Annotated in this window: 56 protein-coding genes and 1 pseudogene (1 of these 57 cut by a window edge); 27 read left to right on the top strand and 30 right to left on the bottom strand. The window is 62.0% G+C overall.

The features are described 5' to 3' along the window. A protein-coding gene (locus tag IGB42_RS18005; RefSeq protein ID WP_159674259.1) for a transporter substrate-binding domain-containing protein crosses the window boundary here: on the top strand, positions 1-334 show its end. It extends 413 nt beyond the left edge of the window; only the last 334 of its 747 coding nucleotides appear in the window; its start codon lies off the left edge, out of view; its stop codon occupies positions 332-334. 7 nt (positions 335-341) lie between these two features. On the opposite strand, the gene IGB42_RS18000 is transcribed toward IGB42_RS18005, so the two are convergent. Continuing rightward, positions 342-839: a GNAT family N-acetyltransferase gene (locus tag IGB42_RS18000; protein WP_159674257.1), complete on the bottom strand. Its 498-nt coding sequence runs from the start codon at positions 837-839 to the stop codon at positions 342-344. Between the two features lie 326 nt (positions 840-1,165). On the opposite strand from IGB42_RS18000, the gene IGB42_RS17995 reads away from it, so the two are divergent. After that, a complete protein-coding gene (locus tag IGB42_RS17995; protein WP_174764234.1) occupies positions 1,166-1,939 on the top strand; it encodes an ABC transporter substrate-binding protein in 774 nt (257 codons plus the stop codon). Positions 1,940-1,958: 19 nt separating this feature from the next. Here the strand turns inward: IGB42_RS17995 and IGB42_RS17990 are convergent, their stop codons facing one another. After that, a complete protein-coding gene (locus IGB42_RS17990; RefSeq protein ID WP_159674253.1) occupies positions 1,959-2,204 on the bottom strand; it encodes a hypothetical protein in 246 nt (81 codons plus the stop codon). Between the two features lie 132 nt (positions 2,205-2,336). Beyond that, entirely contained in the window at positions 2,337-4,676 is a 2,340-nt protein-coding gene (gene metE, locus IGB42_RS17985; protein ID WP_159674251.1) for a 5-methyltetrahydropteroyltriglutamate--homocysteine S-methyltransferase, read from the bottom strand. 96 nt (positions 4,677-4,772) lie between these two features. On the opposite strand from metE, the gene IGB42_RS17980 reads away from it, so the two are divergent. From IGB42_RS17980 to IGB42_RS17965, 4 genes are all read left to right on the top strand, one after another. After that, positions 4,773-5,699, top strand: a complete 927-nt coding sequence (locus tag IGB42_RS17980; RefSeq protein WP_159674249.1) for a LysR family transcriptional regulator — start codon at positions 4,773-4,775, stop codon at positions 5,697-5,699. A gap of 159 nt (positions 5,700-5,858) precedes the next feature. After that, positions 5,859-7,052, top strand: a complete 1,194-nt coding sequence (locus tag IGB42_RS17975) for a hypothetical protein (RefSeq protein ID WP_159674247.1) — start codon at positions 5,859-5,861, stop codon at positions 7,050-7,052. A gap of 219 nt (positions 7,053-7,271) precedes the next feature. Then, complete coding sequence (locus tag IGB42_RS17970; protein ID WP_159674245.1) at positions 7,272-7,796, top strand: SRPBCC family protein; 525 nt, start codon at positions 7,272-7,274, stop codon at positions 7,794-7,796. A gap of 21 nt (positions 7,797-7,817) precedes the next feature. Beyond that, positions 7,818-8,345 (top strand): SRPBCC domain-containing protein, encoded by a 528-nt coding sequence (locus IGB42_RS17965; RefSeq protein ID WP_159674243.1) that lies wholly within the window; start codon positions 7,818-7,820, stop codon positions 8,343-8,345. A gap of 104 nt (positions 8,346-8,449) precedes the next feature. On the opposite strand, the gene IGB42_RS17960 is transcribed toward IGB42_RS17965, so the two are convergent. After that, positions 8,450-12,073: a DUF748 domain-containing protein gene (locus tag IGB42_RS17960; protein ID WP_159674241.1), complete on the bottom strand. Its 3,624-nt coding sequence runs from the start codon at positions 12,071-12,073 to the stop codon at positions 8,450-8,452. Positions 12,074-12,296: 223 nt separating this feature from the next. Here IGB42_RS17960 and IGB42_RS17955 point away from each other — a divergent pair, with 223 nt between their 5' ends. The 5 genes from IGB42_RS17955 to IGB42_RS17935 all read left to right on the top strand — a co-directional run bounded on the left by IGB42_RS17955 (position 12,297) and on the right by IGB42_RS17935 (position 16,756). Beyond that, positions 12,297-13,496 (top strand): hypothetical protein, encoded by a 1,200-nt coding sequence (locus IGB42_RS17955; protein ID WP_159674239.1) that lies wholly within the window; start codon positions 12,297-12,299, stop codon positions 13,494-13,496. 70 nt (positions 13,497-13,566) lie between these two features. Further along, positions 13,567-14,100 carry an ATP-dependent protease subunit HslV gene (gene hslV, locus IGB42_RS17950; protein ID WP_159674237.1) on the top strand — a complete coding sequence of 178 codons (534 nt, stop codon included), beginning with the start codon at positions 13,567-13,569 and terminating at the stop codon, positions 14,098-14,100. Between the two features lie 147 nt (positions 14,101-14,247). Continuing rightward, entirely contained in the window at positions 14,248-15,204 is a 957-nt protein-coding gene (locus IGB42_RS17945; protein ID WP_159674235.1) for a biotin--[acetyl-CoA-carboxylase] ligase, read from the top strand. Continuing rightward, the gene (locus IGB42_RS17940) at positions 15,201-15,971 is read left to right on the top strand and encodes a type III pantothenate kinase (protein WP_159674233.1); all 771 of its coding nucleotides are present in this window, start codon (positions 15,201-15,203) and stop codon (positions 15,969-15,971) included. The genes IGB42_RS17945 and IGB42_RS17940 overlap by 4 nt, the downstream gene beginning before the upstream one ends. After that, on the top strand, positions 15,968-16,756 hold the full coding sequence (locus IGB42_RS17935; protein WP_159674231.1) for an SPOR domain-containing protein: 789 nt from the start codon (positions 15,968-15,970) through the stop codon (positions 16,754-16,756). The genes IGB42_RS17940 and IGB42_RS17935 overlap by 4 nt, the downstream gene beginning before the upstream one ends. A 335-nt stretch (positions 16,757-17,091) precedes the next feature. Here IGB42_RS17935 and IGB42_RS17930 read toward each other — a convergent pair whose 3' ends face one another. The 5 genes from IGB42_RS17930 to IGB42_RS17910 form a co-directional block, all read right to left on the bottom strand. Further along, on the bottom strand, positions 17,092-17,391 hold the full coding sequence (locus IGB42_RS17930) for a hypothetical protein (protein WP_159674229.1): 300 nt from the start codon (positions 17,389-17,391) through the stop codon (positions 17,092-17,094). Then, entirely contained in the window at positions 17,388-18,764 is a 1,377-nt protein-coding gene (locus IGB42_RS17925; RefSeq protein WP_159674227.1) for a flagella assembly protein FlgT middle domain-containing protein, read from the bottom strand. The genes IGB42_RS17930 and IGB42_RS17925 overlap by 4 nt, the downstream gene beginning before the upstream one ends. A gap of 2 nt (positions 18,765-18,766) precedes the next feature. Further along, positions 18,767-19,348, bottom strand: a complete 582-nt coding sequence (locus IGB42_RS17920) for an LPP20 family lipoprotein (RefSeq protein WP_159674225.1) — start codon at positions 19,346-19,348, stop codon at positions 18,767-18,769. A 56-nt stretch (positions 19,349-19,404) separates the two neighbouring features. Next, a complete protein-coding gene (gene trmB / locus IGB42_RS17915) occupies positions 19,405-20,091 on the bottom strand; it encodes a tRNA (guanosine(46)-N7)-methyltransferase TrmB (RefSeq protein WP_159674223.1) in 687 nt (228 codons plus the stop codon). Positions 20,092-20,169: 78 nt separating this feature from the next. Further along, positions 20,170-20,553 carry a Rid family detoxifying hydrolase gene (locus tag IGB42_RS17910; protein WP_159674221.1) on the bottom strand — a complete coding sequence of 128 codons (384 nt, stop codon included), beginning with the start codon at positions 20,551-20,553 and terminating at the stop codon, positions 20,170-20,172. 216 nt (positions 20,554-20,769) lie between these two features. Here IGB42_RS17910 and IGB42_RS17905 point away from each other — a divergent pair, with 216 nt between their 5' ends. Then, on the top strand, positions 20,770-20,988 hold the full coding sequence (locus tag IGB42_RS17905) for a CsbD family protein (RefSeq protein ID WP_159674219.1): 219 nt from the start codon (positions 20,770-20,772) through the stop codon (positions 20,986-20,988). An 86-nt stretch (positions 20,989-21,074) separates the two neighbouring features. Next, positions 21,075-21,620 (top strand): hypothetical protein, encoded by a 546-nt coding sequence (locus IGB42_RS17900; protein WP_201799997.1) that lies wholly within the window; start codon positions 21,075-21,077, stop codon positions 21,618-21,620. A 474-nt stretch (positions 21,621-22,094) separates the two neighbouring features. Here the strand turns inward: IGB42_RS17900 and IGB42_RS17895 are convergent, their stop codons facing one another. The 12 genes from IGB42_RS17895 to IGB42_RS17840 form a co-directional block, all read right to left on the bottom strand. Next, positions 22,095-22,472, bottom strand: coding sequence for a hypothetical protein (locus tag IGB42_RS17895; RefSeq protein ID WP_159674217.1), 378 nt, complete (start codon positions 22,470-22,472; stop codon positions 22,095-22,097). Then, positions 22,469-22,819: a phage holin family protein gene (locus IGB42_RS17890; RefSeq protein WP_159674215.1), complete on the bottom strand. Its 351-nt coding sequence runs from the start codon at positions 22,817-22,819 to the stop codon at positions 22,469-22,471. Before IGB42_RS17890 ends, IGB42_RS17895 begins: the two co-directional genes overlap by 4 nt. A 35-nt stretch (positions 22,820-22,854) precedes the next feature. Beyond that, positions 22,855-23,160 (bottom strand): YqjD family protein, encoded by a 306-nt coding sequence (locus IGB42_RS17885; protein ID WP_159674213.1) that lies wholly within the window; start codon positions 23,158-23,160, stop codon positions 22,855-22,857. Positions 23,161-23,290: 130 nt separating this feature from the next. Further along, positions 23,291-24,478 carry a radical SAM family heme chaperone HemW gene (gene hemW / locus IGB42_RS17880; protein WP_201800000.1) on the bottom strand — a complete coding sequence of 396 codons (1,188 nt, stop codon included), beginning with the start codon at positions 24,476-24,478 and terminating at the stop codon, positions 23,291-23,293. 19 nt (positions 24,479-24,497) lie between these two features. Further along, positions 24,498-24,719: a hypothetical protein gene (locus IGB42_RS17875; protein WP_159674209.1), complete on the bottom strand. Its 222-nt coding sequence runs from the start codon at positions 24,717-24,719 to the stop codon at positions 24,498-24,500. After that, a complete protein-coding gene (gene rdgB / locus IGB42_RS17870) occupies positions 24,716-25,309 on the bottom strand; it encodes an RdgB/HAM1 family non-canonical purine NTP pyrophosphatase (RefSeq protein ID WP_201799996.1) in 594 nt (197 codons plus the stop codon). The genes IGB42_RS17875 and rdgB overlap by 4 nt, the downstream gene beginning before the upstream one ends. A gap of 83 nt (positions 25,310-25,392) precedes the next feature. Continuing rightward, the gene (locus IGB42_RS17865; protein WP_159674207.1) at positions 25,393-26,028 is read right to left on the bottom strand and encodes a TIGR02281 family clan AA aspartic protease; all 636 of its coding nucleotides are present in this window, start codon (positions 26,026-26,028) and stop codon (positions 25,393-25,395) included. Next, positions 26,025-27,065 carry a tRNA dihydrouridine(20/20a) synthase DusA gene (gene dusA / locus IGB42_RS17860; protein ID WP_159674205.1) on the bottom strand — a complete coding sequence of 347 codons (1,041 nt, stop codon included), beginning with the start codon at positions 27,063-27,065 and terminating at the stop codon, positions 26,025-26,027. Before dusA ends, IGB42_RS17865 begins: the two co-directional genes overlap by 4 nt. A gap of 185 nt (positions 27,066-27,250) precedes the next feature. After that, entirely contained in the window at positions 27,251-29,209 is a 1,959-nt protein-coding gene (locus IGB42_RS17855) for a PhoX family phosphatase (RefSeq protein ID WP_159674203.1), read from the bottom strand. Positions 29,210-29,380: 171 nt separating this feature from the next. Beyond that, a complete protein-coding gene (gene rph / locus IGB42_RS17850; protein ID WP_159674201.1) occupies positions 29,381-30,097 on the bottom strand; it encodes a ribonuclease PH in 717 nt (238 codons plus the stop codon). Positions 30,098-30,177: 80 nt separating this feature from the next. After that, positions 30,178-31,086 carry a PP2C family serine/threonine-protein phosphatase gene (locus IGB42_RS17845; protein WP_159674199.1) on the bottom strand — a complete coding sequence of 303 codons (909 nt, stop codon included), beginning with the start codon at positions 31,084-31,086 and terminating at the stop codon, positions 30,178-30,180. 6 nt (positions 31,087-31,092) lie between these two features. Then, entirely contained in the window at positions 31,093-32,061 is a 969-nt protein-coding gene (locus tag IGB42_RS17840) for a serine/threonine-protein kinase (RefSeq protein WP_159674197.1), read from the bottom strand. A gap of 94 nt (positions 32,062-32,155) precedes the next feature. Between IGB42_RS17840 and IGB42_RS17835 the strand changes: the two genes are divergently transcribed. Further along, positions 32,156-33,022, top strand: a complete 867-nt coding sequence (locus tag IGB42_RS17835) for a YicC/YloC family endoribonuclease (RefSeq protein ID WP_159674196.1) — start codon at positions 32,156-32,158, stop codon at positions 33,020-33,022. A gap of 22 nt (positions 33,023-33,044) precedes the next feature. On the opposite strand, the gene IGB42_RS17830 is transcribed toward IGB42_RS17835, so the two are convergent. After that, on the bottom strand, positions 33,045-33,719 hold the full coding sequence (locus IGB42_RS17830; protein ID WP_159674194.1) for an SOS response-associated peptidase: 675 nt from the start codon (positions 33,717-33,719) through the stop codon (positions 33,045-33,047). Between the two features lie 469 nt (positions 33,720-34,188). Between IGB42_RS17830 and IGB42_RS17825 the strand changes: the two genes are divergently transcribed. Genes IGB42_RS17825 through IGB42_RS17805 form a run of 5 tightly spaced genes read left to right on the top strand, consistent with a single transcriptional unit; the run spans position 34,189 to position 37,775 of the window. Then, on the top strand, positions 34,189-35,676 hold the full coding sequence (locus IGB42_RS17825) for a DUF4331 domain-containing protein (RefSeq protein ID WP_159674192.1): 1,488 nt from the start codon (positions 34,189-34,191) through the stop codon (positions 35,674-35,676). A gap of 9 nt (positions 35,677-35,685) precedes the next feature. Further along, positions 35,686-35,952 carry a hypothetical protein gene (locus tag IGB42_RS17820; protein WP_159674190.1) on the top strand — a complete coding sequence of 89 codons (267 nt, stop codon included), beginning with the start codon at positions 35,686-35,688 and terminating at the stop codon, positions 35,950-35,952. Positions 35,953-36,011: 59 nt separating this feature from the next. Continuing rightward, positions 36,012-36,503 carry a hypothetical protein gene (locus IGB42_RS17815; RefSeq protein ID WP_159674188.1) on the top strand — a complete coding sequence of 164 codons (492 nt, stop codon included), beginning with the start codon at positions 36,012-36,014 and terminating at the stop codon, positions 36,501-36,503. A 42-nt stretch (positions 36,504-36,545) separates the two neighbouring features. Further along, on the top strand, positions 36,546-37,151 hold the full coding sequence (locus IGB42_RS17810; RefSeq protein ID WP_159674186.1) for a HupE/UreJ family protein: 606 nt from the start codon (positions 36,546-36,548) through the stop codon (positions 37,149-37,151). A gap of 3 nt (positions 37,152-37,154) precedes the next feature. Next, the gene (locus IGB42_RS17805; RefSeq protein ID WP_159674184.1) at positions 37,155-37,775 is read left to right on the top strand and encodes a HupE/UreJ family protein; all 621 of its coding nucleotides are present in this window, start codon (positions 37,155-37,157) and stop codon (positions 37,773-37,775) included. Positions 37,776-37,900: 125 nt separating this feature from the next. Here the strand turns inward: IGB42_RS17805 and IGB42_RS17800 are convergent, their stop codons facing one another. The 7 genes and pseudogenes from IGB42_RS17800 to IGB42_RS17775 all read right to left on the bottom strand — a co-directional run bounded on the left by IGB42_RS17800 (position 37,901) and on the right by IGB42_RS17775 (position 46,300). Beyond that, positions 37,901-39,025 (bottom strand): HupE/UreJ family protein, encoded by a 1,125-nt coding sequence (locus IGB42_RS17800; protein WP_159674182.1) that lies wholly within the window; start codon positions 39,023-39,025, stop codon positions 37,901-37,903. Next, positions 39,022-40,143, bottom strand: a complete 1,122-nt coding sequence (locus IGB42_RS17795) for a tetratricopeptide repeat protein (protein WP_159674180.1) — start codon at positions 40,141-40,143, stop codon at positions 39,022-39,024. The genes IGB42_RS17800 and IGB42_RS17795 overlap by 4 nt, the downstream gene beginning before the upstream one ends. Positions 40,144-40,380: 237 nt before the next feature. Beyond that, positions 40,381-42,336: an alkyl/aryl-sulfatase gene (locus tag IGB42_RS17790; RefSeq protein WP_159674178.1), complete on the bottom strand. Its 1,956-nt coding sequence runs from the start codon at positions 42,334-42,336 to the stop codon at positions 40,381-40,383. Positions 42,337-42,408: 72 nt separating this feature from the next. Next, entirely contained in the window at positions 42,409-43,227 is an 819-nt protein-coding gene (locus IGB42_RS17785; RefSeq protein ID WP_159674176.1) for a hypothetical protein, read from the bottom strand. Next, a complete protein-coding gene (locus IGB42_RS22345) occupies positions 43,228-43,791 on the bottom strand; it encodes a DUF1214 domain-containing protein (protein ID WP_236822638.1) in 564 nt (187 codons plus the stop codon). It abuts the gene before it with no gap. A 246-nt stretch (positions 43,792-44,037) separates the two neighbouring features. After that, a pseudogene (locus IGB42_RS22340) lies at positions 44,038-44,505 on the bottom strand (DUF1254 domain-containing protein); the annotation flags it as partial. A 298-nt stretch (positions 44,506-44,803) separates the two neighbouring features. Continuing rightward, on the bottom strand, positions 44,804-46,300 hold the full coding sequence (locus tag IGB42_RS17775; protein ID WP_159674174.1) for a DUF1254 domain-containing protein: 1,497 nt from the start codon (positions 46,298-46,300) through the stop codon (positions 44,804-44,806). A gap of 533 nt (positions 46,301-46,833) precedes the next feature. On the opposite strand from IGB42_RS17775, the gene IGB42_RS22580 reads away from it, so the two are divergent. From IGB42_RS22580 to IGB42_RS17740, 7 genes are all read left to right on the top strand, one after another. After that, on the top strand, positions 46,834-48,465 hold the full coding sequence (locus tag IGB42_RS22580; protein WP_159674172.1) for a flagellin: 1,632 nt from the start codon (positions 46,834-46,836) through the stop codon (positions 48,463-48,465). Positions 48,466-48,572: 107 nt separating this feature from the next. Next, on the top strand, positions 48,573-49,187 hold the full coding sequence (gene gmk / locus IGB42_RS17765) for a guanylate kinase (RefSeq protein ID WP_159674170.1): 615 nt from the start codon (positions 48,573-48,575) through the stop codon (positions 49,185-49,187). Positions 49,188-49,257: 70 nt separating this feature from the next. Beyond that, entirely contained in the window at positions 49,258-49,464 is a 207-nt protein-coding gene (gene rpoZ, locus IGB42_RS17760) for a DNA-directed RNA polymerase subunit omega (protein ID WP_159674168.1), read from the top strand. A 13-nt stretch (positions 49,465-49,477) separates the two neighbouring features. Then, positions 49,478-51,664, top strand: coding sequence for a bifunctional (p)ppGpp synthetase/guanosine-3',5'-bis(diphosphate) 3'-pyrophosphohydrolase (locus IGB42_RS17755; RefSeq protein ID WP_159674166.1), 2,187 nt, complete (start codon positions 49,478-49,480; stop codon positions 51,662-51,664). Between the two features lie 78 nt (positions 51,665-51,742). Continuing rightward, a complete protein-coding gene (gene thiS, locus IGB42_RS17750; protein ID WP_255461518.1) occupies positions 51,743-51,946 on the top strand; it encodes a sulfur carrier protein ThiS in 204 nt (67 codons plus the stop codon). Between the two features lie 50 nt (positions 51,947-51,996). Beyond that, a complete protein-coding gene (locus IGB42_RS17745) occupies positions 51,997-52,785 on the top strand; it encodes a thiazole synthase (RefSeq protein WP_159674164.1) in 789 nt (262 codons plus the stop codon). 12 nt (positions 52,786-52,797) lie between these two features. Continuing rightward, a complete protein-coding gene (locus tag IGB42_RS17740) occupies positions 52,798-53,244 on the top strand; it encodes a GNAT family N-acetyltransferase (protein ID WP_159674162.1) in 447 nt (148 codons plus the stop codon). A gap of 266 nt (positions 53,245-53,510) precedes the next feature. On the opposite strand, the gene IGB42_RS17735 is transcribed toward IGB42_RS17740, so the two are convergent. Beyond that, positions 53,511-55,484, bottom strand: a complete 1,974-nt coding sequence (locus IGB42_RS17735; RefSeq protein ID WP_159674160.1) for a PhoX family phosphatase — start codon at positions 55,482-55,484, stop codon at positions 53,511-53,513. A gap of 148 nt (positions 55,485-55,632) precedes the next feature. On the opposite strand from IGB42_RS17735, the gene IGB42_RS17730 reads away from it, so the two are divergent. Then, complete coding sequence (locus IGB42_RS17730; RefSeq protein WP_159674158.1) at positions 55,633-56,247, top strand: LysE family translocator; 615 nt, start codon at positions 55,633-55,635, stop codon at positions 56,245-56,247. The last annotated feature ends 45 nt before the right edge of the window (positions 56,248-56,292 follow it).

The following is a 56,292-nucleotide window of genomic DNA, read 5'->3' as shown; positions in this document are numbered from 1 at the left end:
CACCATCATGGGCTATGGCTATGGCCCCTATCTGGATGAATTATTGCGGGTGCGCGGTACGCGCGTGGACAACACCGCACAGACCATGCAGCAGAACCTCGCCAAGGCGGGCTACGGCCGCGTGGATTATGTGCTGGTCGACCAGGCCGAATTCAGCTGGTGGCGCAAGCAGCCAGGGCTGCGCAACCTGGCGCTGGCCGGCATCAACCTGCCGGACATCCCCGCCGGCAACACGCGCTATCTGCTGTGCAACAAGCTGGTGCCGGACGCCATGCTGCAGCGGATCAACCAGGCCATCGCCGCGCTGCCCAAGCCGGTTGCTCCGGGCAACTGAGCATCACTCAATCCAGCCGCAGGCCCAGGATCAGCAGATCACGCTCGATGCCGTCGAGGACCGCCACATGCGGCAGCTCGCCCCAGCGGCCAAAGCCGTGCTGTGCAAACAGCGCCAGGCTGGCCGCATTGTGGCCAAAGATGAAGCCCAGCAAGGTATGCACATGCAACGCAGGCGCAGCGGCGATGGCTTGCTGCAACAGATAGCGCGCCAGCCCGCGGCCACGATGATCGGCATGCACATAGATGCTGAGCTCGGCGGTGCCTGAATACGCCGGCCGGCCATAGAAATCGGAAAAACTCAGCCAGCCGGCGATCTCGCCAGCCACTTCACATACCCAGATCGGCCGCCGCGCTGCGCTGTGCACATCGAACCAGGCCTGCCGGCTTGCCACGGAAACCGGCTCGGTATCGGCTGTGGCAATGCGGCCGGCGATGGTGGCGTTGTAGATGGCGACAATGGCTGGCAAATCGGCTTGCAGCGCCGGGCGGTGGGTAAAAGACATGGCAGAAGGCTCGGGAAAGACCGGGACTATGCTACGTGCAGCACTCAAACGCGGCCATTGGGTACAACGGCAAGATCACGCCGTGCACAATGTATGTGCAAAATGACAGGTGAATACGGCATGATGTTGCATTTCCGATACGTTGGTGTCACCGCTGGTCTAGCCGTCCGCATGCATTGCGGGCTTTTCCTGCCGGGCCAATCCGTTCGGGCTAGTATGAAACACAGCCATGCAGCCAGGCATCTGCCGCGGCGCATGTGCCCAGGATCACCATGAATTGCATACCTTCGTTATTACGCTTGCCCGTGGCCCGCTGGCCACTCGTAATGGCTTGCGCGCTGTGGCTGACCGCAACCGCCCACGCCGGGGAGAAACCGGATTGCCCGCGGCCACTGACGCTGGCACTGCATGATCATGGCCTGCTGTATTCACAGCAGACCGATACCGGCATCGACAAGGACATCGCCGCCGAGATGGCGAGGCGCAGCGGCTGCAAGTTCGACATCTCGCTGATGCCGCGCGCGCGCATCTGGAAACTGATCGAAAGCGGCGAACTCGATTTCAGCCTGTCCGGCATCACCAATCCGCAACGGGATCAGTTTGCCGCGTTTGCCTGGTATTTTGCCGATCACTTCGCGTTGCTGGTGCGGCGCGATGCCGGTGTGAGCAAGATCGAGGAATTTGCCGCCAAGCCGCATCTGCGGCTGGGTGCGATTCCCGCCTTCCGCTATAGCGACCGCGGCAATGAGCTGTTCGATACGCTGACCGCCAAAAACCGCATCACGCTCACCGCCACCTTCGATGCGCTGTTCAAGAACCTGGCCATCAATCGCATCCAGGGCATGATCATCGAGCCATTCGATTACCCCAGCTTTGACGAATACAAGGTGCGCGAGCAGACCCTGCTGATCGATTTCGACGACGTGCCGGTGCCGCATGGCGTGATCATGTCCAAAAAGGCCATCCCGGCTGCCGAGCAGGAAAAATGGCGTGCATTGATCAACGGCATGCGCGCCGACGGCAGCATGCAGCGCATCTTCGAAAAATACTTCCCCGCCAAACAGGCAGCCGCGCTGCTCAATGCGCTGCCACCGCAGTAGCCGGTGCAGATGATGGACATCATTGCGTCAGTGCCACCGCCTGCTGCGCGGCTTCACCAAAAAACACACTGATATCGTCATCGCACAGCGCCATCAGCTGCGCTGCCATTTCCGTTCTCATGAACGCGAGCGCGCCGGCGATGCAATCAGCCTGCGTGTGCCAGGCGAGGCGATCCAGGCAATCATGCTCGCCCTGGTAAAATTCGTAGGCGCAGAACCCCGGCTGCTGCTGCAGCCAGGCCACCATCTGTTCGATCAACTGCATGAAGTGCGGCCTGCCTGCCAGGTGTTTGAGCCTGAACCGTACGATCTGCACATGCATGCGCGCCCCCGATTGGAAAAAGCCACCACCGTGCTGCGCACGGCGATGGCTACTGGCTGGTTGCCATGAGCAGGCTCAGTGGCAGCCGCACGCACCGGCAGCGTGCGCATGGCCAGCGGCGGCTTCCACCACCAGCTTGCGGCCTTCGCTGATCGCGGCACGCGCTTCGCGCGTGGCGGCCAGCATATTGCCCAATGCCGCCTCGGTTTCCGGCCAGCCACGGGTTTTCAGGCCGCAATCCGGGTTGATCCACAGGCGTTCGGCCGGGACCACTTCCAGCGCCTTGGCGATCAGCCGCAACATCTCATTCACCGGCGGCACGCGCGGGCTGTGGATGTCATACACGCCCGGGCCGATTTCATTCGGGTATGCGAAGGTGCCGAAGGCTTCCAGCAATTCCATGTCCGAACGACTGGTTTCTATGGTGATCACGTCCGCATCCATCGCGGCAATGGCTGCCAGGATGTCGTTGAACTCCGAATAGCACATGTGGGTGTGAATCTGCGTGGTATCGACCACGCCCGATGCCGACACGCGGAACGCGCGGCCCGCCCATTCCAGGTAGCGACCCCACGCGGCGCGCTTGAGCGGCAGGCCTTCACGGAAGGCCGGCTCATCAATCTGGATGACCTTGATGCCGGCCTGTTCCAGATCAACCACCTCATCACGGATTGCCAGCGCAATCTGCAGGCAGGTTTGCTCACGCGGCTGGTCATCGCGCACGAACGACCACTGCAGGATGGTTACCGGGCCGGTCAACATGCCTTTCATCGGCCTGGCGGTCAGCGATTGTGCGTAGCGGCTCCATTCGACGGTCATGGCGCGGGGACGGCTGACGTCACCGAAAATAACCGGCGGCTTCACGCAACGGCTGCCATAGCTTTGCACCCAGCCGAAGCGGGTAAACGTGAAGCCGGCCAGTTGCTCGCCAAAGTACTCAACCATGTCGTTGCGCTCGGCCTCGCCGTGCACCGGTACATCCAGCCCCAGCGCCTCCTGCCTGGCCACCACCAGCTTGATCTCGTTCTGCATTGCAGCCACATACTGCGCTTCCGGCAGTTCGCCACGCTTGAATGCCGCACGCGCAGCGCGGATTTCCTGCGTTTGCGGGAACGAGCCGATGGTGGTGGTCGGCAGCAGCGGCAACTTCAGCCATGCCCGCTGGGCAGCGGCGCGCTGCGGGTAAACACTGTTCCGCGTGGCATCGGCAGCGGTCAATGCAGCAACACGGCTGCCCACGGCCGGGTTGTGGATACGGCCGGATGTGCGGCGCGATTGCGCCACGGCATCGCTGGCAGCCAGTTGGGCGGCAACCGCAGCGCGGCCTTCGTTCAGAGCGCACTGCACCACCACCACTTCATCGAGCTTCTGCCTGGCGAACGCCAGCCAGCCTTTCAGCTCGGCATCCAGCTGGTCTTCCTGCGCCAGATCCACCGGGCTGTGCAGCAAGGACGAACTGGCACTCACCCACAGCCGGTTGCCCAGCTTCGCGCTGGCTGTTTCCAGTTGTGCGACCTTCGCGCTCAAGTCTGCGGCCCAGATATTGCGGCCATCGATCACGCCGGCGGACAGCACTTTGTCTTGCGGCCACACGTCCAGCAGCGCATCGAGCTGCTCTGGCGCGCGCACCAGGTCAACATGCACGCCAGCCACCGGCAGATCGGCCAGCAGTTGCGCATGGCTGGCCACGCTGTCGAAATACGTACCCAGCAGCAGCTTCACGCCCAGATTGGCCAATTCGCGGTAAACCGGCGCAAACGCATCGCGCCATTGCTCATCCAGTTCCAGCGCGAGGATGGGTTCATCGATCTGCACCCATTCCACGCCCTGTGCAGCCAGCTTTTCCAGGATGCGGCGATACGCCGGCACGATGCGTGCCGCCAAGCCCAGCTTTTCGAAGCCAGCTGCCTTGCTCTTGGCCAGGTAAAGGAAGGTCAGCGGGCCGATCAGCGCCGGCTTCACATTGTGGCCCAGCGAGCGCGCCTCTTCCAGCTCGTAGAAGAACCAGTCCACGCCGCCATCAAAGCGGGTTTCGGCGTCCAGCTCCGGCACCAGGTAGTGGTAGTTGGTATCGAACCACTTGGTCATTTCCAGCGCGGGCTGCGCAGCATTGCCACGCGCCAGCTCGAAATACTGCTTGAGCGACAGTGCCCTGGCATCGAAACCGAAACGCGCCGGCAGCGCACCCAGCAGCGCGGCGGTATTGAGCATCTGGTCGTACCAGGCAAAATCACCGGTGGTGACCAGATCGAGACCGGCATCTTTCTGCCACTGCCAGTGGCGGCGGCGCAGCGTGCTGCCCACGGCAGTGAGCTCGGCCTCGGCAATATCGCCACGCCAGAATGATTCGACCGCGAACTTCAGTTCACGCTGTGCGCCGATGCGGGGGAAACCCAGAACATGAGCAATAGTCATTTGAAAGCTCCAATTCAATGAATGTTATTTGCATCATCCGCACAAGCCTAATATGATTCAAACTCATTATTTTCACGATTATGTTGAGCCTCATTCATGCAATCGCTACTGGAACTGCGCCACCTGAAAACGCTGGCCGCGATACGCGATGCCGGCAGCCTCACCCGCGCGGCAGAACGGCTCTTCCTGACGCAATCTGCGCTTTCGCACCAGTTGCGCCAGCTGGAAGCGCACTACGGGCTGCCGCTGTTTGCCCGCAAGACCGCGCCGCTCAAGCTCACCCCTGCTGGCGACAAACTGGTGCAGCTGGCCGACGCGGTACTGCCGATGATCGCCAATGCCGAACGCGAGGTCGCCAAGCTGCGCGAGGGCGAAGCCGGCAGCCTGCGTATTGCCGTGGAATGCCATACCTGCTTCGACTGGCTGATGCCCGCGATGGATACCTTCCGCGAGCGCTGGCCGGAGGTGGAGCTCGATATCGTGTCCGGCTTCCATGCCGATCCGGTGCAACTGCTGTTTGAAGACCGCGCCGACCTGGCCATCGTATCGGTGCCCGAGGCAGAGACGGGCATCGCGCACCTGCCGCTGTTTGCCTACGACATGGTGGCGCTGCTGGCGCGCGATCATCCGCTGGCTGCCAAGGCATACCTGGAAGCGGCGGATTTTGCCGATGAAACGCTGATCACCTACCCGGTTCCCGATGACATGCTCGATCTGGTGCGCCAGGTGCTCAGGCCGGCCGGCATCAACCCCAAGCGCCGCACCACCGAGTTGACCGTGGCCATCCTGCAACTGGTGGCCAGCCGTCGCGGCGTGGCCGCGCTGCCGGGCTGGAGCGTGCAGCACTACCTGGAACGCGATTACGTGGCCGCCCGCCCCATCACCGCCACCGGCCTGCGCGCAGAGCTGAACGCCGCCGTGCTGCAGGATCGCGCAGGCACCGCCTACCTGCAGGATTTTGTCGCCATCGTGCGTGAGGTGTGTGTGGCGGAATTGCCGGGGATACAGCTCACCGGGGCCTGAATCGCGACTGCTGCGCATTGCGCTGGTCAACGGCGTTAGCCATGCCTGGCCAGCAGCGCCAAGCAGAGACAGGAACGCAACACTGCATTACGGGGCCAGCAAGCAATGATTTGTTGCATGCTAGATTGATGCCATTCGCTTATCCGGATGGTTTCAATCATGTCGATCATCGATTTCCTGTTTGTGCCGTCGCAGCGACGCTATGCGGCGCTGCTGCAGGCCAAACTGCGCGCATTGGGTGATACCCGCCCGTGGCAATACCATGCAGACCGCGAGCAGCTCGCATTACCTGCCGCACAAAACGGCCGGCCGGCCGCAGCCATCAACCTGGGTACGCTGTACGCCGAATTCCGTGCCGCCAGCCGCTGGCAGCGCGGCACCATGCTGGAAGCCGCCGCGCATGGCCAGTTGCAAGCCAACCTGCCCGGGCTTTATGCAGACGCACGCGCACGCCTGCTGCCGGTAGTACGCCCGGCTGCCGAACGGGGCCTCAGTGACCTGCAACTCGATAGCCAGTTGCAACTGGCATTCCAGCCGCTGTGTGCCGATCTGGAAATCAATCTGGTTTACGACACCGAACATGCAATGGCGCGCATTTCGGGCGCGCAACTGGCCGACTGGGGCGTAAGCTTCGAAGCTGCTTATCAGGATGCGTTGCTCAATCTGCGTGAGCGCTCCACACAGGCACTGGAAGATCTTGGCGGCGCGTTCCGCACGCCCTATGAAGACTGTTACGACGCAGCACGCCTGCTGCTGACCGATGTACTGCATCGCCTGCCACTCGATGGTGCACCGGTCGTGATGATTCCCAACCGCTCCATCCTGCTGGTTACCGGCGAGAACAATCTGCCAGCGCTCGCTGCCATACTGGAAACCGCAACCACCCTGCTCGACCAGCCGCGCCCGTTGTCACCGCTGATGCTGCGGCTTGGCAGTCAGGGCTGGGAAAACTGGCAGCCTGCAGCGCATGCCAGCGCGCTGCGCTTGCTGCGTATCCGCTCGGACGGCAGCGACTATGCCACGCAGAAACAACTGCTGGAACGGCAATTCGAGCGCGATGGCATCGATGTATTCGTTGCCAGCTATACAGGCATGTACAACGAGCAGGGCGAAGCGATCAGCTACTGTGTATGGACCGAAGGCGTGCACGCCTTGCTGCCGCAAACCGACCTGATCAGCTTCCAGCTGCCGGAAGGTGGCGTACTGCAAGTGCCTTGGCACAAGGTAGCAGCGAATGCCGGGCAGTTGCTGCAAGCAACCTCATATGCTCCCGTGCGCCACGAAGTCACCGCTTACCCGGCGCCCGCGCAAATCAGGCAATGGGCACAAGCAGAAGAAACCGCGGTTGTCTGAGCATTACGGTCATCGGTATCCGCTCGATCTGCATCGGGGGCGTGGCAAGCAGCGCTGCCGAGCTTGCGGGCAAGCCTTGTGGCTTCGAAGCCGATGCGCATGCAGAGCCGGTAGCGTACGATTTCCGGCAACGCCGGGGGCGCCGCAACGGGAGCGAGGCATTGCTGAGCAACCTGGCCACGCACCTGCAAGGCTGGTCCACCCATCACGGAGAGATTCATGCTGTCCATCATCGCCATCATCGTTGTATGCCTGATTGCCGCGGTACTGCTGCTTGCCAGCACCAAGCCCGCCACCTTCCGCATCGCCCGCAGCGCCACCATCAACGCCACGCCGGAACGGGTGCACGCACTGATCAACGATTTCCAGCGCTGGACCGCTTGGTCACCGTGGGAAAAGAAAGACCCCGCCATGCAGCGCAGCTATGGCAGCAGCACCGCTGGCGTGGGGGCCGTTTATAGCTGGCAGGGCAACAAGAACGTGGGTGAAGGCCGGATGGAAATCGTCGAATCCACGCCTGTGCGCATCGTGATCAAGCTCGATTTCTTCAAGCCGTTCGAAGCCCACAACACCGCCGAATTCACCCTTGCCCAGCAAGGCAGCGCCACCGAAGTGAACTGGGTGATGCATGGCCCCAATACCTTCATCGGCAAGGTCATGCAGCTGTTCTTCAGCATGGACAACATGGTGGGCAAGGATTTCGAAGCCGGCCTTGTTGCTCTCAAGGCCAACGCCGAACAATAACCTCAACGCCAAGGAACACCCATGACTACCGATACTGCCGCGCTGGCCCCAGGCCAGCAGGAGCTGCTGATCACCCGCACATTCGATGCGCCGCGTGATCTCGTCTGGCAAGCGTTCACACAGGCAGAGCATCTGGCCCACTGGTGGGGGCCCAAGGGCTTTGCCATCGAAGTGGCCGCACTCGATGTCTCGCCGGGTGGCGTGTTCCACTACTGCATGCGTGCCGGCAACGGCATGGCCATGTGGGGCAAATTCGTTTACCGCGAAGTACAGGCGCCCGAGCGCATCGTATTTACCAACAGCTTCTCCGACGAAGCCGGCAATACCACGCGTGCACCGTTCAATGCCAACTGGCCGCTGGAAGTCCTCAACACCTGGACGTTCAGCGAAGCTGATGGCAAAACCACGCTGACGCTGCGCGGCATCCCGTTCAATGCCAGCGAGATCGAACACGCCATCTTCGTGGCCGGCTTCGATTCGATGCGCATGGGCTTTGGCGGCACGCTGGATCAGCTGGCAACATACCTGGCATTGCAGCAGACCGGCTAACGGACGCGGTAGCGGCTAACCTCAGCCGTTGCCTGCAACGCTCGGGGCAGCGCAATGCTCGGGGCAGCAATACTGGACTGCCCGCTCCGGAGGCGCGCAGTCCATCAGCTCTTGAGCGTGAACATCGCCCGCGTGCTCGGACCCTTGTCCTTGGCGCCATCGGCTGCGGTGGCATCCAGCCTGGGCTTGACCAAGTACACCCGCTCGTCCCCCACGCCCAGCCCCTTGAGGAAATCCTTCACCGTCTGCGCGCGCAGGCCAGCCAACTGGCGCAGGTCATCGTCGCTGACCGGCATATTGGCCAGCAGCAAGTTGTGCATTTCCTCGGGCGGTAGCGATTTGTTCAGGCCCAGCGCATTTTTGGGCTTGGGGAATTGGGCCGCCTTGTACACGGTGCCCAGGTAGCGGTCGTAATCGGCTACATCTACTTCCAGCGTATCGGTCGATTCCTGCGCGTTGTCAGCCAGATCACGCGCCTTGGCCGCGCGGATCAGCTTTTCCAGCTTGCCTTGCTTGAGCCCCTCGCGGTCCAGCTCCGGGTCTACCCAGCCGGCAATTTCGAGCTTGAATGCCGGATGATCCGCCAGCGATTCCGCCAGTTTGGTCAGCGGATCATAATGTTTTTTCTCCAGCGCGCTGCTGCCCGGCTCGAAGGGAATATAGGCGAAGCTGGGGCCATCGCCAAAAGCACTGGCCAATGCATCGAACGGGGAGGTCACCACCTTGGTCAGTACGTTGCCGATCGCCTGCCAGACGACGCTGCCCATGCTGAAACTCGGGTCATCCAGCGAGCCGCTGATGGGTATCTGCAGATTGATTTGCCCATGGCGGTCAGTCAGTAGCGACAAGCCGAATTTCACCGGCAATTTGATGGCGTCCGGGCTGCCGGAAGGCTTGTCGCCCAGTGTCAGTTGATCAAGCAGTATCTTGTTCTGCGCCTGCAGCTTGCCATGCTCGATGTGATAGCTCACATCCATCGACAGCTTGCCCTTCTCGATACCGTAGCCGGCGTATTTTTCTGCATAGCTCGATGCTGCGGTCAGCTCATAGCCCTGCACACCGCCCTTGATGTCGAAGAAAATGTCCTTGGCCAGCGGATTGATCTGGCCGGAAATCCTGACCGGCGCTATACGATCGACGCTGCCACGCAGATCGAGCGTGGCGCGTGTATCTTCCACCGATGACAAGCCCGTCAGTGAGCCGGCCATATCAGTGAGATTGGCCGTGTAATTGGGTTTGATGAAGTTATCGGTATATACGATATGGCCACCGGAGAACGTGGCCTTGCCGATCCGCAACGGCGGCAGCACCGTCTTGAGTTTGCTGGCCAGTTGCAAGGTGGTGACCACCACATTGTCAGGCTGGCTGGCGGAGCGCACATCCCGCTGCACGGTCACGGTCTTCGCCGCAGCAGGGGTACTGGCCGCGCGGGGCTTCGCGTTTGCATCCGTGACGGATACGGGCGTATCGCTGGCCGCGATATCGGCCAGGTTGAGCCTGCCTTCGCTGGACAAGATCATGCGCGAATAGAAATCGGTCAGCGCCACATCCTTGACCGCCAGATCGAAGGGTTCGGTGTTCGCCGCCACCGCATTCAGGTACAGGCTTTTCCACCTGAGGAAATCCTCGCCGGTGAGTTTGTCCACCGCATTGAAACCATTGATGTTCACATTGCCGGTATAAGCGGCGCGCAACGGCTTTACGCCCTTGAGCACCAGATCACCCTTGGCAGAAAGGCGGCCGCTGGTCAGCGAGATATTCAGATAGCGGCTGAAATACGGCTGTGCATAAATGATGTCGAGCTGGCCCGCCTGCACCGCCAGCTTGCCGGTCAGGTTCTGCAGGTTTACCCCGCCGTTGGCTGAATAGGTGCCGCCATGCGTACCGGCACCGCTGACCTTGACGCGGGTATCCCCCGCCAGCGGCCAGCTGAGCGGTCCTGCAGTCAGCGCGATCTGCTTGCTGCCGATGGGGATGGGGTTGGGCAGCGTTTCATCCACGCCACCGACCGCGCTGTTGCTCAGCTGTGCCTGCTGCAGGTTCAGCCGCCATCCCACGCCCTCGCCTTTGGTGGGCGGGATGGAAACAGGCAGCAGCGTGGACAACAGCACGAACTGGCCATCACGCTTGCGCGAGGTATCCAGATCCAGCCCATCCGCCCAGGCGCGGCCAATGCCGATTTGCCTGCTGGCCAGATCGACGGACAACTGCTCGAGGCCGGCCTCCTTGAAGGCCAACGCGGGGCGCCTGGCTTTCAGCGGCCTCAATGCAAAGCCGTGCAGGCGCACGCTGCTGTCGATCAGCTTCAATTGCGGCGGGCCCTCTGCGGGCAAGCTCGCCTCATAGCTGGCCGTCACGTCCGCAGTACCTGCCAAAGGCTCGCTCCGTACGATGCTGCGGTAATACGGTGCCAGGGCGGCGAGCGGTGCGCCAATCACCGTCAGCTTGCCGCTGGATTGACGCGCGGCAGGCCGCAGCGCACCTTCGTAACGCACCTGCCCCACATCGGTACCCGCCAGTGATAACTGCACCGTGGCCGGTCGATCCGCAGCGGTATCGAAGTGATCCACCTGCAGCGCAATGCCATCGATACGGGTCTGGAACGGCGCCAGCGCATCGCGCCAGTCCAGCGCCCCATCAGTGACCTTCAGTTGTGCGATCGCCAGTAGCGGCGCCTTTTGTGCCCGGGCTTTCTCGACTGTTGCGGCGTTGTTGCCCAGCATGGTTTCCAGCGCGGTCAACCAGTTGAACTTGCCTTGCGCATTGCGCGTGACCGTCAGCACCGGCTGTGTCACGGCCAACTGCCTGAGCCGTGCCTGCACATGCAGCGGCTCCACCCTGTCCAGCACCGCATCCAGCCGTTTCAGGCGCAGCAGCGGTTGCCCGTAGCCATCAAGCGATACGTCGCGGACATGCGCATCGCCCTCCAGCAACACGCTGACGGGTTGTTGCCGGAACACCAGCCGCATGCGCGTATCCACCACCGCACGCTGCAGCGTCAATGCAGACGAAATGGGCAGGTAATCCCAGTATGCGGCCAAGTCGAGACCATCGAGCGTGACGTCCAGCGTGGTATCGATGTGCTTGCCAAACGGGCGCGTGCGCCCTTGCAACACCATGGGCGCCCCATCTACGCTGAACGCCAGGCGGGGCGCCACCTCGGTATCGATGAACACCGGCAGGTTGGAAACAAAGGGCACATCGACTTCGATGCCGGCCACTTTGTGCCGCTGTCCGAGCGGGGTATCGACAAACTCCAGCAGCCCGTTGCGCACGCGGATATTGTATATGGCGAAATGGGCCGGCTCGGCCACGCGCTTGCCCAGCAACGGCTCCAGCAGATCAGACCAGTTGTAACGATGCGCGGCGAGCCGGGTCACCCTGATGTAAGGCGCATCGATCGTCAGTTCACGCACCACGGGCGCACGCCGCCACAACGAAGCTAGCTCCAGGTTGACCACGGTCTTGCCGGCGCCCAGCACCAGCTGGCCGGATTCACGTACCGCCACATTCTCCACCGTGGCTTGCAGGGTATAGGGGTTGAATGCCAGCCGCCCCAGCGTGACCTGCCGATGCAGCACGCTGGACAATGCCTGCTCGACATAGGGCTTGGCCAGCCACGGCCCTATCCATGCGCCCACAATGCCAAACAGCAGGATCAGTGCCACAACAAGCGCTATCGAACGGGTTCGGCGGCGTAGCACGGCAAGCAGGTTTGCTGGTTTCATCACATGGCGCTGCAGCGGGGATGGAACTAAAACTATAGCGTCAGGCCCCACTTTCTGACCACGGCGTTTCCACCACTTGTACAAATGGATGCAATCCTGCCTAATCCACGCGGATTGCCTTTCCGTCTTTGCAAGATTCGCTGTGATGGCTATTTTGGCATTAGAATTGCAGTCTGTCCGATAACCCGCCCACCACGCCCTGCGTGGCCAGGAAACCAATACCGTGGCGTTTTCCCTGTTCCGCAAAAAAGACAACGACCCAGCCCGGCCCACGCCATCCGGCCCGGCCACGCTGTCGCGCCCGTCTGTTTTGCCCGAGGTCGAGCACGCGCCCGCTCCTGCGCCGTCCCCGATGGACGCGCCGGCTGACAGCGCAAGCTATAACCTCTCCGAGTTGATGATCGAAGTCGAGGATGCGGGTGAACATCTCAGCCCGGCGGAAGAAGAAGCCGTGGTGCTGTACGCGAATGGTCAGCTGGCTGCCGCCATCGACAGCCTGAAGGCCGCCCTGCCTGCACTGGCGGGTAGCCGCCAGACCTCGTCCTGGCTGCTGATGTTCGACCTGCTGCAACTGGCCGGCGACCACGCTGCGTTCGACGATCTGGCACTGCAATACGTGGTGGAATTCGAAACCTCACCGCCGGTCTGGCGTGAAATGCGCAGCAAGCCGGTGACGCAGGCGGCGGGTACCAGTGCCGGCCTTGTCACCATGCCGGCCGAACTCAACAGCAGCAGCGTACAGAACGAAGCCGTCAAGATTCTCAAGGCCAGCGAAAACGGTGGTCAGGTACGGATCGACTTCAGCCGCGTGAACAGCCTGGACGTGACCGCTGCTGCCGAGCTGCTGTCGCTATGGCCACGCGCCCGCAAGCTCAAGGCCAGCCTGCAGATCCTCGGTGCGGATCATCTGGGTGCGCTGCTGGCCGGCAAGATCGAAACCGGCCGGCGCAACCATGCCGAGGCCCCGTTCTGGTTGCTGCTGATGGAAGTGAAGCAGACGGTAGGCGACCAAGAAAGCTTCGACAACCTTGCCATCGATTATGCAGTGACCTTCGAAGTATCCCCGCCGTCGTGGGATACCAAGCTGGTAGTGAAAAGTGCCCCGGCCCCGGCCGGCAATACCGCCAGCGCCAGCCAGCAGGCTGCAGTGACCGACAGGCTGGCCCTGACTGGCGATCTGACCGGCGGCGCAGCGGAAACCATGAGCAAGATCCGCCACTTTGCCAATGAGCATGGCAAGCCGGTGCTGGACTTCAGCGCAGTCAGCCGGGTCGATTTCGAATCGGCCGGGCAGATGCTCAATGTGGGCGTGGAACTGATGCAGGCAGGCAAGACGCCGACCATCGTCGGCGCCAATGAGCCCATTGCCGGCCTGTTCAAGCTGATGGGCATCACCGAACTGATGCCGCTATCCAAGGGCTGAGCGGCAACGGGGCTTGCGCCAGGCGCAACCGCCCCCACCTGATCGCTTATCTTCCCTGTGAGCGCGCTTCATGCAGCAATTTGACGGTACCACCATTGTTTCTGTCCGCCGTGGCGACAAGGTTTGCGTTGGCGGCGACGGGCAGGTCACGCTCGGCAATGTCGTGATCAAGGGCACCGCCCGCAAGGTGCGCAAGCTTTACCACGACAAGGTCATCGTCGGCTTCGCTGGCGGCACTGCAGACGCCTTCACACTGTTCGAGCGCTTTGAAGCCAAGCTGGAAAAGCATCAGGGCCAGTTGACCCGCGCAGCAGTCGAGCTTGCCAAGGATTGGCGTACCGACCGTGCACTGCGCCGGCTGGAGGCCATGCTCATCGTTGCCGACCCCACCGCCACGCTGGTGATCACCGGCAATGGCGATGTACTGGAACCCGAGCAAGGCATTGCCGCCATCGGCTCGGGTGGCGCGTTCGCGCAGGCTGCTGCCACCGCGCTGCTCAACAACACCGATCTGTCGCCGGAAGAAGTGGTGAAGAAATCGCTCGAAATCGCCGGCGACATCTGCATCTACACCAACCAGAACCACGTGCTGGAAAGCCTGTAAACGCGGCAGTGTTGCCGTTGCAGCGCTACAAAGGCCAGTCTGGTACCAACTGGCCGTCAATCAAATAGCGACAGTTTTGCCAAAACCGCCGTTTCCATTCCGCCCGGCGCTGTAGCCGCCGGCCCGCTCCGGCTACAATCCCAAGCCATGACCCATACGCTTTCCTGCCTGCGTTTTCTCAACGCAGCGCAATTTACCTCCGGTGCGGTGATCGCCGAACAGTTGGGGCTATCGCGTGCCAGCGTGTCCACTGCACTGGCTGCAGCAGAGGATTTCGGTATCACACTGGAACGCCGCCACGGTGCCGGCTACCGGCTGAGCCAGCCGCTGGATTGGCTGGACGCTGCACGCATCCAGGCCGCGCTGGGCACAGGCAGTGCGTTGCGCGTAGCCGTGCTGCCCCGTACCGATTCCACCAACAAGCGGCTGACCAGCGAACCCGCGCACGGCCACGTGCTGGCCGCAGAATGGCAAGACACCGGGCGCGGCCGCATGGGCCGCAGCTGGCAGGGCACACTGGGCGGCAGCCTGTTGTTTTCGCTGTGCTGGACCTTCCCCGGTGGGGCGAACACGCTGGCCGGCCTGCCACTGGCAGTGGGCAGCATGCTGGCCGATACGCTGGCTGCTGCCGGCGTGGCCGGCATCCGGCTCAAATGGCCCAACGACCTGTTGCTGGATACCGCAGAGCATGGCTGCCGCAAGGCCGGCGGCATCCTGATCGAGATTGCCGGCGACGCCATGGGGCCGGTATCCACGGTCATCGGCATCGGCATCAACCTGGATGCGCCACGCGTGAGTGACCAGGCGGTGGCCGGCCTGCGCGAGGGCGGGCTGGTGCTGGACCGCAATGCACTGCTGAGCCAGTTGCTGGCCGCGCTGGAAGCCGGGCTGCAGCGATTCGAGAGTGAGGGCTTTGCCGCATTCCGCAGCCACTGGGAAGCACGCCATGCGTGGGCCGGTGCCAGCGTCAACGTGGTGGACCCGGCCGGCAACGCACGCCATGGCATCCTCACCGGTCTGACCGGCGACGGTGCATTGCGCCTTGCCGGCGCGGATGGCGAAACCATCATCCACGCTGGCGACGTCAGCCTGAGGCGCGCATGAGCACCGCCCTGCCCGCCGCCAGCCGTACCCGCCTGCTGCTCGACCTGGGCAATACGCGGCTGAAATGGCTGCTGCAGCACAGCGATGGCCGCCACGAAGCAGGCGATGCCGCACATGCCGATTTCCAGCTGCTGGCCGCGCGCTTTGCGGCGCTGCCCCGGCCCGAACAGATATTCGGCTGCAGCGTGGCCTCCCCGGCGCTCACCGCAGTGCTGCACGATAGTTGCATGGCGCAGTGGGCCATACCGGCCAGCTGGCTCCGCGTCAGCCGCCAGGCGCTGGGCGTGAGCAACCGTTACCGGCAACTGGAACAACAGGGGCCCGACCGCTGGGCGGCCATCCTGGGCGCTCATAGCCTGTACCCGGGGCAAGCGCTGGTGGTGGCCAGCGCGGGCACCGCGTTGACCATCGATGCATTGACAGCTGATGGCACGTTTCTCGGGGGCATGATCCTGCCCGGCTACCGGCTGATGAAGGCATCGCTCGCCGCTGGCACCGCGCGGCTGCCCGATGCCGGCGGCAATTATCATGATTTCCCCGCCAGTACCGAAGATGCGATTGAAACGGGTGTCTTGACGGCACTTGCCGCCAGCGTGGAAGCTGCGCTCAGCCGCATGCTCCGCCGCGCGGAAGAGCCCTTGCTGCTGCTGGCTGGCGGCGATGCCACGCGTATCGCACCATTGCTGGCGACCCCGGCGCAATTTGAACCCGACCTCGTTTTGCGTGGCCTTGCCGCGCTGGCCCAAGCCAAGGAATTCAATCAATGAAGTGGCTGTTCTGCATACTGGTGATCGCCAACCTGCTGTTCTTCGGCTACACGCGGCTGGTACCGCAAACTCCGCCCCCCCGGGTGGCGCCCAAGGAAATCAATGCATCGCAAGTTAATGTGGTAAATGGTGCGAACACCAGCGAGGCATCTGCCGCCATGCCGGAACACGCGGCCAGCCCGGCCCCGACCGTACCACCAACCAGTACGGAAGCCGCTCCGGAAGCCACCCCGCAGCCAACCACGCCAGCCAGGCCCACGGCCGCCCCCAAGCCGTCACCCGCTCCCAGTCCCTCTCCCGCACCGGTGACCCAGGCTCAGGCAGCAGGTAACCTTTGCTTGCGCTGGACCGGCATTACCGGTGACCAGGCTAGCCTCGCGCGTGACAAACTGCGCCAGCTTGGTCTGACCGGGCAAGAGAACACCGCAGCGCAAAACGCCAAGTTCTGGGTCTATGTGCCCCCACTGGCCGACATTGAAACCGCCAAGAAAAAAGCCCAGCAGTTTTCCGAGCTGGGCGTGGATGACTACTTCGTGGTCAACAATGGCAGCAAGTGGCAAAACGCCATCTCGCTGGGCATTTTCTCCACGCAGGAGGCCGGCGAGCGGCGGCTGGAAGAGCTGCGCAACAAGGGCGTGAAGTCTGCCATCGTGCGCGAGCGCGACGACGGCGTGCGCCATACCAGCTTCCTGATCCGCAAGGCCAGTGAAGAACAGCAGGCCAAGCTGATCAAGGTGGGCGAGCTGCTGCGTGGTTCGCAGGTTGAGAAGGTGGCCTGCAACTGACCGTGGCCGACGCCATGAAAAAAGCGGCCAGCCAGCCGCTTTTTTTCATGCAGCATCGCCATCAGGCCGACTGTTAAGCGATTTTGATCCCCGTCCGGAACCTGCGGCATCGCTCAGCCCGTACCTGATCCTGCAGCAGTAAAACGGCAGCATGGCAAACCATCTGCGACAGCGTCTTGGCATATCGGGTTTCGTTCATCGCAAGCCTCACCAACGTACTGCGGCCCCGGCTGAACCAAGGCTGCGCCGGCATGGGCCTGGCGAGTTGTCAAAATGGCATGTGCGGGTGCAGCCTGGCAATGGCATGGCTGACCACACCCGTACGCGCCTTGCCGTCAGGGATAGCTGTATTGCTGCCAGCGTTGATCGCTGGTCAGCGGGATCCATTGCGGGCCGTCATCCTTGCGCACGGCAGCGGCGGCGGGCCTGGCCACAGACGATTCCAGCGTCATGCGTGCCACCGACTGCACCGGCACCGGGACGATGGCATCACGGGGCAGTGCGCTGATCGGCAATACCCTTACCTTGCTGGTATCCGGCAGCGCCATCACCGCATGGCTGCGCGACGGTGGCAACAGGCGCGCTTCACACAGCGGGGCAACCAGCAGGCAGGCGACGATCAACAGCTGTCTCATTGCATTTTCCCCGTACTGACAAAACGGACGTAATCGCCGACTTCAGCCTGTGCGCCATCGAACAATGCCAGCGAGAACAAAGGCTGCACCTGCTCGACCCTTACATTGCCGGCCAGATCCTCGACCATGCCCATGGCCTGCGCTTCGTAACCGCTGAGCGCCTGCATGTTCTGTCCGGCACGCATGCGGTAAAGCTGCAGCTTGTCGCCCGGCGCAATGCCGGACAAGGTACCGGCATCGAAATACAGCCGGCGCCCTTCAACGCGTGTCACGCGGGCAGAAAACGGAATGCACGACACATCACCGGCAACCTGGCCGGACAATTGCGTCAGCGCATGCGTCACCGTGCGGCCCAGATCACTGTGGTTGAACGATGCACTGTCGGTAGCCTGGTCCGGACGGCCCATCACCTGGCCGCTCGCCACCAGCTGGTTGCGGTGGCGATTGACCAGCGCGCCGGATACGCCATCGAATACATACACTTCCAGATCAACCTGCCGGTATCGGGGCATGGCTTTTACCCCCACCCCCATCCAGTCCAGCACGGGCAGGCCTACCGTTACCTTGCGCTCTTCCGGGCGCACCTCCTGGCCATAGGTCGGGCGATATTTCTCGCCGGATGTCGACAGGTCGTGCACCACACCGCCAATCACGAACTGCACGCCATAGCGGCGCGCCAGCATGCGCACCTGTTCCGGCCGCAGTTGCGGATCTATCCAGTTGGGCTGTGGCGTGAATGCCAGCTCATCCGCTGCCGAATAAGCAAGGAAACGGCCTCCGCCGACCAACTGGTCCGCCAGCATGCGCTGGAAGCCCTGCGATGGCGATGCCAAGTCATTGGCCTGCGCAGGTTCGCGCAGCCAGAACGGCGTGACCAGCGCCTTGCGGCGGTAACTGGCGCCACTGCAAGCCATGGATGCCGCCTGCGCAGCGCTGCCGGCAGCACTTTCCGCAGCAGGCTTGCTGCTTGCGGGTACTGCCGCTGCAGGTTGCGCTTTCCCGGCAGCAGCAGCCGGTGCGGGTGCTGCTGCAGGTGCCGGCGTGGCAGCGGCCACCGGCAACGCCTTGCCCGGCTCGATCTGCACGAAGTACAGATTGCCCTCCCGCCATTCGCGCAGCAACGTATAACTGGCTGGCAATGGCGCTGGCCGTATTTGCTGGGATTCGGCGCCCCAGCCCTTGCTGCTGCGGCCGGTGGCCTTGACAGCCACCCCGTTGAAAAGCGCGGCATTCTGCAATGCATCGGCAATGGCCGCTTCGCGCGCGGCGGCCAGGTCGCCCTCGTATGGCGCACCGCCCAGCACGGGCGCAGCAATGCACGGCGTGATCACGCTACCGAGCGTCAGCGCCAGCAGCAACGCAGCAATGCGCATGGTCAACGCGCGTAGTAGAAAGTCGTGGCAGCAACCGATTCACCGGCCGGGGCCGGTGCGGCGGCGGCGGGCGCCGGAGCGGCCTGGACAGGTGCCGGTGCAGACTCGACCTTGGGCGCCTCGACCTGCATGCCTTGCTGCGCCACGCCGGCATCACGAGCAAAGTCGCTGCTCAGTTGCAGTTCCAGCACGGTTTCATATGCGCCGTCGGGCAGCGGGTTGATCGAAAGCACACGGGCACCACGCAGGTAGGCGTCGACGTAATAACGGAAACTGTCGTTCTGCAGCGCCAGCGACGATACGGTGCTCTGCCCGGTCAGGCGCAGGCCCTGCACGGTTTCCGCCAGCGCGCGGTAGGCATCGAGCTTGGAGGCGCGCATCGCCATCATCCGGCGCTGCGCGTTGGACAGGCCATCCATATTTGGCAACGCGCCATAGCCGACGGCAGTCACGCGGGAAGGCACAATCACGTCGGGCGCACCGGGAACGCCGGCAACAGGCCCCGCAGCAGGCTTCAAACTGCTGCAACCTGCCAGCAGCATGCCGGCGGCAATACAGGCCACGCCTGCGTATCGCTTGATCATCGCCAACTCCGCTTCGTTCACTGTAGATAATGCGAGTCTAGCCGCTCGTTACCCGCTCAGCCAGCACGGCGCGTGAACACCAGATCCCATACGCCGTGGCCCAGCTTGATGCCGCGGTTCTCGAACTTGGTCAGCGGGCGGTAATCCGGGCGCGGCGCATAACCGTCGGCGGTGTTCTGCAACTGCGGCTCGGCCGACAGCACTTCCAGCATCTGGATCGCGTAGTCCTCCCAATCGGTCGCCAGGTGCAGGTAGCCGCCCGGCTTCACGCGCGAGACCAGTTGCCTGATGAAATCCGGCTGCACCAGGCGGCGCTTGTTGTGGCGCTTCTTGTGCCATGGGTCCGGAAAGTAGATGTGCACGCCATCCAGGCTGCCCGGCAGCAGCATGTGCTCGATCACTTCCACCGCATCATGCTGGACGATGCGGATATTGCCGATCTGCTGCTCGCCGATCAGCTTGAGCAGGCTGCCCACGCCAGGTGTATGCACTTCCACGCCAAGGAAATCGGTATCGCTGCGGCCCTGCGCGATTTCCGCAGTGGCCTGCCCCATGCCGAAGCCGATTTCCAGCACGCGCGGTGCTTCGCGGCCGAATGCGGCGGCAAAATCCAGCGCGCCGGCCTGGTACGGCAGCACGAACTGCGGACCGTATTCATTGATGGCCCGCTCCTGCCCGGCGGAAAGGTGGCCCTGGCGCAGCACGAAGCTGCGGATGCGGCGCATGTAATTCGGGTTATCCATAAAGCCTGTCCTGAAAAGACCAAGCGCCGCAAAAGCGGCGCCCGGAATCGAATGATGGCCCGATTATACCCGAGCGGCTTACTGGCCGAGCACCAGCACCGCATCGGCCTCGACCAGCGCGCCCTTGGGCAACGCCGCCGCCTGGATGGCCGCCCGCGCCGGGAACGGCGCACTGAAGTATTCACCCATGATTTCGTTCAGCGTAGCGAAGTTGGCCAAGTCCACCACGAACACACCCAGCTTCACGATATCGGACAGATCACCACCCGCCGCCTGGCAGACCGCGCGCAGGTTCCTGAATACTTGGTGGCATTGCGCATCGAACCCCTCCACCAGCACATTGCTGGCCGGATCGAGGCCGATCTGGCCGGAAAGATAAACGGTATCGCCCACTTTGACGGCTTGCGAGTACGTGCCGACTGCTTTGGGGGCCTGGTCGCTGTGGATGATGGTTTTACTCATGGCATTGCTCCGGCATGGGGTTAAAGCGTGATTCTAGCGCCAAGCGCGCCGCGTAGGTGCAGTCCCACCCGGTTTGCTGCGCTCCGCTTAGTAGCAGATGGGATGCCGCTGACTGAGCCCGCACGGCGGTACGCATACCATGTCGTCAACGGGCAGCACCACACGCTGCAGCGCTACTTCCGTTGAACCCTCCATGAACCGTCAAGGAGCAACACCATGAACAGCGATCAAGTCAAAGGTAACTGGCACCAATTCAAGGGCAAGGTCCGCGAGCAGTGGGGCAAGCTCACCGATGACCATCTGACGCAGATCGATGGCCGCCGCGAACAGCTCTCCGGCAAGGTGCAGGAAGCCTACGGTATCAGCCGTGAAGAAGCAGAAGAACAGGTGCGCGATTTCGAAGAACGCCACCGCGACGATTACACCTGGCACTGAGCCGGTTCCGGCAGCGCCGCCAGGCTGGCGCTGCCCTGCTGCACAACCCGACAAAAAACAACAACAATCTACTCAGGAGAAACACCATGACCAAAATGACCAAATGTACTTCCGCCCTGCTCGCCAGCCTGCTGCTGGGCATCGGCATGTCCGCACATGCTGCTACCAGCGATGCCTACAAATCGCAGGAAGAAATGATCAAGCAGCGCTACGACGGCGCAAAAAAGCAGTGCGATTCGCTGTCCGGCAATGCCAATGACGTCTGTGTGGCACAAGCCAAGGCAGACCGCGACGTGGCGCTGGCCGATAACGAAGCCGATTACAAGAACACCCCGAAGGCACGTACCGAAGCCGCCCGCACCAAGGTGAAGGCTCGCTACGAAGTGGCCAACGAAAAGTGTGATGACCTCGCCGGCAACCCCAAGGATGTGTGCGTGAAGGAAGCCAAGGCTGCCCGCGACAAGGCACTGGCCGACATCAAGGCCGGCAAGACCGAAGGCGAAGCACACAACAAGGCCAGCAAGGAAAAGCGCGAAGCCGACTACAAGGTTGCCAAGGAAAAATGCGATGCGCTGGCTGGCGATGCCAAGACCAGCTGTGTCGATCAGGCCAAGGCTGCCTACGGCATGTAATGCTTGAGCACTGCACTTGCAGGAAAGATACGGGCCATTGGCCCGTATTTTTTGCCTGCGCATGCTGCATGCACTGTATGGGCACGGCTCCGCCATGAGCATTCCGCCGCCCATGAAATATGGGCCGATACCTCGCTGCCCGGGCTGCCCGGAGGCGCGCGGATTATCCGGAAATAACCACTCCCCGCTAGGCGGGAAGCCTTTATCCTGCTGATTACTTATGCGATCGTTGCGTGTACATCGCACCGGACATCACTCCAGGAAGTACGTGGGAACGCACCGCTTGAGCCACTGTTGTACTAGCAGCTTCCGCAACAGAATATGCAAGCATGCCCATGCAACAACGCATATCGCTTCCAGGATCAGTCAGGCGCTATCGGGGACAGGCCACGCGCCCGGCTGCGGCCAATAAAACATGCACCGATCATGAAAAAAGGGGTGACTGTCGTCACCCCCTTCATGATTGCAATGCCGTCACGCTTCCGGGATCACCGTGCTCGGGTCAGCAGCTGGCGTGGCTGCAGGCTCGGCATGATGCGGCGCCTTGCCCTTGCCCAGCCACACTTTCAATACATTGGCCACCCGCCACCCGGTCATGGCCATGGGCAGATAACGGCCCAGCCAGCCCAGCTTGGGGCCACCCAGCATGGTCAAGGCTACGTCGGCCAGCCCGGCAGCCGGACCGCCGCCAAAGAACCCTTTCACCAGCGCGCCGCCCTGCAGGGGTTTGCGCAACGTTTGCCAATCGGCCCCCAGTTGCATCCGGTATGCATCCGCCTGCACCTGTAGCGCCTCTTTTTTCAGCTCACGCAATTGCCTGCGTGTCAGTCGTTTGGGTATCGATGCTGTCATGGCAGAAATTGCTCCCTGTCCTTGCGCAACTGGGCGCGGGTGACCGGAAACGGGCTGGCACCAGCGCCGAAGCGGTTTTTCACCACGCCAACGCATAGGCCAGCCAGCGCAAGATCGAATAGGCCCACGCCAAGCAAGGTCCAGCCACGCCAGGCCGGGTCGGCCAGCCATACCGCAGCAACCGAAACCAGTGCCAGCCCCAGAATCACCAGGCCGGCAGCAGCAATAACCAGCGCAATACCGAATACCAGTTTGTCCCGTTCCTCTTCGAGTTCCATGCTGAAAATCGACAGGTGGTTATGCAGCAGCCCCACCACATTGGCGGCCAGCCGCTGCACGGGGCTCACTGCTTGCGGCTGCGGTGAACTCGCTTCACTCATGATCAGCGACGGGAAACGAGCAGGCCCAGCAGGAAGCCCACGCCAGCAGCAACACCGATGGCGGTCCACGGGTTTTCGTGCACATATTCATCAGTAGCCTTGGCAGCGGCCTTGGCCTTGGTGGCAACAACCTGTTCGGTCTCGATCAGCTTGGCCTTGGCAGTGGTCAGGTTGGCGGCAATGCGTTCGCGCAACGCCACAGCCTTGTCGCCTTGTTCACCCACGGCAGCCTTGATCAGGTTTTCCGTGTCGTTCAATACCGTGCGCAGGTCGTCGATCAGTTCGTTTTCTTCTGCTTTTACAGTCATGGTTCACTCCCGGGTAAGGTCGAAAAGGTGAACCCTCATTCTGGGACAGATTTCATGCCATCGGGGCAAAATCTTGCGAAACGTGAAATCTTCACATATCCCCTGTAAGCGCCCTCCTGCCTGGATTGCGTCAGGCCAGAAAGCGCTCGAGCAATGCATTCAGGAAGCGCCGCCCGCGCGCGGTGGGGCGGATATGGTTGAGCTGCCGCTCCAGCAGCCCATCAGCACAGGCGCGCTCCACCTCGTGCACCACTTTCGTGATGGGCAGGCCGGTGCGTTCGGTGAACAACGTGAGGTCGAACCCTTCGGTCAGCCGCAGCAGATTGAGCATGAATTCGAACGGCAGTTGTTCCAGTGTGACCGTTTCTTCGGTCTGTACCGCGCTGCCACTGGCCATTTTCTGCAGGTAGTCGGAGGGCTGCTTGTAGCGCATCTGCCGGATGATCTTGTCCGGAAAACTGATCTTGCCATGCGCACCGGCGCCGATGCCCAGATAATCACCGAACGACCAGTAATTGAGGTTGTGCCGCGCACGCCGGCCGGGCCGTGCGAATGCGCTGGTTTCGTAATGCTCGAAGCCGGCCTGCGCCAGATGCGCCTCGATGGCATCCTGCATGTCGGCCGCCACATCATCATCGGGCAGATCCGGCGGGTAGCGATAAAACAGCGTATTGGGTTCCAGCGTCAGGTGGTATGCAGACAGATGCGTGGGTGCACAGGCAATCGCGCTATCGATGTCGCTCAGTGCTTCGGCCAGCGTTTGCTGCGGCAGCGCATACATGATGTCGAGATTGAAATTGTCGAAATGCTGGTGGGCAATTTCCACCGCGCGGCGCGCCTCGTTGTCGTCATGAATACGCCCCAGCGCCTTCAGGTGTGCCGGGTTGAAGCTCTGGATGCCGATGGATAGCCGGTTGATGCCGGCTTCGCGGTAGCCGGCAAACTTGGCGGCTTCGAACGTACCCGGGTTGGCTTCCAGCGTGACTTCCGAATCCGGCAGCAACTTCACGCGTGCGCGGATGCCGGCCAGCAGCGTATCCATGCTTTGTGCGGAAAACAGGCTGGGCGTGCCACCGCCCATGAAGATGCTGGTGACCGGGCGGCCCCACACCAGCGGCAGACAGGTTTCCAGATCGCTCAGCAACGCATCGATGTATTGCGCTTCCAGTATCGGGTCCAGCCCGCTGCCACCCTGGCCGCGCACCGCGTGCGAGTTGAAATCACAGTACGGGCATTTCTTCACGCACCACGGAAAATGGATATACAGCGCCAGCGGTGGCAAGGCGGTCAGGCCCCAGTTGGCGCGGCCAACGGGCATGGCAATGGCGGTCATGGCTTCAGCGCTTCTGGTACGGGTTATGCAGATTGTCGACCAGCCGGTGCAGTACGGCCTTCATCTGGTCTTCGGCCACTTCCATAAGCAGCCCGTCCTCGAATGCATCCTGCATGGCCTGCACGATTTCATCGAGGTTTTCATTCATGACCTTGACTTTCTCGGTGCACGACACCACCGATTGATCGGGCCGGCACCACACCGCATAACGCTTTTCGTCGCTCACAGCGCGGTTTCCTGCAACTTGCCCAGCAGTACCGCCAGCGCCTTGCCGCGATGCGAAATCGGCCCTTTTTCATCCGGCGTGAGTTCGGCAGCGGTTTTGTCCAGCGAAGGAATCAGGAACAACGGGTCGTAACCGAAGCCGCCATCGCCGCGCGGCGCAGTCAATACTTCGCCCAGCAGCACGCCATCGGCAATCAACGGCTGCGGATCTTGCGGGTGGCGTACCAGCACCAGCGCCGCGTAATACCACGCGCGCCGGTCAGCGTTGCCGGCCAAGTCGGCCAGCAGTTTCTCGTTGTTGCGGGCATCCGACTTGGGCTCGCCGGCAAAGCGCGCCGAGTAAACGCCGGGCGCGCCGCCCAGCGCATGCACGCAGATGCCGGAGTCATCCGCCAGTGCGGGCAGGCCCGTGGCATGGCTGGCATGGCGTGCCTTGGCCAGCGCGTTCTCCACGAAAGTGCCGAACGGCTCCTCCGCCTCGCTCACGCCCAATTCGCCCTGGGGAATGATTTCGATATCCAGCGGCGCGAACAGGCGGCGGAACTCTTTCAGTTTGCCGGCGTTGTTGCTGGCGAGAACGATACGTTTCAAGTCTATATATCCAGTCTGGCCTCGCCCGACGGATGCGGGCAATGGCGGGGTCCGGCACGGCAATGGCAAGGTGCCGGCAGCGGCTATTTCCTGATCAAGGTCAGCACGCCGTTGTCGCGCTTCATCTGGAACCGGTTCAGCACCGAGCTACCAACCAGTATGGTGTCGAGTCCGGCACTTTCAATCACTGCCACCTCGACCGAGAACAGCGCCAGATTGTTGATGTCGACACGCGGTACCGTCACCACCCACACCTTGGCAAGGCCGTTGGCGGTCTTGGCCGCCGTCTGCCGCCCTTTCTGGTAATCGATATGCAGCTGATCGGCCATGACCTGCGACATCGACAGATTGCTGGCGCCCGTGTCAATCAGGCCACGCTGGGCCTGACCATTCACTTTCAGGTCCACATAGAAGTGCCCGCCTTCATCTGCGGCCACCACGATGGAACCGGCCCCGTCGCCCTGGCTGGCACTCACAGTCACATACCCTTCACCCAGTTGCAGCGTGCGGCTTTGCTTGCCGACCTGCACCGATGCGCTGTTGGCATCGAGACGCAGCAATTTCACGCCCCCGGCCTCCTGGCCTACCGCCAGTATCTGCTGCTTGCCATTGATCCTGAGCATGGCTTTGGCGCCAAGCAAACCGATCAGTGTCACTTCATCAGCCATCGCAGATGCAGACAACAGGGCCGCCACCATCAGCAGCATCCATTTTTTCATTGTGTTATCCCGGTCAGATCGGCGTCCATAGCGGGCGCCAGTTCGAGCAATGCAGTCTCGATCAACGGCCAGCCCGCTCCCTTGAGCAATTTGGCGTCCGATAGCGTACGCCGCCAGTTGCGCGCACCCGGCACACCCTGGAACAAACCCAGTATATGCCTTGCAACGATGCGCAGCGGCACGCCATCGGCAAGCTCCGCCTCGACAAAGCCACGTAACGCGCGCATCGCAGCGTGGCGGCTCTGCGGATGCCAGCCGCTGCTGTAGTAAAGGGCATCCACTTCGGCCAGCATCCACGGGTTGTGATAGGCCTCGCGGCCTATCATCACGCCATCCACATGCTGCAGGTGCGCTTGCGCAGCGGCATGATCGCTGATGCCGCCGTTGACGATGATTTCCAGCTGCGGCAGATCGCGCTTCAGCCGGTACACGTAATCGTATTTAAGCGGCGGGATCTCGCGGTTTTCCTTGGGGCTGAGGCCCTTGAGGATGGCATTGCGCGCATGCACGATGAAGGTGTTGCAGCCGGCCTCGTGCACCTCGGCCACGAAGTTGAGCAGGAAGCCGTAATCCTCCACCGCATCGATGCCGATACGGTGCTTGATGGTTACGTCGATGCTGCAGGCATCGCGCATCGCTTTCACGCAGTCGGCCACCAAGGTGGGTTCCAGCATCAGGCACGCGCCAAAGCTGCCACTCTGCACGCGCTCGGACGGGCACCCCACGTTGAGGTTCACTTCGTCGTAGCCCCAGTCCCCGGCAATCTTTGCGCACTTGGCAAGGTCAGCCGGCTCGGAGCCCCCCAGTTGCAAAGCCAGCGGGTTTTCGACCGCATCGAAGCGCAGATGGCGCATCTTGTCGCCATGGATGATCGCGCCGGTGTTCACCATTTCGGTGTACAGCCACGCATTGTGGCTGAGCTCGCGCGCAAAACGCCGGTAAAAGCGGTCGGTCCAGTCCAGCATGGGGGCGATACAGAAGCGCCGGCCAGGCACTGACGGGGCAATCGGAGCGGTTGATTCAGCGTGAACAGGCATGGGCAGCGGTCTTGCCCGGCATGGCGGGACGGTAGGTGCAGGAAATCATCGGGTAATTTTATAACAGCCAGCCACCACATACGGTGCCATAGGCAAAATTTGCCCGCCGCAACAGCCAGACGGAATGAAAACAGCCCCGCTGTTGCAAGCGGGGCTGTCAGGCCGGCGGGTTATTGCATGGGCGATCAGGCTACGATATGGGCGCCGGTCAGATAACCGACAGCAGCACCGAAGCGGTCCTTGTAGTTGGCGCGCACCAGCGGATCGAGGACGGGTTTCACCACGTCATGCAGCGGTGTTTCCCAGTCGCCCGGGTGCTGGAAGTTGCTCATGATGTAGGTCCAGCCGTTAATTTCGTCCACCGCGTGCAGGCCGGTGGATTCTGCACCCGACGGCGTCGACAGGATGCGCGACAGCACCTTGGTATCGACGTTGTACGCCCACAGGAAGTTGTTGACGTGACGGCCACTGTCTTCACCGATGAACAGCGTGCGCAGCTTCTCGGCAAACTTGATGTTGTCCGGGTTGGCGATCTTGTCGGCGTTGGAGAGGTTGCCCAGTGCATCGGCCACTTTCAGGTCCTCACCGATCAGCGCCGCTGGCGGGGCCATGTCGACCGGCACCCATTCGCTGTTGATGGCAGTGCCGCCAATGTCGTTCTGGCCAGCCTTCAGGTTCAGCGCGTACACGGCGCCGGAGGTAGGGCCTTCCACCTTGATGTCGCCCGAGCCATTGAGCATCGACGAGGTGATCGACGACATGGCCGAGTAGGCAATCTTGTCCCTGGTATTGACTGTGGTGCCTTCCATCTTGGTGAAGCCCATGCTGCCGCCCTTGTAGGCAGCGTAGCGGTGGGTTTCCAGGAAGGCGGCGGCCTTTTCCATGCCCGGCTTGATCTTGATCCAGTTGAACTTGCCGTTGAACGCGATCTTGGTATAGGTGGCGTCGAGCGGATCGGCGGTCTTGATGTCCATGATGTCGGACGCCTTGAGCGTATCGGCCAGTGCCTTGATTTCGGCGCTGTTGGCGCTGCCCAGCTTGATCCAAGTCAGCGTGGCCGAACCCGGGCCGGTGCCAGAGGTTTGTGTCCACTTGGCCACGTACAGTGTGCCCGACGACAGGTCGGCGGCCTTGTCGGCCACGAACAGGAACAGGCCACCGTTGGTGGCATCATCGCCCATCAGCGCGGTGCGCTGATCCGGCATCACCTGCACCAGCTCGTGCGAGATGCGGCCCATCGAGTAATGCTTCTTGATGCTGCCGGTACCGTCCGGATTGACGGTGACTTCCGGCATGTGGCCGTAGTGATACGGGTTGGCCTTGGTGGCGTCGCCGTACAGGTTCTTGCTGAAATTCTGGAACTGGGTGTTGCCAGCAATGGTGCTGGCATCCGGTTCGTACTCTTCGCTCGACAGGTGCGTACCCCACGGCGACAGGCTGGCGCCACAGGTGATCCACAGACCGTTCACGCCCGAGGTATCCACATTGTGGTACTTCACCAGCGTGAGCTTGCCGGTTGCCTGGTCCTGATCCAGCGTGAGGATGGCGATCGGCGATGGCAGCATGCCGTAGGTGGAAGCCAGGCTCTGGTCACGCGTGGTGTATTCGAACTGCACCACGGCAAATACCGGCTTGCCCTTCAGGCCCGGTACCGCTGCGTTGGGCAGGGTCAGCAGTGATGAGCCGTCCGGCGCATCGGAGAAGAACTGGCGTTCCTTGCCAACCACCGACTTGTCGATGATGGGCTTGTTGTTGATATCGACATAACCACCGGCGAGGATGGTGCCGCCCTTGCCATCGGCAACCATGTCGCCGGTGACGAAGAACGGCTCGTACTTGAGTGCGAATGTCTGCTTGCTGCCATCGCTGTAGGTGGCAACCAAGCTGGAACCCACGGTGGTGGTGGCCATGGCGCCAGGATTGGCCAGGCTGGGCGCGGGCATCGAATTGAAGCCCAGTGCGCTCAGCTTGGGTACCGGCGTCGGGGTTGGTACCAGAGTCGGAACGACGGCAGCATCGCCGTCGCTCGAATTACAGGCGCTCAGGATAGCGGCAAGGCTGCCACCGGCAGCCAGCGGCAGCAATGGGGCGCCACCCAGCATTTTCAGCAGGCGGCGGCGGCTTTCGTCATGGGAAAAAGGCATTCGGGCTCTCCATTCAACGTGTCATGAAAAAACAACAAGGAATGGATGCTAGGCCTGCCAAATGACCGGGAGATGAGTGAAATATGACGGGTATTTTAAAACCTGCACATGTCTACACCATCGGGTTCTGGCCCGATGGTGTGAACATGCGCGATCACGGTAAAACCGGCTTCAACCTTGCAGTGCAGCAATCTGCAATGTGATCAGCTCGCGGATGCCAGCATCGGCCAAGTCCAGCAATGCGTTCATTTCCGCACGGCTGAACGGCACCCCTTCCGCCGTACCCTGCACCTCGATGAAATGGCCTGCCGCGGTCATCACCACATTCATGTCGGTTTCACACGCCGAGTCTTCCGGGTAATCCAGATCCAGCAGCGGCACGCCATCGACCACCCCGACCGACACGGCGGCAACGTGTTCGCGGATCGGGCTGGCAGTGAGCTTGCCGGCGGCGATCAGGCCATTGATGGCATCGGCAAGCGCAACGAATGCGCCGGTGATGCTGGCAGTGCGTGTACCCCCATCAGCCTGGATCACATCGCAATCGAGCACGATCTGGCGCTCGCCCAGCGCCTTCATGTCCACCACCGCGCGCAGGCTGCGGCCGATCAGGCGCTGGATTTCCTGCGTGCGGCCCGATTGCTTGCCTTGCGCCGCTTCGCGCTTCATGCGGCTGCCGGTGGAACGCGGCAGCATGCCGTATTCGGCGGTTACCCAGCCCTGGCCTTTGCCCTTGAGGAAAGGCGGCACATTTTCTTCCACGCTGGCGGTGCACAGCACCTTGGTATTGCCAAACTCCACCAATACCGATCCTTCGGCATGGCAGGTGTAGTTGCGGGTCAGGCGAACCGGGCGAAGTTGGGCGGGCGTACGGCCGGATTGGCGCATGGTGTGTCCTTGAATGAAGATCGGGCCGATTATAACCGGCCCGATCTGGGTGCCCCGTGGCAATTGCCGGGCGCATGTCCTTACTTGGAGTACTTGCTGATCGCCGCCTGTATTTCCGCGATGGCTTTCTCGATATCGTCTTCGGTGAATTCCGCCGCCGATTTCGCGTCGATCGGGTCCACATGCGTAGTGATGGTGTTCTGATCCAGCCGCTGCGTGGAAACGAAGCCATCGTCGGGCAGATCAGGGCCATCGTCGTGCCAGTTGATGCCCAGTGCAGTCAGGTTGTCGCCGAATTTGCCACCCTGCAGTTCCGCACGATCCATCAGCTGCGGAATGGCAAACAAGACCGGGAACGCCCCCAGGAAATGCGTCATGTCGCTTTCGTCCAGCGTGCCCCAGAAACCGTCGGTGCACAGCAGCAGCGTATCGCCATCCGATAGCGTGACACGCCCACCGATATCGATTTCCGGCGGAAACGCGCCGCCCAGGCAGGAATAGATTTTGTTGCGCTCCGGGTGCGTCAACGCTTCTTCAGCGGTGATCTTGCCGTCTTCCACCAGCTTGCGCACCTTGGAATGATCGCGCGTCTGCCGAAGGATGCGCCCGCCACGCACCATGTACAGCCGCGAATCACCGGTATGCGACCAATAGGCAATGCCATCCTGCACCACGGCAGCCACACAGGTGGTGCGCGGGATTTCCAGCAGTTGATGATTGGCCGCGTAGTGGTAGATGGCCTCGTGCGCGCGCTGGAAGGCGTCCAGCAAAAAGCGCTGCGGGTCATCCAGTGCCGGCAGCGCCTTTTTCTGGAATTGATCGAGGATCAGTTCCACCGCGATCTGTGCGGCCACTTCGCCGTGCAGGTGGCCGCCCATACCATCGGCCACGATCAGCAACAATGCGTTGCGGCTGTATGAGTAGCCAACGCGGTCCTGGTTGTACTTGCGCCCGCCGGTGCGGCTGTCCTGGTATACGGTGAATTTCATCGCGGATTATTGGGATGGCGGCACGGGGCGCGCGGTAAGGTTTTGCCACGTGCGCTTGATGCTGCGTACGAAGCCCGGTTTCTTGGCGGGCGGCGAGGCCGGCTCCAGCAAGGCTTTTTGCAGTTGTGGCACGCTTTGCGGCCGCTCGGTGGGATCGAGCAGCAGGCATTGCCAGATCAGGTCCAGCAATTCGGGCGAATAACGGTCGCCATAGCGGTCACGCAAATCGAACAGTTTTTCTTCTTTTTGCCGCTGATCGGCCGGCTGCGGTGCGGTGCCGGTGATGCAGGCGAACATCGATGCGCCGATGCCATAGATATCCGTCCACGGCCCCAGCGTTTCCTTCTTGTTGTATTGCTCGGGCGCGGCAAAGCCCGGCGTGTACATCGGCGTGAGCCGGTTGTGTTCCTGCGTGAGCGTCTGGCGTGCCGAGCCGAAATCGAGCAACACCGGCGAGCCTTCCTTGCGGATGTAGATATTGGCCGGCTTGATATCCAGGTGCAGCAGCTTGTTCAGGTGCACCTCGCGCAAGCCGTTGAGCAGGTGATAGAACACGTGGCGGATCAGCTTTTCCTCCACGCCCTCGCGACCGTGCTTGAGCTGGATTTCCTTCTGCAGCGTGCGGCCGCGCTCGTACTCCATCACCATGTACACGGTATCGTTGGCGCGGAAGAAGTTCAGCACACGCACGATATTGGGATGCTGGATATGCGCGAGTGTCTTGCCTTCTTCGAAGAAGCACTTCAGGCCATGGCGGAACAGCGCCAGGTTCTCGTCGCTGCTGGCCGCAACCTTTTCGCCCTCTTTGCGCAGTGCCAGCGAGTTGGGCAGGTACTCCTTGATCGCCACCGGATAGTCGTTCTCGTCGTGCGCCAGATAGACGATGGAAAACCCGCCAGCAGACAGAAGCTTGGCGACGGTGTAGTTCAGAAGCTGGAAACCGCGCGGTAGCGGCTGATTGCTGGGTGTCGGCATTCGGTGGGGGCTTGCCGTTATACTCGGTGCTTTATACAAAACATTGTCGGTGTCCGCCGGTTGAAAGTAAAGGCGCGCACTGCGGAGCACACATATGATCCACAGCATGACCGGCTACGCCATCGCCCAGTCCGCCCTCGCAGGCGGCACGCTCAGCGTGGAGCTGCGTGCAGTCAACCAGCGTTTTCTTGATCTGACCCTGCGCCTGCCAGAGGAACTGCGCGCGCTGGAAGGCGGCATGCGTGAACGCATCGGCGAGAAGGTCAGCCGCGGCAAGCTGGAATGTCGCGTCAATTTCAACGCGCAGGCGGGTGTTGCCGGCAAGCTCGATCTGAACACCGGCCTGTTACAGGAGTTGCTGGCCGTGGCGCAGGCCGCCCGTCAGTTCCTGCCGGACAGCCGCGAGTTGTCACTGGGCGAAGTGCTGCGCTGGCCCGGTGTGATCAATCAGGAAACCCCGCAGGCCGAAACGCTCACTGCCACCGCCATGAGCCTGCTCGATGCGGCATTGGTCGATTTCAACGCCAGCCGCGCACGCGAAGGCGAAAAACTCAAGGAACATCTGCTGGAGCGCGTGGCCGGCATGGACGCCATCGTGCTCGAGGTGAAGCCGCGCATTCCGCAACTGGTGGCCGATCACGAAGCCAAGCTCACCGCCCGTCTGGTCGAAGCGTTGGGCAGCGCCGACGATGAGCGCGTGCGCCAGGAAATCGTGCTGTTCGCCCAGAAAATCGATGTGGATGAAGAGCTGTCGCGCCTGACTACCCATCTGGATGAAGTACGCCGCATCCTGAAAAAAGGCGGCGCAGTCGGCAAGCGGCTCGATTTCCTGATGCAGGAACTCAACCGCGAAGCCAATACGCTGGGCTCCAAGGCCACAGCGGTGGAAAACACCAAGGCATCGATCGAGCTCAAGGTATTGATCGAGCAGATGCGCGAGCAGATCCAGAATATCGAATAGGCACCCCCATGCGCACAGCCGCTCAGGCTGTGCGCTGCCCGGCGGCCGGTTGCGCCGCCAGGCTTTCTGCATCCGGCAGAGCCAGATAACTGTGCGCCGTCTGCGGCTGGTCGGCCGATAGCCAGCCGGCATGATCGGCAGCAGCAACGATCACCAGCGAGCGTTTTTCCGCGCCGGGCTTGCGCATGCGGCGCATCACCGGGTGATTGTCTGCATTCACGGTGATGTGGCTGAAAGAGAAGGTATGCCCGGCCTCGCTACCATGCCATGGCCGCCATTCCCCATCGTGCGTCAGCCATGGGCGCCAGATGCCCGCCACCGCAAAGGGTGCACCATCGGGCAGGCCGATTGCGTAACGCTCGGGCTTGCCATGCTCATAACTGGTTTCGTACAGCGCGGTCATCGGCACCAGGCAGCGGAAGCCTTTTTGCCACGACACCCGGTAACTGCGCTTTTCATCGATGGTTTCAGCTGGTGCGCTGGTCGTGGCGAAGTGCCTGGCATTGGGAGGCACCCTGTCCTTGGGCACCATGCCGAAGCTTGCCAGCACCACGCGCGGCCGGCCGTCTTCGCCCTGGATCACGATGGGCACCAGGCTGTCTTCAGCCGCCTCTTGCGCCCATTCACCATCAGGCAAAGGCAAACCGAACAGGCGGGCGAGTTCTTCACGCGATGTGGGGCGATAGCTTGCGGGCATAGGCTGTTGATGAAGCTTGGCGATGAAGTTGGCTAATGGCGTTGATGGCGAGAAAGTCCATCAAGCCTGCAGAAACACTGTTTTTATGATCGGGGCAGCTGCGCCTCTTTTGCGCGGCATACCGATCCTGTCTACCGGAAACGCCGGAAAAATCAATAACGCCAGCTAGAAAGCAAGTCCTTTCGGCGCAAAAAAACGTCAACAACAAAAATTTACGTCAGCCAGAAAAAATAATCACGAAAGCTCAAAGAATTCAACGGTAGAGCGCCCCTCAGCCCGTGTCAGGTTCGCTTTCGCCACAGGCATGCATGTCGTCCGACGGAAAAAGTCAGCTTTTTTGAATCCGGTCCCTAATCTCATGCGTATGTAGAGCGCGCGGAAAGCAATCGCACGTGTATCTGACAGCCAGTCGGAGAAAAACGTTCGGTGTGCGCAATACATTTTCAAGCACGCATCATGGAGACTGACGATGAAACATACAGCACTGGTAATTTCCCTGCTGGCAGCAGGAGTGATCTCGGCATTGCCCGGTATCGCCAACGCATCCAGCCACCGCGAATCCCCGTTCCTCACGCAAAGCCCCAAGGTGGACGGCACCGACTTCTATATGTTCCGCAGCTATGAAACCGGCCGCAGCAATTACGTCACGCTGATTGCCAATTACCAGGGTTTGCAGGAAGGCGCAGGCGGCCCGAACTTCTTCCTGATGGACCCGAATGCGCTGTATGAAATCCACATCGACAACAACGGTGATGCAAAAGAAGACCTGACCTTCCAGTTCCGTTTCAAGAACAACCTGCAAGATCTGCAGGTACCGGTGAATGGCGTGAAGGTTTCGGTACCGCTCACCAATACCGGTGGCATCACCGATCCGAAATCGCCCAACCTGAACGTGCAGGAGAGCTTCACGCTCACCGTGGTGAAGGGTGATCGCCGCACCGGCACCGCTACTGCGGTCACCAATGCCGGCAATGGCAGCAGCACTTTCGACAAGCCCGCCGACTATATCGGCAACAAATCCTTCCCCAATTACGATGCGTATGCGGCCAAGCATATCTATGCCATCAACGTGCCAGGCTGCAGCACCCCGGGCAAGCTGTTCGTGGGCCAGCGCAAGGACCCGTTCGTGGTGAACCTGGGGGGCACTTTCGACCTGGTGAACATCAAGGCGCCAGCCACTGCGTTCGATCCTCAGGCTGAAAACAAGGGCCTCGACAGCCTGGCCACCAAGAATGTCACCTCGCTGGAGCTGGAACTGCCGATCGCGTGCCTGACCAATGGCACCGAGCCGGTCATCGGCGGCTGGACCACCGCCAGCCTGCGCCAAGCCCGCCTGCTCAACCCGGCACCGGGTAGCGACAACGCCTCCGCCAGCAAGGAAGGCGGCGCCTGGTCGCAGGTATCGCGCCTCGGCATGCCGCTGGTCAATGAGGTGGTGATCGGCCTCAAGGACAAGGACAAGTTCAACGCCAGCAAGCCCAGCGGCGATGGCCAGTTTGCCAGCTATGTCACCAACCCCACGCTGCCTGCGCTGCTGGAAATCCTGTTCGGCAGTGCCGGCGTGAAGGCACCGACCAACTTCCCGCGTAACGACCTGGTGACTGCCTTCCTGACCGGCGTACCGGGCATCAACAAGCCGGCCAACGTGGTGGCATCCGAAGAACTGCGCCTGAACACCACCACAGCGGTCACGCCGCCAGCCATGCAAAGCCGCCTTGGCGTGCTGGGCAATGACACGGCCGGCTTCCCCAACGGCCGCCGCCCAGGCGACGACGTGGTGGATATTGCCTTGCGCGTGGTGATGGGCCGCCTGTGCCTGCTGAACATCGGTTGCGCGCCTGCCGATGCCCCGGCCGGTGCCATCGACTTCACCGACGGTGCGTATGTGGATTCCAGCGCTTTCGATAACGCGTTCCCGTACCTGAAGACCCCGGTACCCGGCGCCAACGTGAAATAAGGGGGCGATATGAAACAGTTCGTCATTTCCACACTGCTTGGCTTTTCTGCGCTGGCGCTGGCTGCATGCGGCAGCGATTCGGATGATGCCACGCCCACGCCGGTACCAACGCTGGCACCGACTATGGTGCCGACCATGCCGCCAGCCAGCGGTGATGCGTTTACCAGCCAAGTGGCGCAAATCGCGGCCAGTTCATCGGAAACCGCCGATCCGGTCAGCGTGACTGCCATCCCGGTCGTTTCCAGCGAAACCGCCGGTCCGGTCCCCGTCAAGTAGTAAGCCACCCTCCCGGGGCTGGCCCAAACCAGCCCCGGGCCCCATACAAGGAGCCCGGCATGCCCGCTTTCCGCCCCCTCTTCATCGCGGCCCCGCTGCTGCTTGCCAGCCTGACCGGTCACGCCGCCAGCAATCCGCAATACACGGATAACCTGGCAAAAATCTACACCGGCATCCAACAGGTGGATTTCGAGCGCGCGGCGTGCCGCCAGCAATTGCCCGCCGCTGCCAAAGGCATCGATACGGCCTATGCCGGCTGGAAACGCGACAACCAGCCACTGCTGAGCGAATACGACAAGCGTTACGACCGTTACCTGCGCGCATTGCCCGATGGCAACAAGCCTGCCAAGTACCAGCAATACCGCAAGATCATGGCCGACAAGTTCGCCAGCCAGCGCATGGCCTGGCAAGCGGCGCTGGCGCAATTGCCCAAGGCGCAGCGCGACAGCCGCTGCCAGAATTTCCCCGCTGCGCTGCAGGGCGATCTGGACCCGGCACGCCGCTACGGCAAGGAAATCAGCGCCAACCGCAAGCTGATGCCACTGGCCTGATACCCGCCATTCATCCATCAAACACACAGAAACGGAGACCCCATGCGCACACAACGCCTGCCCGGCATCACCAGCCTGCTGATTGCACTACTCGCCCTGCTGCCTGCAGTGGCCCACGCCCATATCGGCCAGGGCGATGTGTCCGGCGGATTCATCGCCGGCTTCCTGCACCCGCTGGAAGGGCTGGATCACGTGATCGCCATGGTGGCGGTCGGCCTGTGGGGCGCGCAGCTGGGACGCCCGGCCATCTGGGTACTGCCGGTGACGTTTCCGGTGGTCATGGCATTTGGCGGCGTACTGGGAGGCTTGGGCATCAATATCCCGGGCATCGAGATCGGTATTGCGCTGTCCGGCATCATCCTTGGCGGCATGGTGGCGTTCGCCGTGCGCCCGCCCCTGTGGTTTGCCGGCGTGATCGTGGCACTGTTCGCCATCTGCCATGGCTATGCGCATGGCAGGGAATTGCCCGAATCCGCCAATCCGCTCACTTTTGCGGCCGGCTTCGTGATCGCCACCGGCTTGCTGCACCTGGCCGGCATCGTATTCGGTACCCTGCACCGCTGGCGCCAGGGCGCGCAGGCACTGCGTGCGGCCGGCGTGCTGATTGCCGCTGGCGGCAGCTATTTCCTGTACAGCGCGCTGAGCTGAGCCATGCGCTGCCGCCCATCACGCCAGCTTGCCATTGCCGCCGTGCTACTGGGCAGCAGTAGCAGCTGCTTTGCCCATGCGGCGCTGCAAGGCGCCGGCGATTTCTATGCCGGTGCGCTGCACCCGCTCACTTCCCCCGAACACATGCTGCCGCTGCTTCTCACCGGCCTGCTTGCCGGCCAGAACGGCCACAAGCGCATGTCGTTCACCTTGCTGCTGCTGCCGCTAGCCTTGGCTGCCGGCGCGGTGATGGCCCTGCTGCTGCCCGGGCTGCCGGGTGCTTTCCTGGTAGCAATGGTGCTGTCGGTGCTGCTGGGCGCATTGCTGGCGTGGGCCAGACCATTGCCGATTGCGGTGACGGCACCGCTGGTTTTGCTGTGCGGCGTGGTGGTGGGCTACGCCAATGGCTCGGCCATTTCGGCCGATATCCACCCGGCCATTTTCATTGCCGGACTGATGGCTGCCGGCCTGCTGTTGCAGGCGTATGGCATGGCGCTGATTTCCTGGCTGCTGACACTACCCTGGGGCTGGGTGGGCATCGCCGTGCGCGTGCTGGGTAGCTGGAGCATTGCCATCGGCCTGCTGGTACTCACGCTATCGCACCGGGCGCTGTTGCTGTCCTGACTGCTTCGCGCCACCAATGCGGGAAATCTGGCGACCACACATCACTGATCATTGAATGCATGCAGCCCGTCATGCAGCCACTTGCGCTGCGCGCTGCCAGGCAGGCGTAAAGGCTACGCCCCCGCCTACAACCCCAGCAGCTTCAGCCCGGTCACCCGCTCATACATCCATACCAGCGCAAACAGCGCGATCAACGCCGAGCCACCGTAAATCACCACCGCGCGGAACACCCTGCCCTCGCGGTAGATGAACAGCGGCGGCAGCACCAGCAGCACCAGCGCCAGTTGCCCCAGCTCCACGCCGGCATTGAAGCCGGCCAGCGCAACCACTAGTTGCCAGGTGGGCAATGCCATGCCGGTGAGGATGTTGGCAAAGCCCAGCCCGTGCACTAGGCCGAACACGAAGGCCACCAGCCATTTGCGGCCCGTCATCACCGGGTAAATATTGTTCAGCGCGGCCAGCAATATGGTGAACGCAATGCCCACCTCCACCCATTGCGATGGCACCTGCACCCACTGCAGGCTGGCCAGCGTGAGCGAGAGCGCGTGTGCTGCGGTGAAGCCGGTCACCACCTTGAGCATATCCAGTGCCACCGCGCGCGCCGGTGCGCCGGCCACCCAGCGCCGGTGTTGTGGCAGCCACGCGGCGGTCAGCACCAGGCAGATCAGGAACAGCGCGTGATCGAGCCCGCGCCAGATATGCCAGATACCCTCGACGGCAAACTCGCGGAACGCGCGCCACGCCGATTGCCCGCGCACATCAATGCTGGCCTGCGGGTGATCGACGCCGACGATGGCCGTTGCCATCGCCGCCCCCTGCGCCACGTGGATCAGCCCCTTGTGCAGCGTATCGGTATCGGCAAACAGCCGGTAATCGATGGTCAAACGCTGCGGTGCAGTGGCGCATGCCGCGCTGAATGGCAATACCGCGTAGCTGCCGTCGGTATGGCTATCGATCAGCAGCGTGCCCGGCGTCAGCACGCAACGCTGGCCGTCTGCGGACAGCTTCAGCCGGGCGAACGCGTACTGGCTGATTTCCGCCTCGCGTGCGCGCACTTCGCCCCAGGTGAGCGCCCCGTTGCCGTCGGCATCCAGCACCAGCGGCGCATCCAGATCGCGTAGCGCGATATCCCAGCGGCCAGTCAGCGTGTGCTGCTGCACACCCAGTGTCAGATAGCTATCGCTGGGCTTGTGCGCATGCACGCTACCCGCGCTCAGCAACAGGCAGATCAACAGGCCAAGGCACCTCATGCCCACGCCCCCCGCACGGGCTGCACATCACCGGCAAGCTTGCGCTGCAGTTGCAGCAGTTGCGGATCGAGCAGCTTTGCGTTGCGCAGCCATTGCAGTGCCGGCGCGGCGCGGCGCGGTTGCCCGGCCGCCAGTGCAGCGGCCAGCAACAGCCGGCAATCAGCCACTTCCTTCTGCACCTGCCAGTTGGCCTCGGCCAGTTGCAGCGCTGTTTCGGCCTCGTTCAGCAGCTCCAGGTTGAAACGGGCTTCCTCGCGCAGGTGTACACGGTCGCCACGCTCGGCGGCGGCGGCAAAACGCGCTTTCAGGTCCTGCACATGCGCAATCAGGTCGGCACTGCGGCCGGCGTGTTTTTCGGCAATCGCCAGCCGCAGCAGCAAGTTGTCGTTACGGCTGTCATCCCGCAGCAGCGTGATCACCTCGGCTGGCCGACCCTGTTGCAGCAGCAGGTCGGCCAATGCAGTTTTCAGGTAGGCATCGCGCGAATCCAGCTTCAGGCCGGCACGGAACGACTGCTCGGCCTCTGCGCTGCGGCCCAGCCAGGCCAATGTTTCGCCCCGGCTGGCCAGTGCCCACAGGTATTCGGTACCACCCGGCGGCAAACCATCGATGCCGCGCCCGATCAACGCCAACCCCTGCAGTGGCTGGCCGCTGACGGCAATCACATTGCCCAGGCACAGGCTGGCAATGGGTGGATCCTGGATCACCAGCCCGCCGCAACTCTGCTTTGCTTCCTCGTAGTTGCCGCGCACCTGGTGGATGCTGGCCAGCATCAGCAAGGCCTGCGCATCGCCCGGCTGTTGCGCCAGCACCTGGCGCAGGTCGGCAATGGCTTCCGGAAAATGATGGTTGCTCTGGCGCACGCTGGCGCGGAGCAACAGCACCCGTGGTGGAACGGGCTGTGCAGCCAGCCATGGCGCCAGCACCGCCTCGGCACGGCCCAGGTCACGCGGATCTGCATCGCGGTGGAAGCGCTGCAAGTGCAATGCGGCCAGCTTCAGTGCGGTATCCATGTCCTGCGGCGCACGCAGCCGCGCTTGCTGCAGGCGGGCAATGCCGGCGTTGAGCGCATCGTTGTCACGCCGCGGCAATTGCTCCAGCACCTGCTGATCATCCACCGGCCGACTCGCCTCTGCCCAAGTAGTACCGGTGGTTAACACAATGATCAGCAGCCATGCGGTATTGCGCCAGCGCATAGGTATCCCGTGCGTTTGTCGATGAACGCTGTGTTATACGCAATCTACGGCATTTCAGATGCATGCTTGTTGCCAGCCATGGGCGTGGCTGTCGATGCACGTAAAACAAAACCCCGCTGCGGCGGGGTTTTGCCTGTTGCCGTCAAGCATACCGATCGATCATGGCTCGACAATGTTGAACATGGGCGGGAAGGCATCGAGCAGGCCGAACAGCTCGCTCACCTTCTCCACGCTGCCATCCACCTTGGCCTTGCCGCCGGCGATTTCCTTCTGCAGATCCGCACCGCCCAGCACCAGGCCGGCAAAGCCCAGCTTGTCCACCGTCAGCGTGGCATCCGCTTTCGGGAACAGACGGCCTTCGGTGTAGATCACCACGCCATTGCGCAGCTCGATTGCGTACTTGCCGCCATCGGGCAATTGCCAGTTGATCAGCGTCTGCTTGCCATCGGCCTTGGGGCCGTTCAGGCGGATACCCATGTAATCGAGCAGCAGATCCGGCGTCATCGCTGCCACCATGTCGAGGCTGGCGGTGCTGATACCCTCGGTCTTGGGCACGCCGTTGCGCAGCTCGTATGCGCCCATCAGGAACTCGTTGCGCCAGGTGGGGTTCTCGGTCTGGTAGCCCAGTTGTTCCAGTGCATCCGCTTCCAGATTGCGGGCCGTCTGGTTCTTCGGATCGGCAAACACCACGTGGCTCAGTACCTCGGCGGTCCAGCGGTAATCGCCCGCTTCGAACGATTTCTTCGCCTTGGTGATGATGGCATCCGCGCCGCCCATGTATTCCACGTAACGCTTGCCCGCTTCGGTCGGTGGCAGGTTCCACAGGTGGGCCGGGTTGGAGTCATACCAGCCCAGGTAGCGCTGGTAGACCGCCTTGGCATCGTGGTTGACCGAGCCATAGTAGCCACGGTTGGCCCACTGGTTGCCGATACCGGCCGGCAGTTTGATCTGCTCGGCGATCTCCGTCATGGTGTAGCCCTTGTTCGCCAGATTCAGCGACTGGTCATGCAGGTACTTGAACATGTCGCGCTGGCCGGCCAGGAAACCGTTGATGCGCGCCTTGCCCCATGTCGGCCAGTGATGCTGCGCCAGCACCACTTCCACCTTGTCGCCGTATTTGTTGATGGCGGTATTCAGCGTCTTCCACCAGTTGGATGCATCGCGTACCTGCGCGCCACGCAGCGTATACAGGTTGTGCAAGGTATGCGTGGCATCTTCTGCGGTATTGAGCAGCTTGAATTGCGGGAACCAGATCAGGAATTCGGACGGCGCTTCGGTGCCCGGCGCCATCTGGAATTCCATCTGCACGCCGTCGACGGTACGGGTTTCGCCGCTCTTCTTCACCGTGTCTGTCGGCGGGATCAGCGTGAAGGTACCGAACGAGGTGGTCTTGCCGAGGCCGGCATCCAGCTGGCCCTTGTCGCTACGCGGCAGCAGTGCGCCGTACTGGTACAGCGTGCGGCGGCTCATCGCATTGCCGGCCAGCACGTTTTCGCTCACCGCCTCCTCCAGGAAGCCTTCCGGCGCAATGATCTTCACCTTGCCCGACTTCACATCCTCTTCGGTGGTCACGCCCTTCACGCCACCGTAGTGATCGGCGTGGCTGTGCGTATAGATCACCGCCACCAGCGGTTTTTTCGGGCGGTTCTGGTAATAAAGATCAAGGCCCGCCCTGGCAACCTCGGCGGTCACCAGCGGATCGATCACGATGATGCCGGTATCACCCTCGATGATGGTCATGTTCGACAGGTCAAAGCCGCGGATCTGGTACACGCGGTCCGTCACCTTGAACAGGCCGTTGTTCAGGTTCAGCGCTGCAATGCGCCACAGGCTGGGGTTCACCGTATCGGGCGCGTCGCCCTTGATGAAGTCGTACGTGGTCAGATCCCACGAGATATTGCCCTTGGCATCCTTGATGGTCATCGGCGTCAGCGTTGCCACGAAGCCGCGCTTGGCATCCTCGAAATCCTGCTGATCCGCAAACGGCAGTTCTTTCAGCACGGCGGCATTGGCATCACGGGTGATCTTGCTGGCCGCTTTCTGCGTATCGGCCGCCTGGGCGGTCAGGCCATAAAAAGCGATGGCCAGCGCCAGTGCAATACGGGTGGTTTTCATCGTTAACCTCTTCAAGGATGGGTGAATGGAACATCGCTACTGCTTTGCTACACCTGCGGGTGTATCCGGAAATCATTTGGGCAGGATGAAATTGACCTGAAAGCGGAAGAACCAGTCGCCTGCGCTATCGGGACGGATGGCGTTGTAGCCGGCGCCCAGCACGTAATTCACCGGCACGAAGCCGTGCGGCTTGGTCAGTCCCGATACCGAGCCGCCCACCGGCACCGTCCAGCGCTGCGAAGAACGCTTTTCTTCCCAGTTGGCGGTGATGATGCCGATATAGCCTACTGATACAGCCGGATTCAGCCGGTAGCTGATGATAGGCTGCAACTGCAGCAGGTTCACATCGCTACGCTTGTCGTCACCGGCAAACGACCACAGCTGCGTTACCAGCGCCCCCGCTGTCCACTGGCGGGATTCAACCAGCGCCAGCGCGGTAGGGCCTGCGCTCCATTTACCGGTGCCCAAGGCATCCTTGCTGGCCGTATCGAGCAACATGGCCGGGCCGAAGCCCCAGATCAGGCCTTCTGACTTCGGTGAAAAAAAGCTTTGCCAGGTGATATCGCCCAAGCCGGTTTCACGCTCGCCGTTGGCCGCCATCGCCGGGTTGGACGTCACCGGGATGATGGCGCGGTTGATCCACTTCCATTCATCGTTGAGCGTAGTCGGGTACACCGGCTGGATATTCAGCGTCTGCTGCGGTTTTTCCAGCGGCCCCACATGCAATGTGGTGTTGTACTGGAACGGCAGGGTGACGATATCGGCCACCGGGTTGGCCAGTTTTTTCTGCAGTTCATCGTCGGCATGCGCCAGTTGCGGCAATACATCCAGCGCAGCCAGCATGGCAAGGCGGCGCGGCATCGTGACCCGCTCTGGCAGGGTATGCGTCACTTACTGCCCCTTCAGCACGGCAGGCGGCGTCCAGCGGCCATCCCCCGCGGCAGCTTCTGGCCAGTAGGCACGGATATAGAGCGAGAAATCGTCGCCCTGCGGCGCTGGCAACCAGTTGCTTTCCTTGTCCGCGCCCGGCGAATCAGGTTGCACGTAGATGGTCAGCGAGCCATCGGCATTGGGTTTGAGCGCCTTGTTCTTGGTGCCGATCGAATAACGCTTCAGATCATTGGGCGCAAAGAAATGCTCGGCGCTGTACAGCGTGACCGACCAGAAACCACGCACTGGCGGCAACTGCCCCCTGGCAAACGTCAGCGTGTAACGGCCCGCACCGTTGAGCCGCGCGCCCGCCGCATCCAGGTCCTGGTAAAAGTATTTGGTTTCGTTCTGCTTGTTGACGAAGATATTGGATTTGGCCACCGCGGTGCGGGTGAAATAATCGGTACCGAACTGGGCGCCGTTGCTTACCGTGCTCCAGTGCGATGGCAATTGCAGCCCGTAATTGCGGAACTGCAGCAAGGGCGAAACCAGTTCGCTCTCGGCCTTGGTCGCTTCATCCACCATGGCCGCTTTCAGCGCCGGGTCCTGCTTCGCGGCGGCAAGCACCGCCAGCACCTGCGCATAGCGCGCGGCCTCGCCCGGCAATGGCCGTGCATCCTTGAGCACGGCGGGCAACTCATCAAAGAATTTGTTCGGGTCCACCCATCTGGTTTCGCCGCCATCTGCGCTTGCCTGTGCCGGGAAGTGCTTGATCCCCGCCCAGTCAACCTGCTTCGCCTTGCCGGTGTACTGGCTGAGCGGATACATGTCCACACCTGCCAGCACGCTTTGCACTGCAGCCTTGTCGGTAGCGCTATCGTTCTGGAACACGCGCGGAATCACGAAACCGGTATTGGTGCTGGCACGGAATACCTTGCTGATGCCCTTGGGCACCTTGCCCTGCCAGTCCGGCCCCACCAGCAGGTAGAAGCCCGGTTTGGTGCCATACATCTTGCCCAGGTCGGCAAAACTGTCCGAGCGGATGTCCACCACCTAGTATACCCAGAAGCGGTCGCCAAAATCCGGCACCTGCAGCACCACCGGCTCCAGGTCCAGCGCGATGCTGCCAGCACCATACACCACGTCCTGATTCGGGCAGGCCACCAGTCGCTCAGCCGGATCGATGTAATCGGTCAGCATGGACAAGCGGTTGATCGGCGCGATCGGCACGATGCCGCCCATCAGGCCAGGCTCGGGCAAATCCTTGAACGCCAGGCGGCGGTTATAGATATTCGTCATCGGCCACGCCCAGAAATACGCATCACGGGCCACCAGCCGCGCATAAGCCTCGGTGATGCGGGTGCCTGCAACCGGGCCGGCAACCGCAGGTGCGGCAGCGTCCTTTGCGTGCAATACCGGCATGGTCAGGCTACTTGCGGTGGCAAACACTGCAGCAGCGATCAGCGTACGGAATAGGGGCATCGTGGGTTTTCTCAGTCAGTTTTTGAATACGTTGGCAAAGGCATCGCAAGCACCGGGCCGGAATGCCATGGCGGGCATCGTTGCCTGCACAAGCAGCAACGCCGGCGGGCCGTACTTATTTCTGCGGTTCCAGATCACCCGGCTTCCAGCTCTTGTCGAAGAACGGCTGCGTGGGGCCGTACAGGCGCAGGATCACGAAGTAGCCCTTGTCCGGCAGCGTGCGCAGCCAGTTCTTGCCGGCACCGGGCGAGCTGGGGCCAAAATGGATGTCGATGGCGCCATCGGCGTTCTGTGCCGGCTTGTCCATGGTGTTGATCGACGGGAAAGGCTGGCCGTTATCGAGCCCGGATGCGGTGATCGAGTCATACCCGGTCACCGACCAGAACAGTGCCGCCGGAATACCCTTGGGCAGATGCAGCTTGTAATGCTTGCTGCCGGACAAAAACTCGCCATCGGCATCCACGAACGTGGCCGGGTACTTGGCGCCCACATTCACCATGTTCACCGCCATGCCCGGGCTGGCCGAATAGGCGTTGGTAAAGAAGCCGGTACGCGGATCGATGTAATTGAAGGTATCCGCGGTAAAGGTGGCATTGCCGGGAAATACATTCAGCCAGCGGCGGTCTTCGTACCAGGTACCGTTGGACACGATGCTCTGTGGCTCGTAGGAAATGCTGTGGCCGATCTTGGCCGCGGTCCTGGCAGCCTTGTCCAGCAAGCTGCCCACCCTGGCATCCGGGCGGAACGGCCTGCCCTTGATGATGCCCAGCGCCGCCAGCATGCCGCGCATTTCCATATCCTGCGGATCGGCATATTCGTTATCGATGAAGCGCGACAGCATCTCGAATGCCTTGCCATCGGTGGGGTAGAGCATGTTCACCGGCGTTTTCGATGCATTGGGAAACTGCATCGGCTTGGCAGTGGCTTCCTTGCCCAGCGGGTAGATGCGCGTCTGCGCCATCACCTTCACCGGTTCATCCAGCTGCTTCGGGTCTTTGAAGAAACCGCGCCAGAATACGAATACGCCATAGGTACGCGAGCGCAGCGTGTAGTAGCCGGCAGGTATTTCGCCCTTGTAGTCCGGTGGCAGCACCAGGTATTTGCCGCCCTTGCCCTTGTCCGGCCCCGGCAAGCCGACGTCGCCACACCATTGGCGGCCATCGATCGGCCCTTCAGAGCAGATCGGCCGCTGGAAAAAATCGTTCAGGATGCCCTGCAGGCCTGGCGGCACCTCGATCACCATCGGGCCATCTTCTTTCAGGTCCAGGTAGCCCATTGCATAGATCACGTCCGAGTTGGGCGTGGTGACCAGCGTTTTGGCGTTGAGGCGCTCCTTCCAGATCGGCAGCACGTTGTAGCCCTTGCCGAAGGTGCGCTCGGAACCCTCCTTCATGCCGTACATGTTCAGTGCCGGCAGCGCCCATATATAAGACTGCACCGCGCGCTGGAATAGCAACTCGTCCTGCAGCGCCGCCACGGTGGCGCGCGACGGGTAACCATCGGGGAATGGCGCATTGGCCAGTTCGTCGTAACGCGAAGGTGCAGCTGTTGCGGCAGCGCTCGTCATCACGCCGGCGATCAGTACCGCCAGCAGCTGTTTCAGATCAGGCATTGTCTTGCTCCTTGTTGCGGCTCATATGGCCGCAAACCCGCGTTGAATGTGGCATGCGGGCGAAAACCCGCCCGCTGCGGCGGCTGCAGGGCGATCCGGCCTCAGCTGCATTTCTTGTATAGGCAATCAGCAGGAACGCCGACATGCCGCTGCAAGCAGACAAGCCGATTAGCACACGCGAATATTACAAAGAACCAATAGTCCCGTCGGGCAGCCCACCCCGCCTATAGGTGCTTTCCTCAGGCAGAAAAAATGTGGGCTACCAAACGTAAGCCAGCGGCGGCAAGCACAACGGCAACAGCGGCAAGGTTTGCCGGTACCCCTTGAGCGCGCTGGCCAAGCACCTGCATCCAGTGGCTGCAAACCCTTGAATCTGCTGGAAATACGGGTTGGCACGCGGATTGCTTCATGCGTTATCAGCCGGGGCGTCACTTCAATTCTTATGCGCCCTTAAACCTGACTAGGGCTGCACGACCCCCAGCAAGACGGCTCTATCGCAACGTCGTGCCGCCAATCTCGAAAGGGACATTGAGATGCAAGTCATTAACACGAACATTCCATCGCTGAATGCTCAACATAACCTGAACAAGTCACAAGACAGCCTGAATACATCGCTGCAACGACTGTCCTCGGGTTTGCGGATCAACAGCGCCAAGGACGATGCCGCCGGCCTCGCCATTTCGCAACGGATGACCTCGCAGATACGCGGGTCTGACCAGGCGCAACGCAACGCCAACGACGGCATCTCGCTGTCGCAGACGGGCGAAGGCGCACTGGGGCAGATGACCGATATCCTGCAGCGCATCCGCGAGCTGGCAGTGCAATCGGGCAACGCCACCAACTCCAGCAGCGACCGCGCCGCCATCAACTCCGAAGTATCGCAGTTGACGTCGGAACTCGACCGCTTCGCGCAAACCACCCAGTTCAACGGGCAGAAACTGTTCGATGGCACGTTTACCGCCGCCATCTACCAGGTGGGCGCCAACGCCAACGAAACCATCACTGCGACCACGGCCAACCTGCGTACCAACCAGTACGGCACGTACCAGATCGGCGATGGCAACGGTACCGGCGCACTGGCCATCAGCAACCGGGCTGCTTCGGGCGTGGCGTTCGCGCCGGGCGCTACCGGCTCGGTGAATGCGGCCGGCGTGGCGGTAACCGCCTCGGGCACGTTCAGCATCAATGGCGTGAGCATCTCGGTGAACGATACCGACATGGCCAACGACATTGCCGCCAAGATCAACCAGGCCAATACCGGCGTGAAAGCCAGCGCCCGCACGGAAACCGTGCTGACCATGGGCTCCGGCGCATTCACGCTGTCAGTGGCTTCCAAGAGCAGCACCTTCCAGTCGGTGACGTTCAACATTGCCGATGCCAACGGCAACGGCACCATCGAGGCCGATGAATACCAGCAGGCGGTATCGGCGTTCAACGCCAAATCGTCGTCCACCGGCGTGACCGCGCAGGTACAGGTATTCCAGAACACAGTGGGTACCACCAGCTACGGCGTGAAACTGGTGGCGGATGACGGGCAGAACATCGTGCTCGGTTCGTCCAGCGGCATCGCCAGCGGTTTCGGCGGCGCGCTCACGCAATGGAACTACGATCCGGCATCGTCCAATGGTTCGTCGCAACGGCTGGCCAGCGGCTCGGTCTTCACTGCCGGTGCCACCGGTACGGCCTACTTTGCCGGCCAGGTGGTGCTCAACTCGGCCACGTCGTACTCGCTCACCACCAATACCGCGGCATTCGGCTCCGGCGTGTTCTTTACCGGCGCCAATCCGCCGGCGGGTTCGGTCAGCGGCATGGTGTTCGGTTCGGGCGTGTCGTACCAGGCCGACCTGAAGACGGTGGAAAAGCTCGATGTCTCCACCGTGGAAGGCGCCACCCAGGCACTGCGCGTGGTTGACGATGCACTGACGCTGATCAACGACCAGCGTGCCAAGTTCGGTGCACTGCAAAGCCGCTTCTCGGCAACGATCGCCAACCTGGCCACCAATTCGGAGAACCTGAGTGCGGCGCGCAGCCGCATCCAGGACACCGACTTTGCCCAGGAAACCGCCACGCTGACCCGTGGGCAGATCCTGCAGCAGGCTGGCACCGCCATGCTGTCGCAGGCTAACCAGTTGCCGCAGCAGGTATTGTCGCTACTGCAGCGCTAAGCGGCGCAGCAGCTCGAAAAGGGACGGTTCGCCGTCCCTTTTTTTCGCTGCGCGATCGCGCAGAGTATGTGCTAACCTGCCTGTAGTTTTTCAGCGAGTTTCCAAGCATGGCCAAAGGTAATGTATTCGTGGTCACCGCGCCGTCCGGCGCCGGCAAGACGACCCTGGTCGCAGCGCTGCTGGCTGCAGATCAAAATGTTCAGCTGTCCATTTCGTTCACCACGCGTGCTCCGCGCTCGGGCGAGCTCGATGGCAAGGACTACCATTTCGTCGGGCGTCCCGAGTTCGAGCGCATGATCAACTCGGGCGAGTTGCTTGAACACGCCGAGGTGTACGGCAATTACTACGGCACCTCGCAGGTGTGGATCAACGAGGTGATCGAGAACGGCCGCGACATCCTGCTGGAAATCGACTGGCAAGGCGCGCAGCAGGTGCGCCGGCTGTTCCCGCAATCGATCGGCCTGTTCGTGCTGCCGCCGTCTGTAGACGTGCTGGAAACGCGCCTGCGCAACCGTGGCAAGGATGACGAAGCCACCATCGCCCGCCGCATGTCTGCCGCGCGCGAGGAAATCAGCCATGTGGACGAATTCGATTACGTGATCGTCAACGAGCATATCGACGAGGCGGTGCGCGACATCGTCAGCATCGTGCGCGCCGAGCGTTTGAAGCTGCCGCGCCAGAGCACACGTCACGTTGATCTGATCAGCAGCCTTAAAGGCTGAACCCGGCCGCCGGGTCTGGTAGAATGGTTTTTTCGCCGCCTGCGGGCGGCGCTGTTTTTGGAGAATGATCATGGCCCGTGTCACCGTTGAAGATTGCCTGCACAACATCGATAACCGCTTCGACTTGACTTTGGCAGCCGCGTACCGCGCCCGCCAGCTCGCCAACGGCTCCACCCCGCAAGTAGACCACCCGGGCCGCGACAAGCCCACCGTACTGGCACTGCGTGAAGTGGCAGCCGGCGTTGTTGGCCGCGAGATGCTGGCCCGCCGCAGCTGATCAAAGGCAGCCCATGGCCGCACTGGCTGCGCACGACGTACCCGAACTTGCGGCCATGGCGCCGCACGTGCTGGATGCGGCCAACCACTTCCTGACCGAAGAAACGCAATACCTGAAGCCCGAGGACCGCGAGATGCTGGCCCGGGCTTTTGTTTTTTCCGAAGCCGCACACCGCGACCAGAAGCGCCAGTCTGGCGAGCCATATATCTCGCACCCGCTGGCCGTGGCCAGCATGCTCACCGCCTGGCATCTGGACGCACAGGCGCTGGCCGCCGCGCTGATGCACGACGTGATGGAAGACACCGGCGTTTCCAAGCTGGAAATCACCGAGAAGTTCGGCAAGCCAGTGGCCGAGCTGGTCGACGGCATGAGCAAGATCGACAAGCTCGAATTCCAGAGCAAGGAAGAAGCGCAGGCGGAGAACTTCCGCAAGATGCTGCTGGCAATGGCGCGCGACGTGCGCGTGATGATCATCAAGCTGGCAGACCGGCTGCACAACATGCGCACCATGGATGCGATGCGGCCGGACAAGCAAAAGCGCATTGCCCGCGAAACCATGGACATCTATGCGCCGATTGCCAACCGCATCGGCCTGAATGCGGTGTACCAGGAGCTGGACGACCTGTCGCTCAAGTACCTGCACCCGCGCCGCTACAGCGTGCTGTCCAAGGCGCTGAAAGCCGCGCGCGGCAACCGCCGCGAAGTGGTGAGCAAGATCCTGGACGGCATCAAGCACAAGCTGGCCGATGCGCATATCGAAGCGCATGTATCCGGGCGCGAAAAGAACCTCAACAGCATCTATCGCAAGATGCTGGAAAAGCAGCTGAGCTTTTCCGAAGTGCTGGATATCTATGCGTTCCGCGTGATCGTCAAGGACATCCCCACCTGTTACCTGACACTGGGCGCACTGCATGCGCTGTACAAGCCCATTGCCGGCAAGGTGAAGGACTACATCGCCATCCCCAAGTCGAACGGCTACCAGAGCCTGCACACCACACTGTTCGGCCCGTATGGCACGCCGATCGAAATCCAGATCCGCACACAGGAAATGCACCGCATTGCGGATGCCGGCGTGGCCAGCCACTGGATGTACAAGAGCGGCGACGACAGCATCTCGGACGTGCAGAAGAAAACCCACCAGTGGCTGCAGAGCCTGCTGGAAATCCAGTCCGAATCGGGCGATGCGGCCGAGTTCCTCGAACACATCAAGGTCGACCTGTTCCCGGATCAGGTTTACGTGTTCACGCCCAAGGGCAAGATCCTCAACCTGCCGCAAGGCGCCACCTGTGTGGACTTTGCGTACGCGGTGCACACCGACATCGGCAACCGCTGTATTGCCGCCAAGATCAACCACGAGCTGGTGCCGCTGCGCTATCACCTGAAAAACGGTGACCAGGTCGAAATCATCACCGCCGCCCATGCCAAGCCCAACCCGAGCTGGCTGACTTTCGTCACCACCGGCCGTGCGCGTGGCCATATCCGCCACTTCCTCAAGACCATGCGTTTTGATGAATCGGTGCAACTGGGCGACCGCCTGCTGGCCAGCGCCTTTGCCAGCCTGCACCTGTCGCCGGACATCGCTACCGACGACGTATGGGAGCGCTATTTCAAGGAAAGCAGCGCGCGCAATCACGACGATGTGCTGGCCGAACTGGGCCTGGGCAAGCGCCTGCCGGTGATGGTGGCCAAGCGCCTGGCGCAACTGGCCGGCCAGTGGAAGGAAGAAGCCCCTGCCAACCGCAAAGGCCCGGCGGTGACCATACGCGGCACCGAAGGCATGGCCATCCAGTTTGCCCGCTGCTGCAACCCCATCCCGGGCGACCCCATTCTGGGTCTCGTCAAGAAAGACCAGGGCCTCATCATCCACACTCATGATTGCCCGGTGCTGTCCAAGGGCCGTGTCGATACCGAGAAACTGATCGACGTGGAGTGGGATCCGGAAGTCACCCGGCTGTTCGACGTGCCCATCCGCATCCTGGTGGACAACGCCCGCGGCGCGCTGGCCACCATTGCCGCCGCCATTGCCGAGCAGGATGCCAACATCGCCGCCGTCTCCACGCAGGAGCCGGAAGACGACGATGCCCGCTACATGCAGATCCAGTTCACGCTGCAGGTGAACAACCGCCAGCACCTGGCCAAGATCCTGCGTGGCCTGCGCAGCCTGCCCAACGTCTACCGCATCAACCGCGCGCGCAACTGAACTTCGCCCATCCCCGTTGCCAGCGCGCGGCGGCCAGCGTGGTAAAATCGCGCATCCCAACGCTGTGCGAACCCTGCCGTGATCCAGCTTTCCATCAATGGCGAAGCCCGCCCCTTCCCCGCCGCGCTGACAGTACTGCAACTGGCCGAGCAGCTTGAGCTGATCGGCAAGCGTTTTGCCGTCGAGGTCAACGGCGAGATCGTACCCAAGCGCCTGCATGCCGAAACCACGCTCAACGATGGCGACAGCCTTGAACTGGTGGTCGCCGTCGGCGGTGGCTAAGCACTGCGCGCACGTTCCACTCCCATCCCCACGCTTTCCAAGAGCCCACGATGACCGATTTGTTCCAGATTGCCGGTAAAACCTATCACTCCCGCTTGCTGGTCGGTACCGGCAAATACAAGGATTTCGACGAAACCCGCGCTGCCATCGTCGAATCGGGTGCCGAGATCGTCACCGTGGCCATCCGCCGCGTGAACATCGGCCAGACCGCGGGTGAGCCCAGCCTGCTCGATTACCTGCCGCCTTCCGAATTCACCTACCTGCCCAATACCGCCGGCTGTTACAGCGCCGATGACGCCATCCGCACGCTGCGCCTGGCGCGCGAGCTGCTGGACGATCACAAGCTGGTGAAGCTGGAAGTGCTGGGCGACCCGCAAACGCTGTACCCGAACATCCGCGAAACCCTCAAGGCCGCCGAAGTGCTGGTGAAAGAGGGCTTCGACGTGATGGTGTACACCTCGGATGACCCCATCGTGGCGCGCGAGCTGGAACAGATCGGCTGCTGCGCGATCATGCCGTTGGCATCGCTGATCGGCTCCGGCATGGGCATCCTCAACCCGTGGAATCTGCGCCTGATCATCGAGCAGAGCCAGGTGCCGGTACTGGTCGACGCTGGCGTGGGCACCGCATCGGACGCCACCATCGGCATGGAGCTGGGCTGCGACGGCGTACTGATGAACACCGCCATCGCCGGCGCGCGCGATCCGATCCGCATGGCCCGGGCGATGAAGCTGGCGGTCGAATCCGGCCGTGAAGCCTTTCTGGCCGGCCGCATGCCCAAGAAGCTGTACAGCGGCGACCCCAGCAGCCCGCTGGCCGGCCTGATCGCCACCAAGTAAACGGAAGCTGCGATGGCCACCTCCGTCCGCTACGCCAGCCTCGATGACCTCGCTGCGCTGACCCCGCTGTTCGATGCCTACCGGGTGTTTTACCGCGAGGCCAGTAACCTGGCCGCATCGCGCGCCTTCCTGCAACAGCGGCTGGCACTGAACGAATCCGTGCTGCTGCTGGCCGAAATCGATGGTGTGGCCAGCGGTTTCATCCAGCTCTACCCGCTGTTCAGCTCCGCCAGCATGGCGCGCATCTGGCTATTGAACGATCTGTTCGTGACCGAATCAGCACGCGGACAGGGCGTGGCGCGGGCGTTGATGGAGAAGGCGCGGCAACATGGGGTTGCGACCGGAGCATTACGGCTGGAGCTGTCCACCGCCCATGCCAATCTGGCAGGTCAGGCGCTGTATGAATCACTGGGTTATCAACTGGACCAGGAGTTCCGTTACTACGCGCTGGCACTGTAGTTACGAATTTGCAAAGTACTGGAGCATGGCCGCATTACTCAGACATGGAGCCGTTATCTGGTTAGCGCCTGCGGCGCGCTGTTTGGGGCGGGAATGCGTCCCGCTGGCCGCCCTACTTTTCTTGCTTCGCCAAGAAAAGTAGGGCGGCCATCCGACCGCGGAAGGCGCCCCAAAACACCGCGCCGCAGGCGCTGAACCATGGCTCACTCACATGAGCAAGCAGCAATAGCTCAAAGCGGAAGAGCCTTCATAGCCGCTATCGCGGCTTATACCCCGATCACCCCGCCATCCTCTCGTGTAATCGCCAGCGTTGCCGAGCGTGGCCGGCCGCCGGTCGGGCCGTCCGGCCAGGTCGAAATCGCCTGCGGCTTGGCCGGGTCGTTGCGCTCGCTCGCCGGCTCGCCCGGGTGCTGGATGTTCACGAACAGCGTCTTGTGATCACCGCTGAAAGTGATCCCCGTCAACTCGCAACCACGCGGCCCCACCAGGAAGCGGCGCACCTCGCCGGTCTGCGGGTTGGCCGCCAACATCTGGTTATTACCCATGCCCGCGTATTCCTTGGCATTGATGGTGGTGGTCGATACGTCGGTCTGCAGCCACAGGATGCCGGTCTCCGCGTAATACAGGCCATCCTGGCTGCCGAAAATATCGCCCTTGATATTGCCGCGATGGTTAGGGTCCTTGGCATCCGGGTTGCCGGCCAGTGCGAACAGGCTCCAGTTGAACGAGGTCGCAGTCGGGTCGTTGCCCGCCTCCACCCAGCGGATGATCTGGCCAAACAGGTTGTTGGCGCGCGGGTTGGCGGCATCCACACCCGGCTTGCCTTCCTTGCCGCGATCATTGTTGTTGGTCAGCGTGCAGAACACCTCCCCCGGGTTATGCGGGTTCACCGCTGTCCACTCCGGGCGGTCCATCTTGGTGGCGCCCAGCTTGTCGGCCGCCAGGCGCACCTTGATCAGCAGTTCGCCATGATCGGCAAAGCCGTTTTCTTTGGTCAGCCCGTTCTTGCCATGCGTGAGTTCCAGCCAGCTGCCGCTGCCATCGGCATCGAAACGCGCCACGTACAGCGTGCCTTCATCGAGCAGATCACGGTTGGCCTTGCGGTTGTTCTTGTTCCACGGCTTGGCAGTGACGAACTTGTAGATGTACTCGAACTTTTCATCGTCACCCATGTAGAACACACACTGGCCGGACGGTGCCACCGACAGGCAAGCACCTTCGTGCTTGAAGCGGCCCAGCGCGGTGCGCTTCACCGGCTTGGCATCCGGCTCTTGCGGATCGATTTCCACCACCCAGCCAAAGCGGTTGGGCTCGTTCGGGTTGATTTGCGCATCGAAGCGGAAATCGACATCCACCCATTTGTAGCCGGCGCCTTCGCCTTTCAGGCCATAGCGCTTGGCGTTGAAGCCCTTGGGGTCGCCATTGTCCGACCAGTCGCTGAAATAGCCGTGCCAATTCTCTTCGCAGGTCAGATAAGTGCCCCATGGTGTCCAGCCGTTGGCGCAATTGCCGAAGGTGCCCAGCACCTCGCGGCCGCTCGGGTCATCCGCTGTTTTCAGCAAAGCATGGCCGGCAGCAGGGCCGGACAGCGCGATCGGCGTATCCGCAGTGACGCGGCGCGCGTATTTCGACGGGCGCACCACGTTCCACTTGCCATCGATCTGCTCGACCTCGATCACCGATACGCCGTGCGCTGCCATTGCTTTCTTCTGCTTGTCGGCATTCCAGCCGCTCATGCCGCCCACATGCAGCAGGCCATCGTCGGTGTATTCGTGGTTGATCGCCATCAGCCCGCGCTGGCGCTTGCCGGCGTTGACCAGCGGAAAGTAGCGCATGCCGTCATGGTGCATACCGGCCTGCGCCGCCTGTTCGTGCCAAGTATTGGAGGCATCGCTCTTGAACACCGGCATGTTGCCGGCGATGCCCACCGGATCACCCCACGCGTACAACACCTGTACCTTGTAGCCGGGCGGCACCGTCACCGTGTCATCGGTGCCGAGCGGGATGCCGGCAAAGCCCAGCGCCAGCGGCTTTTTCGATTGCGGCGGTGCGGTGGGCTTGGTGGCGGCGCCCACCAGCATGGGCGAGCCTGCCAGGGTCAGACCGGCCAGCAGCGCACCGCCGCCAGCAAAGAAATTGCGCCGCGACAGCGACAGATCCAGTTGTGCGGCCACGCCGGAGAACAGCGGATTGTCGCTGGGGTTACAGGAAATCGATTTATCGGCAAATGTCTTGGTCATGATGGCCCCGTCGGTTATGCGTGACCGCGGTGCGCAGCATTACCCGGGATATTCCCACTTTTGCCATGGGTATTTCCGGCGCAGGCTATGGCTCACCGCAGTGTGAACCTCGCAGCATGCGCAAACAGAATGACAAGGACATGACACCATGCAGCTCGAAATCTGGTTGGCTTTCGTTGCAACCACGCTGTTCATTTCCGGCACGCCCGGCCCCAACATGCTGCTGATGCTCAGCCATGGCACGCGCTATGGCTGGCGCGCCACACTGGCCACGATGAGCGGTGCACTGCTGGGGCTGGCGCTACTGTTCACGCTGTCAGCGTTTGGCCTTGCTGCCATCCTCAAGGCATCCGCCACACTGTTCCTGCTCTTGAAACTGGTGGGCGCTGCCTACCTGATCTATCTGGGCGTGCAGTGCTGGCGTGCCGGCGAATCGCTGTCCTTGCCGCAGGCAAAAAGCGATAGCGCTGCCAGCCGCTTCCGCACCGGCCTTGCGGTGGCATTGTCCAACCCCAAGGCCATCCTGTTCGCGGGGGCATTCCTGCCGCAATTCATCACCGCAGATCGGCCACAGGGCCGGCAATGGCTGATCCTGCTGTGCACCTTCTTCGTGATCGAAGCCGTGTGGCAGGTAGCCTATGCCGCCGGCGGCACCGGCCTGGCCAACTGGTTGCGCCATCCCGGCCGCATCCGCGTGTTCAACCGCAGTTGCGGCAGCGCATTCTTTGCTGTTGCCGGCGCGCTGGCCTTTGCACGCCGCTGATGCCGCCAGCGCGGCAGATCGCCGCCACTTGCCGTAAGCGGTGCT

The organism is Andreprevotia sp. IGB-42, from assembly GCF_009848685.1.
Taxonomy (GTDB): domain Bacteria; phylum Pseudomonadota; class Gammaproteobacteria; order Burkholderiales; family Chitinibacteraceae; genus Andreprevotia.
Note: the sequence above shows the minus strand (reverse complement) of the source record. Positions and strands in the feature narration are given on the sequence as shown.

What these genes read in the sequence shown, in the direction of transcription:
- IGB42_RS17730 (WP_159674158.1), top strand. Translation starts at nt 55,633, where the DNA reads ATGCAGCTCGAAATCTGGTTGGCTTTCGTTGCAACCACGCTGTTCATT.
- rph (WP_159674201.1), bottom strand. Translation starts at nt 30,097, where the DNA reads ATGCGCCAATCCGGCCGTACGCCCGCCCAACTTCGCCCGGTTCGCCTG.
- IGB42_RS17775 (WP_159674174.1), bottom strand. Translation starts at nt 46,300, where the DNA reads ATGCCTGATCTGAAACAGCTGCTGGCGGTACTGATCGCCGGCGTGATG.
- gmk (WP_159674170.1), top strand. Translation starts at nt 48,573, where the DNA reads ATGGCCAAAGGTAATGTATTCGTGGTCACCGCGCCGTCCGGCGCCGGC.
- IGB42_RS17925 (WP_159674227.1), bottom strand. Translation starts at nt 18,764, where the DNA reads ATGCGCATTGCTGCGTTGCTGCTGGCGCTGACGCTCGGTAGCGTGATC.
- IGB42_RS17745 (WP_159674164.1), top strand. Translation starts at nt 51,997, where the DNA reads ATGACCGATTTGTTCCAGATTGCCGGTAAAACCTATCACTCCCGCTTG.
- IGB42_RS17905 (WP_159674219.1), top strand. Translation starts at nt 20,770, where the DNA reads ATGAACAGCGATCAAGTCAAAGGTAACTGGCACCAATTCAAGGGCAAG.
- IGB42_RS17885 (WP_159674213.1), bottom strand. Translation starts at nt 23,160, where the DNA reads ATGACTGTAAAAGCAGAAGAAAACGAACTGATCGACGACCTGCGCACG.
- IGB42_RS17945 (WP_159674235.1), top strand. Translation starts at nt 14,248, where the DNA reads ATGACCCATACGCTTTCCTGCCTGCGTTTTCTCAACGCAGCGCAATTT.
- IGB42_RS17990 (WP_159674253.1), bottom strand. Translation starts at nt 2,204, where the DNA reads ATGCAGTTGATCGAACAGATGGTGGCCTGGCTGCAGCAGCAGCCGGGG.
- IGB42_RS17920 (WP_159674225.1), bottom strand. Translation starts at nt 19,348, where the DNA reads ATGATCAAGCGATACGCAGGCGTGGCCTGTATTGCCGCCGGCATGCTG.
- IGB42_RS17910 (WP_159674221.1), bottom strand. Translation starts at nt 20,553, where the DNA reads ATGAGTAAAACCATCATCCACAGCGACCAGGCCCCCAAAGCAGTCGGC.
- IGB42_RS22580 (WP_159674172.1), top strand. Translation starts at nt 46,834, where the DNA reads ATGCAAGTCATTAACACGAACATTCCATCGCTGAATGCTCAACATAAC.
- IGB42_RS17830 (WP_159674194.1), bottom strand. Translation starts at nt 33,719, where the DNA reads ATGCCCGCAAGCTATCGCCCCACATCGCGTGAAGAACTCGCCCGCCTG.
- rpoZ (WP_159674168.1), top strand. Translation starts at nt 49,258, where the DNA reads ATGGCCCGTGTCACCGTTGAAGATTGCCTGCACAACATCGATAACCGC.
- IGB42_RS17965 (WP_159674243.1), top strand. Translation starts at nt 7,818, where the DNA reads ATGACTACCGATACTGCCGCGCTGGCCCCAGGCCAGCAGGAGCTGCTG.
- IGB42_RS17960 (WP_159674241.1), bottom strand. Translation starts at nt 12,073, where the DNA reads ATGAAACCAGCAAACCTGCTTGCCGTGCTACGCCGCCGAACCCGTTCG.
- hslV (WP_159674237.1), top strand. Translation starts at nt 13,567, where the DNA reads ATGCAGCAATTTGACGGTACCACCATTGTTTCTGTCCGCCGTGGCGAC.
- IGB42_RS17995 (WP_174764234.1), top strand. Translation starts at nt 1,166, where the DNA reads ATGGCTTGCGCGCTGTGGCTGACCGCAACCGCCCACGCCGGGGAGAAA.
- IGB42_RS17845 (WP_159674199.1), bottom strand. Translation starts at nt 31,086, where the DNA reads ATGAAATTCACCGTATACCAGGACAGCCGCACCGGCGGGCGCAAGTAC.
- IGB42_RS17820 (WP_159674190.1), top strand. Translation starts at nt 35,686, where the DNA reads ATGAAACAGTTCGTCATTTCCACACTGCTTGGCTTTTCTGCGCTGGCG.
- trmB (WP_159674223.1), bottom strand. Translation starts at nt 20,091, where the DNA reads ATGGATAACCCGAATTACATGCGCCGCATCCGCAGCTTCGTGCTGCGC.
- IGB42_RS22345 (WP_236822638.1), bottom strand. Translation starts at nt 43,791, where the DNA reads ATGGTGGATGAAGCGACCAAGGCCGAGAGCGAACTGGTTTCGCCCTTG.
- IGB42_RS17895 (WP_159674217.1), bottom strand. Translation starts at nt 22,472, where the DNA reads ATGACAGCATCGATACCCAAACGACTGACACGCAGGCAATTGCGTGAG.
- IGB42_RS17855 (WP_159674203.1), bottom strand. Translation starts at nt 29,209, where the DNA reads ATGCCTTTTTCCCATGACGAAAGCCGCCGCCGCCTGCTGAAAATGCTG.
- IGB42_RS18000 (WP_159674257.1), bottom strand. Translation starts at nt 839, where the DNA reads ATGTCTTTTACCCACCGCCCGGCGCTGCAAGCCGATTTGCCAGCCATT.
- IGB42_RS17970 (WP_159674245.1), top strand. Translation starts at nt 7,272, where the DNA reads ATGCTGTCCATCATCGCCATCATCGTTGTATGCCTGATTGCCGCGGTA.
- IGB42_RS17810 (WP_159674186.1), top strand. Translation starts at nt 36,546, where the DNA reads ATGCGCACACAACGCCTGCCCGGCATCACCAGCCTGCTGATTGCACTA.
- IGB42_RS17865 (WP_159674207.1), bottom strand. Translation starts at nt 26,028, where the DNA reads ATGAAAAAATGGATGCTGCTGATGGTGGCGGCCCTGTTGTCTGCATCT.
- IGB42_RS17735 (WP_159674160.1), bottom strand. Translation starts at nt 55,484, where the DNA reads ATGACCAAGACATTTGCCGATAAATCGATTTCCTGTAACCCCAGCGAC.
- IGB42_RS17980 (WP_159674249.1), top strand. Translation starts at nt 4,773, where the DNA reads ATGCAATCGCTACTGGAACTGCGCCACCTGAAAACGCTGGCCGCGATA.
- IGB42_RS17790 (WP_159674178.1), bottom strand. Translation starts at nt 42,336, where the DNA reads ATGAAAACCACCCGTATTGCACTGGCGCTGGCCATCGCTTTTTATGGC.
- metE (WP_159674251.1), bottom strand. Translation starts at nt 4,676, where the DNA reads ATGACTATTGCTCATGTTCTGGGTTTCCCCCGCATCGGCGCACAGCGT.
- IGB42_RS17815 (WP_159674188.1), top strand. Translation starts at nt 36,012, where the DNA reads ATGCCCGCTTTCCGCCCCCTCTTCATCGCGGCCCCGCTGCTGCTTGCC.
- IGB42_RS17930 (WP_159674229.1), bottom strand. Translation starts at nt 17,391, where the DNA reads ATGAGACAGCTGTTGATCGTCGCCTGCCTGCTGGTTGCCCCGCTGTGT.
- dusA (WP_159674205.1), bottom strand. Translation starts at nt 27,065, where the DNA reads ATGCCTGTTCACGCTGAATCAACCGCTCCGATTGCCCCGTCAGTGCCT.
- IGB42_RS17835 (WP_159674196.1), top strand. Translation starts at nt 32,156, where the DNA reads ATGATCCACAGCATGACCGGCTACGCCATCGCCCAGTCCGCCCTCGCA.
- IGB42_RS17740 (WP_159674162.1), top strand. Translation starts at nt 52,798, where the DNA reads ATGGCCACCTCCGTCCGCTACGCCAGCCTCGATGACCTCGCTGCGCTG.
- IGB42_RS17800 (WP_159674182.1), bottom strand. Translation starts at nt 39,025, where the DNA reads ATGAGGTGCCTTGGCCTGTTGATCTGCCTGTTGCTGAGCGCGGGTAGC.
- IGB42_RS17755 (WP_159674166.1), top strand. Translation starts at nt 49,478, where the DNA reads ATGGCCGCACTGGCTGCGCACGACGTACCCGAACTTGCGGCCATGGCG.
- IGB42_RS17940 (WP_159674233.1), top strand. Translation starts at nt 15,201, where the DNA reads ATGAGCACCGCCCTGCCCGCCGCCAGCCGTACCCGCCTGCTGCTCGAC.
- IGB42_RS17975 (WP_159674247.1), top strand. Translation starts at nt 5,859, where the DNA reads ATGTCGATCATCGATTTCCTGTTTGTGCCGTCGCAGCGACGCTATGCG.
- IGB42_RS17935 (WP_159674231.1), top strand. Translation starts at nt 15,968, where the DNA reads ATGAAGTGGCTGTTCTGCATACTGGTGATCGCCAACCTGCTGTTCTTC.
- IGB42_RS17840 (WP_159674197.1), bottom strand. Translation starts at nt 32,061, where the DNA reads ATGCCGACACCCAGCAATCAGCCGCTACCGCGCGGTTTCCAGCTTCTG.
- hemW (WP_201800000.1), bottom strand. Translation starts at nt 24,478, where the DNA reads ATGCCCGTTGGCCGCGCCAACTGGGGCCTGACCGCCTTGCCACCGCTG.
- IGB42_RS17805 (WP_159674184.1), top strand. Translation starts at nt 37,155, where the DNA reads ATGCGCTGCCGCCCATCACGCCAGCTTGCCATTGCCGCCGTGCTACTG.
- IGB42_RS17825 (WP_159674192.1), top strand. Translation starts at nt 34,189, where the DNA reads ATGAAACATACAGCACTGGTAATTTCCCTGCTGGCAGCAGGAGTGATC.
- IGB42_RS17900 (WP_201799997.1), top strand. Translation starts at nt 21,075, where the DNA reads ATGACCAAAATGACCAAATGTACTTCCGCCCTGCTCGCCAGCCTGCTG.